This window comes from Luteococcus sediminum (assembly GCF_054783495.1).
Map to the genome: position 1 here is coordinate 1 of NZ_BAAGQL010000046.1, position 46,455 is coordinate 46,455.

The 46,455-nt window shown below is 67.1% G+C and carries 47 protein-coding genes and 2 pseudogenes; 24 read left to right on the top strand and 25 right to left on the bottom strand.

What is annotated here, in order from left to right; all coding sequences use genetic code 11:
* Positions 1 to 28 precede the first annotated feature (28 nt).
* Positions 29 to 493: a type I restriction-modification system subunit M N-terminal domain-containing protein gene (locus ACYVKA_RS14310; RefSeq protein WP_460706425.1), complete on the bottom strand. Its 465-nt coding sequence runs from the start codon at positions 491 to 493 to the stop codon at positions 29 to 31.
* Positions 494 to 587: 94 nt separating this feature from the next.
* Positions 588 to 1,346: a hypothetical protein gene (locus ACYVKA_RS14315; protein ID WP_460706427.1), complete on the bottom strand. Its 759-nt coding sequence runs from the start codon at positions 1,344 to 1,346 to the stop codon at positions 588 to 590.
* A 672-nt stretch (positions 1,347 to 2,018) separates the two neighbouring features.
* Between ACYVKA_RS14315 and ACYVKA_RS14320 the strand changes: the two genes are divergently transcribed.
* The 3 genes from ACYVKA_RS14320 to ACYVKA_RS14330 all read left to right on the top strand — a co-directional run bounded on the left by ACYVKA_RS14320 (position 2,019) and on the right by ACYVKA_RS14330 (position 6,070).
* Positions 2,019 to 2,960 (top strand): DUF262 domain-containing protein, encoded by a 942-nt coding sequence (locus ACYVKA_RS14320; RefSeq protein WP_460706429.1) that lies wholly within the window; start codon positions 2,019 to 2,021, stop codon positions 2,958 to 2,960.
* Between the two features lie 96 nt (positions 2,961 to 3,056).
* On the top strand, positions 3,057 to 4,784 hold the full coding sequence (locus tag ACYVKA_RS14325; RefSeq protein ID WP_460706431.1) for a GmrSD restriction endonuclease domain-containing protein: 1,728 nt from the start codon (positions 3,057 to 3,059) through the stop codon (positions 4,782 to 4,784).
* A 98-nt stretch (positions 4,785 to 4,882) separates the two neighbouring features.
* A complete protein-coding gene (locus ACYVKA_RS14330) occupies positions 4,883 to 6,070 on the top strand; it encodes a Fic family protein (protein ID WP_460706433.1) in 1,188 nt (395 codons plus the stop codon).
* A gap of 39 nt (positions 6,071 to 6,109) precedes the next feature.
* On the opposite strand, the gene ACYVKA_RS14335 is transcribed toward ACYVKA_RS14330, so the two are convergent.
* The 3 genes from ACYVKA_RS14335 to ACYVKA_RS14345 are packed head-to-tail and all read right to left on the bottom strand — an operon-like array spanning position 6,110 to position 10,808.
* A complete protein-coding gene (locus ACYVKA_RS14335; RefSeq protein WP_460706435.1) occupies positions 6,110 to 9,352 on the bottom strand; it encodes a DEAD/DEAH box helicase in 3,243 nt (1,080 codons plus the stop codon).
* A 23-nt stretch (positions 9,353 to 9,375) separates the two neighbouring features.
* A complete protein-coding gene (locus ACYVKA_RS14340) occupies positions 9,376 to 10,407 on the bottom strand; it encodes a GNAT family N-acetyltransferase (RefSeq protein WP_460706437.1) in 1,032 nt (343 codons plus the stop codon).
* Positions 10,404 to 10,808: a nuclear transport factor 2 family protein gene (locus ACYVKA_RS14345; RefSeq protein WP_460706439.1), complete on the bottom strand. Its 405-nt coding sequence runs from the start codon at positions 10,806 to 10,808 to the stop codon at positions 10,404 to 10,406. The genes ACYVKA_RS14340 and ACYVKA_RS14345 overlap by 4 nt, the downstream gene beginning before the upstream one ends.
* A 130-nt stretch (positions 10,809 to 10,938) precedes the next feature.
* Between ACYVKA_RS14345 and ACYVKA_RS14350 the strand changes: the two genes are divergently transcribed.
* The 5 genes from ACYVKA_RS14350 (at position 10,939) to ACYVKA_RS14370 (ending at position 15,535) form a co-directional block, all read left to right on the top strand.
* A complete protein-coding gene (locus tag ACYVKA_RS14350) occupies positions 10,939 to 12,843 on the top strand; it encodes a BCCT family transporter (protein WP_460706441.1) in 1,905 nt (634 codons plus the stop codon).
* Between the two features lie 76 nt (positions 12,844 to 12,919).
* Positions 12,920 to 13,081, top strand: a complete 162-nt coding sequence (locus ACYVKA_RS14355; protein ID WP_394274650.1) for a hypothetical protein — start codon at positions 12,920 to 12,922, stop codon at positions 13,079 to 13,081.
* A gap of 53 nt (positions 13,082 to 13,134) precedes the next feature.
* The gene (locus ACYVKA_RS14360) at positions 13,135 to 14,190 is read left to right on the top strand and encodes an AbrB family transcriptional regulator (RefSeq protein ID WP_460706443.1); all 1,056 of its coding nucleotides are present in this window, start codon (positions 13,135 to 13,137) and stop codon (positions 14,188 to 14,190) included.
* 53 nt (positions 14,191 to 14,243) lie between these two features.
* Positions 14,244 to 14,867 (top strand): CueP family metal-binding protein, encoded by a 624-nt coding sequence (locus tag ACYVKA_RS14365; RefSeq protein ID WP_460706445.1) that lies wholly within the window; start codon positions 14,244 to 14,246, stop codon positions 14,865 to 14,867.
* 23 nt (positions 14,868 to 14,890) lie between these two features.
* Positions 14,891 to 15,535: a DUF305 domain-containing protein gene (locus ACYVKA_RS14370; protein WP_460706447.1), complete on the top strand. Its 645-nt coding sequence runs from the start codon at positions 14,891 to 14,893 to the stop codon at positions 15,533 to 15,535.
* Between the two features lie 167 nt (positions 15,536 to 15,702).
* Here ACYVKA_RS14370 and ACYVKA_RS14375 read toward each other — a convergent pair whose 3' ends face one another.
* From ACYVKA_RS14375 to ACYVKA_RS14385, 3 genes are all read right to left on the bottom strand, one after another.
* Positions 15,703 to 16,965, bottom strand: a complete 1,263-nt coding sequence (locus ACYVKA_RS14375) for an aromatic amino acid transport family protein (protein ID WP_460706449.1) — start codon at positions 16,963 to 16,965, stop codon at positions 15,703 to 15,705.
* A gap of 47 nt (positions 16,966 to 17,012) precedes the next feature.
* Positions 17,013 to 18,392 carry an L-serine ammonia-lyase gene (locus ACYVKA_RS14380; protein ID WP_460706452.1) on the bottom strand — a complete coding sequence of 460 codons (1,380 nt, stop codon included), beginning with the start codon at positions 18,390 to 18,392 and terminating at the stop codon, positions 17,013 to 17,015.
* Between the two features lie 141 nt (positions 18,393 to 18,533).
* Positions 18,534 to 19,460, bottom strand: a complete 927-nt coding sequence (locus tag ACYVKA_RS14385; RefSeq protein WP_460706454.1) for a LysR family transcriptional regulator — start codon at positions 19,458 to 19,460, stop codon at positions 18,534 to 18,536.
* Between the two features lie 149 nt (positions 19,461 to 19,609).
* Here ACYVKA_RS14385 and ACYVKA_RS14390 point away from each other — a divergent pair, with 149 nt between their 5' ends.
* From ACYVKA_RS14390 to ACYVKA_RS14405, 4 genes are read left to right on the top strand one after another with little or no spacing between them, the layout of a single operon-like run.
* Positions 19,610 to 20,134 carry a DUF4334 domain-containing protein gene (locus ACYVKA_RS14390; RefSeq protein WP_460706456.1) on the top strand — a complete coding sequence of 175 codons (525 nt, stop codon included), beginning with the start codon at positions 19,610 to 19,612 and terminating at the stop codon, positions 20,132 to 20,134.
* Between the two features lie 35 nt (positions 20,135 to 20,169).
* Positions 20,170 to 21,228, top strand: a complete 1,059-nt coding sequence (locus tag ACYVKA_RS14395) for an acyl-CoA dehydrogenase (RefSeq protein WP_460706458.1) — start codon at positions 20,170 to 20,172, stop codon at positions 21,226 to 21,228.
* Positions 21,221 to 22,630: a PIG-L family deacetylase gene (locus ACYVKA_RS14400; protein WP_460706460.1), complete on the top strand. Its 1,410-nt coding sequence runs from the start codon at positions 21,221 to 21,223 to the stop codon at positions 22,628 to 22,630. The genes ACYVKA_RS14395 and ACYVKA_RS14400 overlap by 8 nt, the downstream gene beginning before the upstream one ends.
* The gene (locus tag ACYVKA_RS14405) at positions 22,627 to 23,346 is read left to right on the top strand and encodes a glycosyltransferase family 2 protein (RefSeq protein ID WP_460706462.1); all 720 of its coding nucleotides are present in this window, start codon (positions 22,627 to 22,629) and stop codon (positions 23,344 to 23,346) included. Before ACYVKA_RS14400 ends, ACYVKA_RS14405 begins: the two co-directional genes overlap by 4 nt.
* A gap of 48 nt (positions 23,347 to 23,394) precedes the next feature.
* Here ACYVKA_RS14405 and ACYVKA_RS14410 read toward each other — a convergent pair whose 3' ends face one another.
* Together ACYVKA_RS14410 and pepT are read right to left on the bottom strand one after the other, a co-directional pair.
* A complete protein-coding gene (locus ACYVKA_RS14410) occupies positions 23,395 to 23,712 on the bottom strand; it encodes a hypothetical protein (protein WP_460706464.1) in 318 nt (105 codons plus the stop codon).
* 67 nt (positions 23,713 to 23,779) lie between these two features.
* Positions 23,780 to 25,051: a peptidase T gene (gene pepT, locus ACYVKA_RS14415; RefSeq protein ID WP_460706466.1), complete on the bottom strand. Its 1,272-nt coding sequence runs from the start codon at positions 25,049 to 25,051 to the stop codon at positions 23,780 to 23,782.
* Between the two features lie 60 nt (positions 25,052 to 25,111).
* Here pepT and rbsK point away from each other — a divergent pair, with 60 nt between their 5' ends.
* Positions 25,112 to 26,011, top strand: a complete 900-nt coding sequence (gene rbsK, locus ACYVKA_RS14420; RefSeq protein ID WP_460706468.1) for a ribokinase — start codon at positions 25,112 to 25,114, stop codon at positions 26,009 to 26,011.
* Positions 26,012 to 26,029: 18 nt separating this feature from the next.
* Here rbsK and ACYVKA_RS14425 read toward each other — a convergent pair whose 3' ends face one another.
* A complete protein-coding gene (locus tag ACYVKA_RS14425) occupies positions 26,030 to 26,674 on the bottom strand; it encodes a GntR family transcriptional regulator (protein ID WP_460706470.1) in 645 nt (214 codons plus the stop codon).
* Positions 26,675 to 26,750: 76 nt separating this feature from the next.
* Positions 26,751 to 28,224: pseudogene (locus ACYVKA_RS14430) on the bottom strand (purine-cytosine permease family protein).
* Between the two features lie 237 nt (positions 28,225 to 28,461).
* On the opposite strand from ACYVKA_RS14430, the gene ACYVKA_RS14435 reads away from it, so the two are divergent.
* Complete coding sequence (locus ACYVKA_RS14435) at positions 28,462 to 29,118, top strand: flavin reductase family protein (protein ID WP_460706472.1); 657 nt, start codon at positions 28,462 to 28,464, stop codon at positions 29,116 to 29,118.
* Between the two features lie 20 nt (positions 29,119 to 29,138).
* Here ACYVKA_RS14435 and ACYVKA_RS14440 read toward each other — a convergent pair whose 3' ends face one another.
* Positions 29,139 to 29,981 carry an alpha/beta fold hydrolase gene (locus ACYVKA_RS14440; RefSeq protein WP_460706474.1) on the bottom strand — a complete coding sequence of 281 codons (843 nt, stop codon included), beginning with the start codon at positions 29,979 to 29,981 and terminating at the stop codon, positions 29,139 to 29,141.
* A gap of 101 nt (positions 29,982 to 30,082) precedes the next feature.
* On the opposite strand from ACYVKA_RS14440, the gene ACYVKA_RS14445 reads away from it, so the two are divergent.
* Positions 30,083 to 30,886 (top strand): SDR family oxidoreductase, encoded by an 804-nt coding sequence (locus tag ACYVKA_RS14445; protein ID WP_460706476.1) that lies wholly within the window; start codon positions 30,083 to 30,085, stop codon positions 30,884 to 30,886.
* A 519-nt stretch (positions 30,887 to 31,405) separates the two neighbouring features.
* On the opposite strand, the gene ACYVKA_RS14450 is transcribed toward ACYVKA_RS14445, so the two are convergent.
* Positions 31,406 to 31,852 (bottom strand): helix-turn-helix domain-containing protein, encoded by a 447-nt coding sequence (locus tag ACYVKA_RS14450; RefSeq protein ID WP_460706478.1) that lies wholly within the window; start codon positions 31,850 to 31,852, stop codon positions 31,406 to 31,408.
* A 95-nt stretch (positions 31,853 to 31,947) separates the two neighbouring features.
* Here ACYVKA_RS14450 and ACYVKA_RS14455 point away from each other — a divergent pair, with 95 nt between their 5' ends.
* Positions 31,948 to 32,826: an aldo/keto reductase gene (locus tag ACYVKA_RS14455; protein ID WP_460706480.1), complete on the top strand. Its 879-nt coding sequence runs from the start codon at positions 31,948 to 31,950 to the stop codon at positions 32,824 to 32,826.
* 23 nt (positions 32,827 to 32,849) lie between these two features.
* Here the strand turns inward: ACYVKA_RS14455 and ACYVKA_RS14460 are convergent, their stop codons facing one another.
* From ACYVKA_RS14460 to ACYVKA_RS14470, 3 genes and pseudogenes are all read right to left on the bottom strand, one after another.
* Positions 32,850 to 33,902, bottom strand: coding sequence for a neutral/alkaline non-lysosomal ceramidase C-terminal domain-containing protein (locus ACYVKA_RS14460; protein WP_460706503.1), 1,053 nt, complete (start codon positions 33,900 to 33,902; stop codon positions 32,850 to 32,852).
* Positions 33,872 to 34,621, bottom strand: a pseudogene (locus ACYVKA_RS14465) (neutral/alkaline non-lysosomal ceramidase N-terminal domain-containing protein); the annotation flags it as partial. The gene ACYVKA_RS14460 and the pseudogene ACYVKA_RS14465, both read right to left, overlap by 31 nt.
* Positions 34,618 to 34,743, bottom strand: a complete 126-nt coding sequence (locus ACYVKA_RS14470) for a hypothetical protein (protein WP_460706507.1) — start codon at positions 34,741 to 34,743, stop codon at positions 34,618 to 34,620. The pseudogene ACYVKA_RS14465 and the gene ACYVKA_RS14470, both read right to left, overlap by 4 nt.
* A gap of 227 nt (positions 34,744 to 34,970) precedes the next feature.
* Between ACYVKA_RS14470 and ACYVKA_RS14475 the strand changes: the two genes are divergently transcribed.
* From ACYVKA_RS14475 to ACYVKA_RS14485, 3 genes are all read left to right on the top strand, one after another.
* A complete protein-coding gene (locus ACYVKA_RS14475; RefSeq protein WP_460706482.1) occupies positions 34,971 to 35,546 on the top strand; it encodes a hypothetical protein in 576 nt (191 codons plus the stop codon).
* 497 nt (positions 35,547 to 36,043) lie between these two features.
* A complete protein-coding gene (locus ACYVKA_RS14480; protein WP_460706484.1) occupies positions 36,044 to 36,508 on the top strand; it encodes a hypothetical protein in 465 nt (154 codons plus the stop codon).
* Positions 36,509 to 36,583: 75 nt separating this feature from the next.
* Entirely contained in the window at positions 36,584 to 36,925 is a 342-nt protein-coding gene (locus ACYVKA_RS14485; RefSeq protein ID WP_460706485.1) for a hypothetical protein, read from the top strand.
* Here ACYVKA_RS14485 and ACYVKA_RS14490 read toward each other — a convergent pair.
* Positions 36,915 to 37,535: a CGNR zinc finger domain-containing protein gene (locus ACYVKA_RS14490; protein ID WP_460706505.1), complete on the bottom strand. Its 621-nt coding sequence runs from the start codon at positions 37,533 to 37,535 to the stop codon at positions 36,915 to 36,917. The genes ACYVKA_RS14485 and ACYVKA_RS14490 overlap by 11 nt on opposite strands.
* A gap of 296 nt (positions 37,536 to 37,831) precedes the next feature.
* Positions 37,832 to 38,362, bottom strand: a complete 531-nt coding sequence (locus ACYVKA_RS14495; RefSeq protein WP_460706487.1) for a DUF488 domain-containing protein — start codon at positions 38,360 to 38,362, stop codon at positions 37,832 to 37,834.
* A 59-nt stretch (positions 38,363 to 38,421) separates the two neighbouring features.
* On the opposite strand from ACYVKA_RS14495, the gene ACYVKA_RS14500 reads away from it, so the two are divergent.
* Complete coding sequence (locus ACYVKA_RS14500; RefSeq protein WP_460706489.1) at positions 38,422 to 39,003, top strand: DNA-3-methyladenine glycosylase; 582 nt, start codon at positions 38,422 to 38,424, stop codon at positions 39,001 to 39,003.
* 9 nt (positions 39,004 to 39,012) lie between these two features.
* Here ACYVKA_RS14500 and ACYVKA_RS14505 read toward each other — a convergent pair whose 3' ends face one another.
* Complete coding sequence (locus ACYVKA_RS14505; RefSeq protein ID WP_394275472.1) at positions 39,013 to 39,384, bottom strand: DoxX family protein; 372 nt, start codon at positions 39,382 to 39,384, stop codon at positions 39,013 to 39,015.
* A gap of 29 nt (positions 39,385 to 39,413) precedes the next feature.
* The gene (locus ACYVKA_RS14510; RefSeq protein ID WP_460706491.1) at positions 39,414 to 39,686 is read right to left on the bottom strand and encodes a DUF3253 domain-containing protein; all 273 of its coding nucleotides are present in this window, start codon (positions 39,684 to 39,686) and stop codon (positions 39,414 to 39,416) included.
* Between the two features lie 54 nt (positions 39,687 to 39,740).
* Between ACYVKA_RS14510 and ACYVKA_RS14515 the strand changes: the two genes are divergently transcribed.
* The 4 genes from ACYVKA_RS14515 to ACYVKA_RS14530 all read left to right on the top strand — a co-directional run bounded on the left by ACYVKA_RS14515 (position 39,741) and on the right by ACYVKA_RS14530 (position 42,577).
* Complete coding sequence (locus tag ACYVKA_RS14515; protein WP_394275474.1) at positions 39,741 to 40,160, top strand: pyrimidine dimer DNA glycosylase/endonuclease V; 420 nt, start codon at positions 39,741 to 39,743, stop codon at positions 40,158 to 40,160.
* A gap of 142 nt (positions 40,161 to 40,302) precedes the next feature.
* The gene (locus ACYVKA_RS14520) at positions 40,303 to 40,893 is read left to right on the top strand and encodes a DUF2231 domain-containing protein (RefSeq protein ID WP_460706493.1); all 591 of its coding nucleotides are present in this window, start codon (positions 40,303 to 40,305) and stop codon (positions 40,891 to 40,893) included.
* A gap of 389 nt (positions 40,894 to 41,282) precedes the next feature.
* Entirely contained in the window at positions 41,283 to 41,510 is a 228-nt protein-coding gene (locus ACYVKA_RS14525) for a hypothetical protein (protein ID WP_460706495.1), read from the top strand.
* Between the two features lie 44 nt (positions 41,511 to 41,554).
* Positions 41,555 to 42,577 (top strand): NADP-dependent oxidoreductase, encoded by a 1,023-nt coding sequence (locus ACYVKA_RS14530; protein WP_394275477.1) that lies wholly within the window; start codon positions 41,555 to 41,557, stop codon positions 42,575 to 42,577.
* Between the two features lie 6 nt (positions 42,578 to 42,583).
* Here the strand turns inward: ACYVKA_RS14530 and ACYVKA_RS14535 are convergent, their stop codons facing one another.
* The 4 genes from ACYVKA_RS14535 to ACYVKA_RS14550 all read right to left on the bottom strand — a co-directional run bounded on the left by ACYVKA_RS14535 (position 42,584) and on the right by ACYVKA_RS14550 (position 45,548).
* A complete protein-coding gene (locus tag ACYVKA_RS14535) occupies positions 42,584 to 43,171 on the bottom strand; it encodes a hypothetical protein (protein WP_460706497.1) in 588 nt (195 codons plus the stop codon).
* 315 nt (positions 43,172 to 43,486) lie between these two features.
* Positions 43,487 to 44,002 (bottom strand): nitrilase-related carbon-nitrogen hydrolase, encoded by a 516-nt coding sequence (locus ACYVKA_RS14540; protein WP_460706499.1) that lies wholly within the window; start codon positions 44,000 to 44,002, stop codon positions 43,487 to 43,489.
* A 986-nt stretch (positions 44,003 to 44,988) separates the two neighbouring features.
* Complete coding sequence (locus tag ACYVKA_RS14545) at positions 44,989 to 45,333, bottom strand: type II toxin-antitoxin system HicB family antitoxin (RefSeq protein ID WP_460706501.1); 345 nt, start codon at positions 45,331 to 45,333, stop codon at positions 44,989 to 44,991.
* Positions 45,330 to 45,548, bottom strand: coding sequence for a toxin HicA (locus tag ACYVKA_RS14550; RefSeq protein WP_394275484.1), 219 nt, complete (start codon positions 45,546 to 45,548; stop codon positions 45,330 to 45,332). The genes ACYVKA_RS14545 and ACYVKA_RS14550 overlap by 4 nt, the downstream gene beginning before the upstream one ends.
* Positions 45,549 to 46,455: the final 907 nt, after the last annotated feature.

Here is a 46,455-nt window from a genome sequence, read left to right on the forward strand (position 1 = left end):
ATCCCGCCAACCGAGACGACCAGCAGACCTACCAGCCCGCCGCCTGACTCCCAATGGCCTCATCCACCTTGACAAATTCCGCCACGCCGTAGAGGATGCCGGCGCGCTCCATGCGGACGATCTTGTCGTCCAGGTTGTAGGCCTCCATCACGGTGGCCGCGTCGGGGGACAGCTTGGCGATGTACTTCGTGAGGTTGTCGGCCAGGTTCTTGTCGTCATTCAGCAGGGTCGTGAAGGTGTGCTGAGAGGTGTTGTAGAACCGCTGCCCGGCGATCTTCTTGAGCATCTTGTCCTGGCCGGGGCCGATCTCCACCAGCCCGTTGGCGAACTTCAGTACCTCGTCCTTGGTGTCTGCCAGGACGGCGTCCATGCGGCGAAGCACCAGCAGGGGCAGCATGACCGAGCCGTACTCGTGCTGCTTGAACGTGCCGCGGAGCTTGTCGGCCACCCGCCAGACGAACGCGACCTTGTCCTGAAAACCCTGCGGAGCCATGACTTCCCTTCAATGGTGTAGATGGGCTGACACTATCGAGGAACGCACTCTGCTGGTGGGCCTGCCGCGGGTCAGTCAGAACTCAGACGTGTAGTCACCATGACATGTTGAGTTTGCCGTCTGAAGTTGACAGTGCGAGTGAGCGAGAGGTCACGGGAAGGCAGACAGACCATGTGCCACGGATGGTGGGGTCCGAGTCGGCCGTCTGGACCGGCCACCGATCCCCGTCTACTTCCGCTGACGGCAACTCGCCGTATGACGTTCCGCGGATAATTATCTCATTCCGGCGTCTCTTGGGATCCTCGGCCGTGATCATCGGCAGCCCGTCGTTGGCAAACTCCGAAGATCTGTGGTCCCAACTGCCGAGGATCGCCTCATACGTCTCAGCGACTCTCTGAATGAATTCCGGATCGTGATTATGCTGCTCGATCTTGAATTCCAATTCAGGCTTGTTGATGGACCAATTTTGCCAAGAGGGATGGAATCCGGCATACCTCTTGGCTAAGATGTCAATCGACTCCTCGTCGCTCATGTTTGGAGGGCCGGGAACCTGAGCAATGCCATGGGTTCCGTTCCTTCGTCCGCAAGGAGTGATCCGCTCCAGCTTCCTCATCCACGGTGGCCTCTGAAGATTCTCTTCAAGGATGATCGCCATCAGAAGCACGGCGTCGCAGTCGTACCTGTGGCTTGCGATTGAGGCGGCTTCCTTCACTTGGGGTGGCAGAGCCTCCAAGGGTGCTGCGGGGCTGTCCTGTGGCTTGAGGGCCGTGAGGATGAACTTGGTGCCGCCAATCGCGAAGGCCACGAAGAGTGCTTGCCAAGCAGAGACTATGAGCTCTCTCGGTGTGGGCATGACGGGAGTCGCGACCGAAGCCAGAAAATGAGCCCCGAATACTGCTATTCCTGTGATCGCTACCCCGGTGCCATGGAGAATGATCAAACGGGGGCGTCTAAGTACAAATAGTGGTTCTTTGAGGACCGCCCCTACATCTGTAACCAGCAGGAAAGTAACTGCAAGTGCCCCCGCTGTGCAGGCTGTGTTATAGGACGACTGAAGTGCGAAGCTCGTTGCCAGTAGGCACGTGACGAAGGCGGGAAGGCCCCGGAAGATCAAGTGGCGTGGGAGCGAACCGCGTGACCAACTCTCCAGCATCGAGCGAGCGGACGCATACTGGGCCGGCCACTCGCTTGCGATCGACATGTACAAGACCTTCAAGGCCAGTCCGCCTAGTACGCCAACCACCACTCCGTGCCACATACAATGGGTCCCGTCTCTACTTCAAGTGACTTAGCCATGTTCGATGTCCATCGGACGCTGCTCTGGAGGCGCTTGTCGCCCTCTCTCCTGCTTGCGTGCAGCGATCTCTCATCGGGCCGATGAATGAGATTATCTTCCATCGGGCCTGTCGAGTCGCCTCTCATCAGGGTGGGGGAGTCCGGTGCCGAGCCGGATGTGCGCGCCTGCCCAGTGCTGACTATGTAGCGCGGCATAATTGATTCACCGTTGCTCGACGGCAGGATCCCCATGCACGCCCAGGATGTGAAGCTCATCGACCTCTTCCACGGGTCCGTGCGCTACCTCATGCCCATGTTCCAGCGCCCCTATGTGTGGGGTGAGGAGAGGGAATGGGCGCCGCTGTGGGCGGACATCCGACACCAGGCGGAGATGGTCCTCGCTGCCGGCCACCACGGTGACGCACCGTCGCACTTCCTGGGCGCCATCGTCACCGAACCGCGCGCCACTTTCGGCCTCACCGAGCACGTCGTCATCGACGGGCAGCAGCGCCTCACCACGTTGCAGCTCCTGATCGACGCCGCGGAGCGTATCGTCGACGAACTGGGCAATCCCTCGGATGCCGCAGACCTTCGGGTCATGATCCTCAACCAGGACTCCCACGGCAAGACGCCTGACGACGAGACCCGCTTCAAGGTGTGGCCCACCAACCGAGACCGGGAGGCCTTCGCCGCGGCCATGGACGACGCACGGCCAGTACCGTCCCAGTACGCCGAATCCCGTCTGGTGAAGGCCCATGACTACTTCACCGAGAGCATCAGGGGATGGGCGCTGGCCAGCGGAGAGCCCAGCGCGGCCGCCCGGCTTGGAGCCCTCGCTCGAGCCCTGCGCACCCAGCTGGTCCTCGTCGGCATCAGCCTCTCGCAGGGTGACAATGTCCAGGCCATCTTCGAGACCCTCAACTACCTCGGAGCCCCGCTGCTCGCCGCGGACCTGATCAAGAACCACCTCTTCCAGCGAGCCGAGAAGGAGCACCGCAACCTGGAGCAGCTGCACAAGAAGTACTGGGCGGGCTTTGACGGCGACGGGAATGGCGACGAGTACTGGCGGGAGAAGGTCCGCCAAGGTCGCCTCACCCGGCCCCGGATTGACCTCTTCCTGACCCATTGGCTCGTGATGAAGCTCGGACGCGAGGTGCCCAGCGATCGGATCTTCGCCGAGTTCCGTGATTGAGTCTCCAAGGATGTTGTCAACGTCGAGGACCTGATGAAGGAGCTCCACACCGACGCGATGGCCTACCGGAAGTTCATGGATGCGCCACGCGGCAGCGTGGAGGAGACCTTCCGCTACCGGGTACTGGAGGTCCTCGACGCCAATGCTGTGATGCCTGCTGTCCTGTGGGTGATCGCCCATGACGTCCCCGCCGACGAGCGACAGCTGGCCCTGGAATCGCTGGAGAGCTGGCTGGTTCGTCGGGCGATTCTTCGCCTCGGTTCCAAGGACCTGAACCACATCACGATCGACCTGATCAAGCGTCTCCGTGGCGCCGAGGCTGTCCAAGCCGGCAGCGTGATCCGCGAGTTCCTCGCCGAACAGACCGCGCCCACGCGCCTGTGGCCCGATGACGCGTCCATCGTCGAACACCTGCAGACGGCCCCCTTCTACAAGCAGGCCAAGCGCAGCGTGAACCGCATGCTCCTGGAAGCGGCGGAGGAAATGCTTCGCAAGGGATCCCGGGCGGAGGAACTCTGGTGCCCGCGCGACCTCTCGGTGGAACACGTCATGCCCCAGAAATGGACCACACACTGGCCGCTGGACGGTGACGACCCGGTGGCAGCCGAACGACGGGACCTCCTGGTCCAGACGCTCGGCAACCTCACGCTGGTGACCCCGGGGCACAATTCCGCCCTGTCCAACAATGCCTGGGTCGCGGATAACGAGAAGGGAAAGCGCGACTACCTCCGTGCCAATGCTGTGCTCAAGCTCAACGCGGCGTTGTTCACGCTGGACGACTGGACTGAATCACGGATCGCAGAGCGCGGACCCAAGCTGGCGGAGTTGGTTGTCCGGGCATGGCCCCGGCCCGCAGGTGGCCCGGCCACCAAGGACTTGCTGGCGAGCCCGACGCGCCAAAAGCGCACCACCGGGGCCGGTCGTGCCGTCTACGAGATCCACGGCCCCGACTTCTCGGAAAGCGACCTCACTCGTCGCGCAGCCCTGCGTCAGATGATCCAGCGGGTGCATGCGGCTGGTGTGAGCATGGAGCTCATCGGCGCGACGATGAGCACGGCCCGGTTCCGTCAGGTCCCGGGGATCCTCGAAGGCCAAGAACTCTTCCACCAGCTCGTGGCCAGGTTCGGTGTCAATCCCGACTACGAGAGTCGCTGGTTGCTGGACCAGCCCATCCACGAGGCGGGCTCCACGTGGGTGCTGCAGGAAGGGATGGGCCAGAACCATGCCCACACCGCGCTGGACAAGCTCTCCGCCGTGGCGGACGGTTTCGGCTGGTCCACCGCGGCCCGCAGCGCCGGCGGTGTGCGGCACCCGGACGACGATGATGCCGGTCGCTGGTGGTGCATCCACAACGACCAGATCCCCGGAGAAGAACTGCAGGCGGGTGGCTTCGTAAGCATCGGCTGGGACCTGCTGGGGGATCTCCGTGTGCTCGGTGCTGACCGCGAGGGCATCAAGGAATCGCTTCGTGCCCATTACCCCGGCGCAAAGGAAGGTGCCTACACCAACTGGGCCTCGATGGTTGCCAAGTTCTCGCACGAGCTGGAGCCCGGCGATTGGGTGATCTCACCGGTCAAGGCATCCAGGACGGTGGACATCGGCGTCATCACTGGCCCCTATTGGTACGAGGAGACGGCAGTCTCGCACCGTCACCGCCTGCCCGTGCAATGGATGGCCACTGGGCTGGACCGCGACGAATTCTCGCTCGACGCGCGCTACGAGATCGGAGGCGCCCTGACACTCTTTCGCGTGAGGCGCACCGTCGCCGAGTTCGCCGATCAGGTCGAGCTGCCTTTGTCGAATCAGACTGCGGATCTCCACTAAGGCTTGGCTGGCCGGTTGATCCGGACAACGCATCTAGTATTAGATGCATCTGTCCTCTGGATAGCAGGTAGATGCATTCAATATTAAGGGGATTGGTCATGGTTGAGATCTTCCGCACTCCCGAACTCGACGCGCACGACCGCGCCGTCATCGGCGAGATCAACGGCATGAAGCGCGAGCTGGCCACCCATCTGCGCGCCACGCGACGCTGGCATGGCGGGCTGCGTCGCAGCGCCCAGGCACGCGCCGTCCAGGGGTCCAACACCATCGAGGGCTACACGGTGGACTCCGCGGACGCCCTGGCAGCCATCGACAATGAGGAACCGCTGGCCGCCAGCCAGCAGACCTGGGCCGAGGTCACCGCCTACCGCCGGGTGCTCACCTACGTGATCAATGTCGCGACCCAACCGGACTTCGTCATTGACGCCCAGATCCTGCGGACACTGCACTTCATGCTGCTCGAGCACGACCTGGCGAAGTCGCCGGGCCTCTACCGCACCGGCGAGATCTACGTCCGTGACGCGCGAGGCGACCGCATCGTCTACCAGGGGCCCGCGCCGGAGCAGGTGGCAGATCTGATGGCCTCCCTCATCGCGTCACTCCATGATCCGGCAGCGCAGGATCCGATGGTGCGAGGCGCCATGGCCCATCTGAACCTGGTCATGATCCATCCCTTCCGTGACGGCAACGGCCGCATGGCAAGGGTCCTCCAGACCATGGTGATGGCCCGCGACCGGATCATCACGCCGGAGTTCGCCAGCATCGAGGAGTGGCTGGGCAACAACACCGACGACTACTACCGGGTGCTGGCCCTCACTGGGCAGGGCGGATGGCATCCCGAGCGCGACACCCGACTGTGGGTGCAGTTCAACCTCCGCGCCCACCACATGCAGGCCCAGACGGTCCGGCGGCGCTTCCGCGAGGCGGCGGAACTGTGGGGCGAGCTCGACGTGCTGGTCAGCACCCGAAAGCTGCCCGAGCGCGTCACCGACGCGCTGTTCGACGCCTACCAGGGCAGGCGTGTGAGCCGGGCCACCTACCTGCAGCGGATGGGGGTCTCCGACCCGCGCACCGCCACCAAGGACCTGCAGCGGCTGGTCGCCGAAGGCCTGCTGGACGTCCGCGGTGAGACGCGCGCAAGGCACTACCTGATGGGCCCCGAACTCCGGCGGCTCAGCGACGCGCTGAAGGCACGACGCCAACCCCTGGCGGACCCGTACCCGACGATGGAAGCCCGGCTGCGGCTACCAGCGACGGAGGAGCCGGCCGACGTACCACTGTTCTGAGCATCCTCGCCGTCGGCGCCAGCCGCCGGCAGCAGACCCTCACTCCAGCAGCGCGCGGAAGTCGTCGGCACTGAGTGCACCGGTGATGGCGGACTCGCCACCGTCCACCACCTGGCTGAACAGTTCGCGTTTGTGTTGCTGCAACTGCATCACCTTCGCCTCGATGGTGTCGGTGCTTGCCAGGCGGTAGACCATCACTGTGTTCGCCTGTCCGATGCGGTGGGCGCGGTCGATGGCCTGCGCCTCGGCGGCGGGGTTCCACCACGGGTCGGTGACGAAGACGTAGTCGGCCTCGGTGAGGTTGAGGCCGAAGCCGCCGGCCTTGAGGCTGATCAGGAAGACGCTGGCCTTGCCGCTGCGGAACTCGTCGATGCGTTCCTGGCGTTTGCGGGTCCGCCCGTCAAGGTAGGTGGTGCGGATCCCTTCCGTCTTGAATCGCTGCTCGACGAGCCGCAGGAAGCTGGGGAAGGAGCTGAAGACCAGCGCCTGGTGGTCGGCGGCCACCACGTCGGCCATCATCTCGGCCAGCACGTCGATCTTGGCCGAGGCCACCGACTCGTCCGCAGGGTCGACGAGCCCGGCCGCCAGGCTGAGTTGTCGCAGCCGGGTGAGCGCCGCCAGCACCTCCACCCGGTGACGTTGCAGGTCGCCGAGCAGGCCGAGCACCTTCTTGCGCTCCATCGTCAGGCGGCGGTCGTAGATGCGCCGGTGGGCTGGTGCCAGCTCCACCTCGATCACCTGCTCCTGCTTGGGCGGCAGCTCGGGTGCGACGGATTCCTTGGTGCGGCGCAGCATGACGGGCTTGATGCGGCGCAGCAGCCGCGCCAGCGTCTCCGCGGCGCCTTCACCGCCCGCCTCGACCGGCTTGGCGTAGTCGCTGCGGAAGGCGACGGGATCGGGGAAGAGCCCCGGGACGCTGAGGGAGAGCAGCGACCACAGGTCCATCAGGTTGTTCTCCAGCGGCGTCCCGCTGAGGCAGAAGCGCGAGCCGCAGCCGATCTGTCGCATCGCCTTGTAGGTCTGTCCCTTCGGGTTCTTCACGAACTGCGCCTCGTCCAAGAAGACCATGTGCCAGTCGATGCCGGCGAACTCCTCGACGTCGAGCCGCGCCACCGCATAGCTGGTGATCACGATCCGCGCCTCCCCGATCGCCTCGGCCAGACTGGTGCCGCGCTTTCGTGCGGTCTGGGGAAGGGCCACGCACCGAAGGTGCGGCACGAAGCGTTCCGCCTGCTCCAGCCAGCCACCCACCACGCTGGACGGGCACACCACCAGCACCGGTCCGGGCTGGCCGCGTTCGTCGGCAAGCGCGATGGCGGCCAGGGCCTGCAGCGTCTTGCCCAGGCCCATGTCATCGGCGAGGATGCCGCCCATTCCCATGTCCTGCAGGAAGTCCAGCCAGTGCATTCCGTCGAGCTGGTAGGGCCTGAGCTCTGCCCGCAGCAGTGCGGGCGGCGCGGCAGGCGCTTCCGCTCGTCCGGTGCGCAGGCGTCGTGCCGCCTCCTGCCAGGCCTGCGCCTCGCGCCGCACCACGCCAAGTTCTGCGAGGTCTTCGAACCAGCTGGCGTGTTCGCGGTGCAGCCGGGCCCGCACCAGGGTCTCGTCATCGGGGTCGACGACGAGTTCCGCCTCCTGCAGCAGTTCCCGGAGTCGTTCCAGCTCGGGCTGGTCGAGGCTGATCCAGGCGCCCGAGTCCAGCAGCAGGTGGTCGTGGCCGGCCGCCAGTGCCCGCAGCAACAGCGGCAGTGGCACCGGGACCCCGTCGACGCTCATGTCGATCGCCAGGTCGAACCAGTCGCGCCCCTCCACCGGATCGACGCTCAGTCCAAGCTTGGTGCCGGTCACTTCACGCGCCCGGGTCAGGTCGCCGCGGTGGACGATGACGACATCGTCGTGGTCCTCGAAGCCCTCCAGTTGTGCGAGCAGCCGCAAGGCCGGTGCGCCCTCCAGGACCACCTCGGTGGGTGGCGGCGAGGGCACGTCCACTCCTGCCATCACCTGGTGCACCAGCGGCCACAAGCCCTGCTCCGCTTCACGATCCCGGATCGCCAGACCAATCCCGGAACGTGCCGTCACGTCGGGGCCCGCGTCTCGGCCGCCATAGCGATAGCCCAGCGTCACGCGAGCCGTCACCGGGTGCAGCGAATCGCTGGCGACGGCGGTCACCTCCACCAGCAACTTCGGGGGCTCGACCGTCGGGAGTTCCACGTCGGGGGCCAGCCGGATCTCGACGCGACGGGCCAGCTGCGGCAGGTACTGCAGGGCGAATTCGGCAAGGTCGTCGCCCGGGATCTCCACCGGCGGCGCGGTGGCGATGTCGTGCTGCTGGTGGGTGAGGGCATGCCGGAAACCCGCGACCAGCGCGCCGCCGTCGGGGGCCTCCAGCACAACCCCGTGCGCGGGATGCCCGAGCAGGGCCGTGGGGTTCAGGGCCTGTTCCCCGGAGAGCACCACCGGGGCCACCTGCAGCCGGGAGGTGTCGCCATCGGGATGGTCGATTCCGACGACGAGGTCCAGCACGGGCCCGCCGAACAGCATCGGGTGTGTCCCGGATGCCGGCACGAGTTCGACGCCCACGTCCTGCGCCTCGTCGAGTAGCGACCACACCTCGTGGTCGAGCTGCGACAGGGTGAGGGCGGTGGGTCTGCGGTAGCCGTAGTAGGAGTAGGAGGTGCTGCGCGCCCGGTCACCACAGTCGGCCAGCGCCTGCATGACGTCCAGGTGCGAGCGCAGGAAGGTCGATTCATAGCGCAGCGTGTCCCATCGCAGGTTGCCCTTCACCCAGTTGCCGCGTTTTCCCAGTCGCATGGGCTTGAACTCCACGTCGGGCCCGACGCGGCGGTACTCGATGGCCATCGGCTCCCGCCCGGTCTGGGTGGGGGAGTCCACGGCGCCGGCCATCTCCTGCAACTGGGCTCGCCATGCGCCAGTGGGGTGTTGACGCGCGCGATTGCGCAGCTCCACGAGGACGGCGACGCAGTGCTTGCAGTCCTCGCCCACCGGGCAGGAACACAGGCAGGACAGCATGTGGGGCGCGAGGGAGATTCCGGCCCGCACCGCGTTGCGGGCCGATGCCCCGACGGGGCGGATGACGACCCGGTAGAGCTGGCTCGCGCTCCCGGCCACCTGCCCGCGGATCACGTCGCCATCCAGTACCTCGACGGCCAGCACGCGCCCTCGACGCGCATAGTCCGCGCCGCGCTCGACGGTCGGGACGTCGAACCATCGCCGCAGCGTTGGGTCGTCGAACTGGCTGAGCCACTCGGGCACGTCGTGAGGCATGGAACCAGCCTTGCACGACGAGGTCAGGGCAGCGGAGACGCGTCACGCCAGAAGGCCTCGGGAAGGCCAACAGGATAGGGCTCCACCGGATCCCCCGCGCGCCAGTCCGTCGCCACCACGTCCGCCGGGAAGTGCAGCGTGGTCTCCTCGAAGCGCACCCCGAACCGGGTGAGCAGGCGTCGTCGCAGCCCGAAGAACTCTCCGGCGACGAACTGGTGCTCGAAGCGGCCAGAGACCCGATTGCTGTGCAGCCGGTCCCCCCGCCACACCTGGTGGACCGTGGTGGGCCCCAGCAGCAGCGCGCACAGTCGGTCCACGCACTCGGTGAAGACCTCCTCCACCTCCTCGTCGCCCATCTCGGCGAAGTCCGCTCCGGCCTCCGCCCCGGCGACGCGACCAAAGAACACCTCCGCGGTGGGCCAAACCGTCAACAGCGCCACCCGGCGCGGGTCTCCGGGCACCCGAAGGTGCAGCCGCAGCGGGCGGTCGTCATCGCCCGGTTCCACCATCCACTGCACCGACGGATGCCGCTCCATGGCCCACGGCGCCATGACGGCCAGCTGTTCGATGTCGGGCCGGATCGTCTTCTCCATGGCCAGCGCACCGCGCCCGTGAGACTCGGATTCCGCGACCACGCGAAAACCCAGCGACTCGTACAACCGCCGCGCGGGAAGGTTGTCGGCGAACACATTGAGCGTCGCGCGGGTGGCGCGGGCGTATTCGGGGCTGTGCAGCCGGGCGTGCTCCAGCAGCTCGGTGACGAGCAGACGCCCCAGTCCCTCCCCGCGCCGTGCCGGATCGACGAGCAGCCGTCCAATGTGCACCGCACCCTCGCGCAGTGTGAACGAGCCGGTGGCCACCAGCTGTCCGTCGGCCACCAGGGAGCGCACCTGCCAGCCGTCCTCGCTGGTCGCCAGCAAGTCCTTCCCCTGCAGGGGAAAGCGCAGCTTCGGGCCGGCGAAGACCAGCAGCTCCTCCGCACTGGCGATCCAGGTGCCGATCACCTCCGCATCGGCAGCGGTGGTGGCACGCATCTCGACCTCAGGTGTGGTCATGCCCTCATCATGCCTAGCCCTGAGCCCAACCGGACGCGCGACTCGGCCACCAACCACTCGCCATCGGCCGCCACCAGGTCCTGCCGCACGTCGAGGGGCCAGGCCTGTCCAGAGCCGTCAGGCCGGTAGCCGGTGGTGATTCGTCCCTGCAGCGAGGCCTTGTCTCCGTCCACCTCCACCTGGACGTCGTGCTCGACCACCTGGTGGTAGACGAATTCCCCGGCGCGCATGCCGGCGAGCCACTCCTTCAGCGGCTGGAGATAGCCGGTCATGTGCACCAGCACCGCGTCCTGGGTGAAGCACTGGCGCAGCTGGTCGGTGTCGGCCCCGTCCATCGCCTGCAGCTGGACCTTCCAGTTGTGCAGGATCTCTTCGCGGGCCGCGTCGTCGGGGGTGTTCAATGCTCCATCCTGCCCCGGCCGCGCAACAAAAAATACCGTCCGCTCCTCGGAGGTTGCCGCCTATTCACCACCGATACCCCTACGGTGGACGAGGAAGATGCCACCGACGTCGATGACACCAGGAGCATTCGTGAGCCATCCGGGTCCAAGACAACCCCGCCCGTCCACGCCCGCCAAGGCTGCCAAGACCTTCCTGCGGGAGGTGAACTACCCCCACCAGATCCATCCGGCGCTGGTGCCGGGCGTCTCGGTGGAGGACCAGAGGATCCGCTACGGCATCGACAAGGGCATTCTCCTGGCTGTCGGCGCGCTGATCGTCGCTTTCGTCGGGTGGGGCCTCGCCTCACCGCAACAGGTCTTCGACGTCTCCAGCTCGGCGCTCACCTGGGTGATGCGCAACCTCGGCTGGACCTTCAACATCCTGGCGATCGGCATGGTGCTCTTCCTGCTGGTGATCGCCTTCTCCCGCTTCGGCAGGATCACGCTCGGCCTCGACGGCGAGGAGCCCGAGTACTCCACCGGGTCCTGGGCGGCGATGCTCTTCGGCGCCGGAATCGGGATCGGCATCATCTTCTTCGGCCCCTACGAACCCCTCACCTACTACCTGAGCCCCCGCCCGGGCGCGCACTACGACGCGAACTCAGCGATGGCCGTGAAGGGCGCGATCGCGCAGGCCGCCCTGCACTGGGGACTGAATGCCTGGGCGATCTACGCCATCGTCGGGCTTGCCGTCGCCTACGTCTCCTACCGTCGCGGCCGGGTGCCGCTGATGAGCTCGGTGGTCACTTCGCTGTGGGGTGGCCGCAGTGACAGCCCCGTCGCCCGCATCATCGATGGCCTGGCGATCATCGCGACCCTCTTCGGCACCGCCGCCAGCCTGGGCATCGGCGCGCTGCAGATCGCCCGCGGTGTGGAGGTCGTCGCCGGCTGGGGCCCCACCGGCAACCGTCTCGCGCTGGGCATCATCGCCGTGCTGACCATCGCGACGATCATCTCGGCGGTCTCGGGCGTGGCCAGGGGCATCCGGTGGCTGAGCAACATCAACATGGTGATGGCGCTGGGCCTGGCGGTCTTCTTCTTCGTCGTGGGCCCGACGGCCTTCCTGATGAACACCGTGCCGGCGGCGATCGTCGACTACTTCGGGCACCTGCCCGACATGCTGAGCGCCAACATGGCCGAGGGCCCCGAGATGGAGCAGTTCCTGTCCTCCTGGACCACCTTCTACTGGGCCTGGTGGGTGAGCTGGGCACCCTTCGTCGGCGTCTTCACCGCCAAGATCTCGCGCGGACGCACCATCCGCCAGTTCGTGCTGGGCGTGCTGCTGATCCCCTCGTCGATCATCGTGCTGGCCTTCGCGATCCTGGGCGGCACGGCGATCTGGCTGCAGCGACGGGCCGTCGCGGCCGGCGACACCGCCATGGCCATCGCCCCCGACGGCACGGCCGCCTCGCTGCCGCTGCCGGCCGAGATCTTCTACAAGGTGGTGGAGCAGCTGCCCGGCGGCGGGGTGGTCTCGGCGCTGGTGATCGTGATGCTGGGCGTCTTCTTCGTCACCACCTCCGACTCGGCCTCGCTGGTGAACTCGCAGCTCGCCCAGCGCGGCAACCCGTCGCCCAACAAGCTGGTGACGGCCTTCTTCGCGCTGTGCATGGCCGGCATCGCAATCGTGATCCTGCTCTTCGGCGGCCGCAATGCCCTGCAGGGCCTGCAGAACCTGATCGTGGTGACGGCCCTGCCCTTCGCACTGGTGCTGGTGCTGATGGCGGTGGCCCTGGTGAAGCTCCTGCGCAATGACCCGCAGGCGATCCGCGAGAACTATGAGCAGTGGGCGCTGGAGAAGGCCGTCAAGCACGGCGTGGCGACCTATGGCGACAACTTCGCACTGACCGTCGAGCCCACCGACGACGAGCGCGCCACCGGCGGCGACTTCGACTCCACCTCGCCCGAGCTCACCGAGTGGTATGCCCGCACCGACGAGGACGGCAACCCGGTCGACTACGACTACGAGAAGGGCGAGTACGTCGAGCCGAAGTGACCCCAGACGGCAGAAGGGCTTCCGCCAGCGGCGGACAGCCCTTCAGCCGGGCAGCCGCCCTCCCTACTGTGAAGACATGAGCGAGAACCCGTACAAGAATGACGCAGACCAGGATCCCGACCAGCAGCGTCCCGAGGTGGACCAGGCCGACCAGTCGATGCAGGCCGACCCGCGCGAGGACACCCCGACCGCCGACGCGGGCGAGGTCGACGGCAAGTCCGACCCTCGCGAGAACTGACCGCTTCGACGGAGCGGACGACCGCCCAGCCTCCCGAGCGCCGCGCCCTGTGCATGACGTGGTTCGGGGTGCTGGGCGCGACCGTGCTCGCAAGCTGGTTCTTCTCTCTGCTCCACTTCCCCTCTCCACCGCTCTTCGGCGCCCTGTTCGCGGGCATGCTCCATGCCGTCAGTGGCCGCGGCCCCACCATGGACCTGCCGACGGCCGGTTCGGTGGCCGGTCAGGCACTGATCGGCATCTCGATGGGTTCCCTTCTCGACCTGGCCACCCTGCGCGCGCTGGGCGGTAACTGGTTGCCGATCGGCGCCGTGACGCTGGCCACGTTGGTCCTGAGCCTGGTGCTGGGGCAGCTCTTCGCCCGTCTGGGCGGACTCTCCCGGGCGACGGGCACCTTCGCCATGATCGCCGGCGGCGCCTCCGGGATCACCGCGATCGCCCGGGAACTCGGTGCCGACGACCGGATCAGTTCCGTGGTGCAGTACCTGCGCGTGGTGATGATCCTGATGGGCATGCCGGTGGTGACCACGCTGGTCTTCCGGCCCCCACTCCACGAGCCGGCCCCGACGGTCCCCGTCGCCCACGCGGCCTGGTGGGCCGACCTGCTCTTCGTCGCCGTCAGCACCGCGGTGGGGGTGGGACTGGCGCGGCTGGTCCACTTTCCGTCGGGCCATCTGCTGGGCCCGCTGCTCGTGGCCAGCATCATCACGATCTCCGGCGTGCTGGGACCCGTGGCCGAGCCGACGTGGCTGGCGGCCGTCGGCTTTGCGCTGGTGGGGCTACAGGTGGGGCTGCGCTTCACCCGGGCGAGCCTGCGGCAGGTCGGGCGGCTGCTGCCGCTGTCGGTGGCCATGATCCTGCTGGTGGTGCTCGGCTCGGCAGCACTGGGGGTGGCGCTCGCGCAATTCACCGGCGTGCCGCAGCTCGACGCCTACCTCGCCACCACGCCCGGCGGGCTCTATGCGGTGCTGGCGACGGCCGCCTCCAGCGGGGCGAACGTCACCTTCGTGCTGGCCGTGCAAGTGGTGCGGCTGGTCCTGGTGCTGGCCAGCGCACCGCTGCTGGCCCGCTGGTTCCGCGGCCATCCCGGACGCTGGGAGCAACCCGCTTGAACGATCTGCGACACTGGGTCGTAGACAATTCCCCATCGAGCAGGAGTTCCACGATGCGCCGCAGCACCGCCCTCGCCCTCATCACCCCCGCCCTGGCCGCCGCCCTCGGCCTGACCGGCTGTTCCTCGTCCGAGCAGGCCACCCCGGCGGCCACCACGGCGGCCTCGTCGGCACCTGCCGCCTCCGAGGATGCCGTCCAGAGCAAGCTGGCCCAGCTGGACCTCGACGGCAAGGACGTCGTCACGGTCATCAACAGCCTCGACCAGACCCAGGAGGACAAGAAGATCGACCTCAACGGCTCGGTCCGCCAGGACGAGCTGCTGCTCACCTCGGGCGAGGACAAGTCCACCGAGACCTCGATCCCGATGCCCAAGGACAAGACCTATGTCTCGGTCGCGCCCTATGTCGACAAGACCCACGAGTGCTTCGCCCACCACCTCACCGGCTGCCAGGGCGAGCAGGTGGGCAAGGACTTCCAGGTGACCTTCACCGACGCCCAGGGCAAGAAGATCATCGACGAGAAGGCCACCACCTACGACAACGGCTTCCTCGGCTTCTGGGTGCCCCGCGACGTGAAGGGCACGCTGATCATCAGCGGCGAGCAGGGCAAGGGCAGCATCCCGCTGTCGACCGCCGCCGATGCCCCCACCTGCATCACCACCCTCCAACTGGCCTGACTCCAAATGATCCAGGAGCACCCATGAAGACCATGTCCCTTGCCGTTGTCGCCGTCGCGGCCCTCGCGCTGGCCGGCTGCGGTTCGAACACGGCCGAGCCGTCGGCGACCACGACGACCACCACCACGACCACGTCCACCCCGGCGGCGTCGAGCAGTGCCTCCTCGCCCGAGATGATGTCGGCCCAGCCCGTGGCGGGCCCCCACAACGGCGATGACGCGATGTTCGCCCAGATGATGATCGTCCACCACCAGGGGGCGCTCGACATGTCGAAGCTGGCTCCCACTCGGGCCGGCAGCGACGAGGTGAAGGCGCTGGCCACCCGCATCGAGAAGGCGCAACAGCCTGAGATCGACCAGATGACCAGCTGGCTGCGCAGCTGGAACGAGCCGCTCGAGGCGGGCCACGGCGCCCACGACATGCCGGGCATGGACATCAACGGCCAGACCCAGGAAGAGGTCAACAAGAAGCTCGCCGCGCTCAAGGGCACCGACTTCGACCGCTACTACCTGGAGTCGATGATCGCCCACCACGAGGGTGCGGTGGTGATGGCCAAGGACGAGATCGCCAAGGGCGAGAGCCCCGACGCCAAGAAGCTGTCGGAGGAGATCATCTCCTCCCAGGCTGCCGAGATCGCCGAGATGAAGAAGATGCTCGCTGCGCTCTGAGCCCACTCGCTGCCCGCTGCCCCGCTCCGATCAGGGGGTGGCGGGCAGCGTGTTGTTCCGGCGCACCAGCACCAACAAGAAGATCTCGGAAGATCTGGGTCTGTGGGGAACCCAGATCTTCCGAGATCTTGTGCGTGGCGCCCGGTTGGGCGCCGATCAGGCCTGCCTCAGCTGACGAGGCTGGCCAGAATGCCGGCGACGGCGACGATGCCGGCGATCGTCACGAAGACGTTCGAGGCGCGGCCGCGGTACTCCTTGAGTGCGTCGATCTTGTGGATGGCATACATCGGCAGCAGGTAGAGCACGATGGCGATGACCGGACCGGACAGGCTCTCGATCAGGCTCAGCACGCTCGGGTTGATGATCGCCACGATCCAGGTGGTGATGAACATGAAGACCGCGACACCGATCTGCAGGCTGCGCTGGGGCACCTTCGTGCCGTGGGAGTCCACGAAGCGCACGATGCCCGCCAGGCCCTCGGCGGCACCCAGGTAGTGACCGAAGAAGGACGAGGCGATGGCCAGGATCGCCACCACCGGGCCCAGGTAGCTGATGAAGGGCGCATTGTGCACATTGGCCAGGTAGGACAGCACGGGCAGGTTGGCGGCGCGGGCCTCGGCCAGACCGTCCTTGCCCAGGGCCAGCACACAGGACCAGACGAAGCTCATGGCGAACAGCACCAGCAGCATGGTGGTGCGCTTGAGGATCCAGGAGGCCTCCTCGGCCGAACGCCGCCCGTACTTCTTCTTCTTCGACAGGGAGAACGGCGAGATCGCGGGAGAGTGGTTGAAGGCGAAGATCATCACCGGGATCATCAGCCAGGTGGTCTTGAGGAATTCGCCGATCGAGCCGTTGCCGGCCTGTGTGAACAGGTCAAACTTCCACGACGGGATCAGGTAGAGCGTCACGCCGAAGAGCACGGCGATCAGCGGGTAGACCAGCCAGCCGGTGACCACCAGCATGATGCGCTCACCGGCCAGCAGCACGGCCATCATGAGTGCGATCAGCACCCCCGACAGGATCCAGCGCGGCGGGGAGGGCATGCCCAGCTGGTTGACCATCAGGCTGTCAATCGTGTTGGTGATGCTGACTCCGTAGATCAGCACGATCGGGTAGATGGCCAGGAAGTACAGCACCGTCACCAGTCGTCCGGCACCCTCACCGAAGTAGCCGCGCACCACATGGGTGATGTCGTCGGTGGCGCTGGGGGCAGAGCAGATCATCCGTGACAGCGCCCGGTGCGACAGGTAGGTCATCGGGGCGATGAGGATCGTCACGAGGGCGAGCGGCCAGATGCCGCCCGCGCCCGCGTTGATCGGTAGGAAGAGGATGCCGGCGCCGATGGCGGTGCCGAACAGGCTGATGACCCATTCCCGGTTGAACTTCTTGTCGGTCGGGGCCTCGACCACTGGGGTCTGGGTCCCTTCCATGGTGGATGACGACAATGTCTCCATACCTTTCATACCTGTGTTGGCAGTCAGCACAGGGTGTAGTTGACCGCAAGACCTCCGGTGGAGGTCTCCTTGTACTCGCTTCGCATGTCCGCACCGGTGGTGCGCATGGTGAGGATGGCCGCGTCGAGGCTGACCAGGTGGCCGCCGTCTCCCCGCAGGGCGATGCGGGCCGCGTTGATCGCCTTGTTGGCGGCGATGGCATTGCGCTCGATGCAGGGGACCTGTACCAGGCCGCTGATCGGGTCACAGGTGAGACCAAGGTTGTGCTCGATGCCGATCTCGGCGGCATTCTCCACCTGGCGGGGGGTGCCTCCGAGCACCTCGCAGAGGGCGCCGGCGGCCATCGAGCAGGCCGAGCCGACCTCGCCCTGGCAGCCGACCTCGGCGCCGGAGATCGAGGCATTGGTCTTGAACAGGATGCCGATGGCGCCGGCGGTGAGCAGGAAGTCGACGATGGTGTCGTCGTTGGCCTTGGGCGAGAACTTCACGAAGTAGTGCAGGACGGCGGGAATGATGCCGGCCGCGCCATTGGTGGGCGCGGTGACCATGCGGCCGCCTGCGGCATTCTCCTCGTTGACGGCCAGGGCGTACAGGTTCACCCAGTCGGTGGCCTCCAGCGGATCGCCGGTGCGGCCCTGTTCGTTGAGCTCACGGAAGAGCTTGGGGGCGCGGCGGGGCACCTCCAGCCCACCGGGCAGGGTGAACTGTTCGCTGGTGCAGCCGGCGGTGACGCAGTCCTGCATCACCTGCCAGATCTTGAGCAGGGCCGCACGGGTTTCGGACTCGGGACGGAACTGGTTCTCACGGCGCATCACCAGATCACCGACGCGCAGGCCGGTCTCGTCGCAGAGCTTGATCAGCTCGACGGCATTGCTGAAGTCGTAGGGGATCTGGTTGCCGACGGCGTCGCCCACCTGGCGGTCCTCGCGCACCGCGATGTGGTCGACGACGAAGCCGCCGCCGATGGAGAAGTAGTCCTTGCTGGCCATGTCATTGCCCTCGGCATTCCAGGCGGTGAAGCGCATGCCGTTGGGGTGGCCGGGCAGGGTCTTGTCCAGGTGCATCAGCAGGTCGTCGGGGCCGAAGGCGATCTCGTGGCGCCCGTCGAGCAGCATCTTCTGCTGCGCGTAGACCTCGGTGACCATGTCGTCGGCGCGTTCGGTGTCGACATTCTCGGGGCGGTGGCCGAGCAGGCCCAGGATCGAGGCCTTGTCGGAACCGTGGCCCTTGCCGGTGAGGGCGAGCGAACCGAAGAGCTCGACGCGCACCCGGGCGGTTCGCTCGAACAGGCCGGCCTCGTCGAGGTCGGCGATGAAGCGGGTGGCGGCCCGCATGGGTCCCACGGTGTGGGAGGAGGACGGTCCGATGCCGATGGAGAACAGGTCGAGAACGCTGAGAGCCATCACAAAACCCCTTCGTTGGAGCCCCGGATGCGACGGGTCTTCCGTCGTTGGGCCCAGCCAGGCTATCCCGGAAGATTTGGCGCCAGAAGGTGGAAACGATGAATTCTTTGTCGAAGATTGGAAGATCCGGTGAAGGGGCCCTTAACGATTCTTCGTTGCTGTCAGCTTCGGCTGACCCCCAGGACGGGCGCCCGCCGCCACCTGCAGCTGGCGCCTGGTCGCCGCGATCGCTGGTGAGTTACGGTTCGAGCTACGCGTCAGGATGCGGTGGTTGCGGCTGATCGGCGGGTCGAGGCGCCGCACCGTGACATCGGTGGTCTCCCGGCCCAGGTTCAGTTCGCTGATCAGGGTGGCCCCGAAACCGGCACGCACCAGCCCCAGCGCCGCAGTCAGGTTGCTGCAGTGGGCCACCACGTCGGGCTCGAAGCCGGCATCGCGGCAGGTCTGGCGCAGGAAGTCGGTGAAGCTGGCATCGACGCTGTCGAGGATCCAGTGCTCGTCGGCGAAGTCAGCCAGGCCGACCTGGGTGGACAGGTCCTCCCGGTCGGGCGGCAGGCACAGCACGATCTCGTCGCGCCACAGTTCGGTGATGTCGACGCCCTCGAGCGAACCGGGGCTGATGTCGTCGACGACGGCGACGTCGACGGCCCCGCTGCGCAACCCTTCGATGCTCTCCAGTGGCTCCATGTCCAGCACCTGGGTGCGCAGCTGGGGGTGGGCGCGGCGCAGCTGCATCAGCGCCTCGGGAAGGATCGTGGAGCAGAAGCTGGGGAAGGTGCTGATGGTCAGTTCACCGCTCACCTCGGTGCGCAGCTGCTCCAAACAGGCCTCGGTTTCCTCCATCACCGCGTGGATGCGGTGGTACTGGTCGATCAGTAGCCGTCCGGCGGCGTTGAGCCGGACCCGCCGGCCGCTGCGGTCCAGCAGCGCCATGTCCACCTCGCGCTCCAGGGCGGCGATCTGCTGGCTGACCGCCGAGGGGGTCATGTGCAGGTGGGCCGCGGCCGAGGTCATGGTGTTGGAGTTCTCGAGGGCCGCCAGCACCTGCAGTCGTCGGATGTCGAGCACGAAGGGTCCTTTCGGGCACTGGGTAGGGCTCTTGTGGTGTGGCCAGTCTCTCAGGAGCACGGATGGCGTCGGTGCACCCACCCTGCATACTGCCTGTCCGGCCGGTGTCGGTACTGGCCCAAGTCCCGTGTCCGCAAGAAGATGGACCCATGAGCACCGTGCTGACCCGACTGGCCGAGGCCGACACCACCGATGCGCTGGCCGTCTTCGACGAGCTCGCCCCGGTGGCTGCGGAAGACGTTCTGGGCGCCTGGCGCGGTGAGGAGCTGGCCACCGGCAGTGCCTTCGACGGCCTGCTGGCCGCCTATGGCTGGCACGGCAAGCGGTTTCGCGGCGGTGAGGACGTCGACCCGCTGGTCTTCGACACCCGCGTGGGCAGGATCTGCCTCAATCCGTGGCTGATGCCGGTGACGGTGGCCATGGCCTTCCCTCGCCTGGTGCGCAGGGCGGGGCACGTCCACCTGGGCCGGTGGCTGCTGCCGCTGGCGCGTACCCGGCGCCCCCGGGCCCGCCTGCGCATGGTGGAGCACCGGGGCCGCACCAGCACCGCGATGGTCTACGACGACCTGCCGATCATCGACCACCTGCGTCGGATCGACGACGACACCCTGCTCGGCCTGATGGACATGCGCGGCCTGGACAAACCCTGCTTCTTCCTGCTGCACCGGGAATGAAGGACGATCGGGCGCGGGAGACTACCGTTGTGCGCATGGACACACTTCGACCAGTTTGGTGCGGCGACGAGTGGATGCTGCCGGGGCTGCGGCGGGACCTGGGGCGGCTGGGCGAGGCAGGCACCCCGGTGAGCCGGGGCCTCGTGCTGGCCCACCAGCACCGTCACCTCGCCCAGGGCCTCGAGGACGGGCTGTGGCCCTACCTTCAGTTGCTTGCCACCCTGGGTTCCTCCGACCTGACCTTGGCCCGGGCTGCCGAACCCCACCTCGATGCCGTCGCGATCCTCCACCAGGCAGGGATCCGGCCCGCCGATATCAACGCCGGTGACGGTGCCACCTGGGGCGTCTACGCCGCCAACGCCCCCGGCATGGGGCTGACGGCCAGCCAGCGCGGTGATGGCAGCTGGCGCCTCGACGGCCGCAAGCCGTGGTGCTCTCTCGCGCGCCAGGTGACCCATGCCCTGGTCACGGCCCAGGGCCCCGACGGCGGCCAGCTCTTCGCCCTCCCCCTGCACCAGCAAGGAGTGCAGGCAGACCTCGCCGACTGGCACCCCCGCGGGCTGGTGGAGATCGAGACGGCCACGATCACCCTCGACGACGCCACCGCCCATCCGGTGGGCGCTCCCGGCTTCTACCTGGACCGTCCTGGCTTCGCCTGGGGCGGCGTCGGGGTGGCCGCGGTCTGGTTCGGCGGCGCCGCGGCCGTCGCCGGCCAGCTGCTTGCCGCGGCGCGCCGGCGCGAACCCGACCAGATCGCGCTGATGCACCTGGGCGCCTGCGACCGGGCGCTCAGCTCGGCCTTGGCGGTGCTGCGCCAGGTGGCCGACGAGCTCGCCACGGATCGCGCGGCCGCCGAGGGACGCGCCGCCCTGTTGGCCGCCCGGGCCCGGGCGGTGGTCGCCGAGGCCGCCGAGGAGGTCCTTCGCCAGGTGGGCCACGGCAGCGGCCCGGCGCCGCTGGCCATGGATCCCGAGCACACCGCGCGAGTGGCCGACCTCACCCTCTACATCCGCCAGCACCACGCCGAGCGGGATCTGGCCGCCATCGGATGCCAGCTCCTCGACGTCAGGAGTCACGGGGACGCAGATGGCTGATCCCGTCGAGGTGGAACCTGTCTTCACCCATGAAGAGCAGGGAACCCGTGAGGACGAGTGGTTCTCCCACCCGGTGTGGGGAAAGGTTCCCGCCGTCCTCGCTGACGAGTTGCCGCTGGAGGGCATCGAGCGGCTCCTGGTGCTCGCCGCACATCCCGACGACGAGACGATCGGCGCCGGCGCCACCATCGCCGCGCTGGCGGCCACTGGTCTCGCGGTCCATTTCCTGCTCGCCACCGTCGGCGAGAGGTCCCACCCCGACTCCCCCGTCTGGTCCAGCGAAGACCTCGCAGCCCAGCGGCGTGCCGAATGGGAGGCTGCCACCGACGCACTGGCAGGGGCCGGGGTGCGGCGCACCCTGCTCGGGCTGCCCGACGGGCAGGTCGCCGACCACGAGGAGGCCCTCCTCGACGCGGTGCTCGAGCACCTTCGTCCCGGCACCCTGCTGCTGGCGCCCTGGACCGAGGACGGGCACCCCGACCACGATGCCGTCGGGCGCGTCGCCCGCGAGGCCGCCCGTCGCAACGGCGCCAGTGGCATCAGCACCGCCTGCCTGCACTACCCCGTCTGGTGGTGGCACTGGAACCGACCCGAGCAGGTGCGCGAGCACCTCACCACCGCGGCCGTGCTCGTCGAGCCGGGGCCCGATGCGGTGCGCGCGAAGCACCGCGCCCTGGAGCTCTACCCCTCGCAGCAGACCGGGCTCGGCCCGGGAGCCCACCACGGGCCGGTCGTCACGCCAGAGGTGGTCGCGCGGGCCCGTCGGGCCTTCGAGGTCTTCTTCAGCAGCTGGCGTCCCACGCCGGGCGATGAGGCGTCACGAGCCGGCACCTTCGACGAGATGTACGAGGCCGGCGACGACCCGTGGGGCTGGGAGGAGTCCTGGTACGAGCGCCGCCGCCGTGCGCTGGTGCTGGGGATTCTGCGCCGTCCCGAGTACCGACACGTGCTCGAACTGGGCTGCGGGACAGGCCTGCTCACCGCCGAGCTGGTTCGCCGCTCCGAGGCCGTGACCGCGCTCGACGTCAGTGGAAGGGCGCTGGAGGTGGCCCATCGCCGGGGGATCGAGGGCGTCGACTGGGTGCATGCCGCCGTCCCCGACGGGCTCCCCGAGGGTCGCTTCGACTGTGTCGTCATCTCGGAGCTGGGCTACTTCCTGCGCCCCAGCGAGCTGTTGGCCCTGGTCCGCACGGTCCGCGACCGGATGACGGATGATGCCGAGCTGGTGCTGGCCGACTGGCGACACCCCACACAGGGGATCCCGCTCGATGGCCCGCTGGTGCACGAGCTGGTCGACGCCGTCGTCGGACTTCCCCGCTGGGCCCGCTATGAGGATCCGGACGTGCTGGTGGAGGCGTGGTCCAGCGCCGAGTCTCCCGCGACGGCCGAGGGCCTCGTGTGAGCCCAGCGCACGGGGCCGGCGGACCGCTGGTGGTGGTCGCGATTCCTGCCCACGACGAGCAGGAGCTGCTGGGGCGCTGCCTGGAGTCGGTGGCCCGCGCCCGGGAGCTGCTCCTGATCGAACGGCCCGATGCCCGCTGCCGGGTGGTGGTCTGTGCGGATGCCTGCACCGACCAGACCGCGGAGGTGGCGCGCAGCCGGGGGGTGGCCGTGGTGGAGTCGACGGCCAGGGCCGTGGGGGCCGCCCGGGACGCGGCCGTCGCGGAGGGGCTGCGGCTGCTCGACGGCGTGGGGTGGCCCGCCGACGAGGTGTGGTTGGCCACCACCGATGCCGATTCGCAGGTGCCGGGGCACTGGATCACCAGCCAGCTCGCGATGGCGGCTGCGGGTGCGCAGGTGGTGGTGGGCACCGTGGAGCCCGACGGTGGCGAGCTGCCGATGCTGGCGGCCTGGTGGCAGCGCCATGAGCTGGGGGAGGGGCACGGTCACGTCCACGGCGCCAACCTGGGCCTGTGGGTCAGCGTCTGGCGGATGGTCGGTGGCTTCGGGCAGCTGCGCACCCACGAGGACGTGCTGCTGGTGGAGCGTTGTCGCGCCGCCGGGGTGGAGGTGCGCGCCACCGATGCCCACCGGGTGCTCACCTCGAGCCGCCGCGACAACCGTGTCCCGGGCGGTTTCGGGGGATTCCTGCGCGAGCTCACCGACGGCCTGGACTGAATTGGACTCGGCTGAGTCAGCCCCGGCTGGGCCGTCCTCGACGGGAACTCAGGCGACGCGTGCGGCGCGATCGATCTCCAGCTCGCGGCGACGGGTGCGGGCCAGCAGCAGCACTCGGATCTGTTCGGGGGCCAGGCCCTCGTTCTCGCTGTAGATGCGTGCCTGGAACTGCCAGTAGTTCTTGCCCTCGCGGCGGCACAGCAGCACCGGCTCGTGGCGCTGGCGCTCCTCGTGGGCAGCCCGCTGCGCCTGGGTCCAGCGGGTCAGCTCGAAGGTCTTGCGGCCCAGGTGCATCGTCAGGGTGCCGCGCCCGAAGATCGCCCTGCGATAGGTCAGGCGGGCATTCTCGACGGCGCGCATACTCATGCCCTGTTCATATCCCGACAATTCACCGATCGGCCCCGTGCAGGCCGGAGGTTCACCAGTCCTTCAGCTACCGTCCCACTGGCTGGGATTCCTGCGTCGCCACGAGCCGGATGAGCGCCAGGACCAGCCGGTGGCTGGCCTCGAAACTGGCCATTGGCAGGAACTCGTGGATCGAGTGGAAGTTGTGGGCGCCGGTGAAGAAGTTGGGGGTCAGGATGCCCTGCCGGCTCAGCCAGGAGCCGTCGGTGCCGCCCCTCATCGCCAGTGGCTTCGGCGTGAGTCCGAGCGAGTCCATGGCCTGCAGCATCAGGTCGATGCCCGCGCGATTGGCGTCGGTGACGGCGTCATTGATGTTGCCGTAGACGTCGCTGGTCTCCAGGGTGATCGTCGCCCGGGGGTGCTCGGTGCGGGCCTTCTCGACCGCCTCGGCGATGGCCCGCTTGCGCTGCTCGAAGCGCTCCAGGCCGTGGTCGCGGATGTTGAGCTGCAGCGTGCAGCTGGACTGGTTGCCGTCCACGTCGGTGACCCACACGTAGCCGTCGGTGCCGTCGGTGTGCTCGGGCGTTTCCAGCCGGTCGAACTGGGCGACGATGTCATGTGCCACCAGGATGGGATTCACCAGCACACCCTTGGCGCTCATCGGGTGGGCGCTGACGCCCTGGACGCGGATCGTGGCCTCGGCGGCATTGAAGGTCTGCCACACCGCCTCGCCGATCTCGCAGGAGTCCAGCGTCCAGGCGTAGTCGACGGGGAAGCGTTGCAGGTCGAGGGTCCGGACCCCGCGAAGCCCGATCTCCTCATCGGGGACGATCGCCAGGTGGACGTCTCCGTGGACGGCCGTCGGGTCGTCGAGCAGGCGGACGACGGCCTCCATCACCGAGGCAATCCCGGCCTTGTCGTCGGCGCCCAGCACGCTCGTGCCGTCGGTGACCAGCAGCCGGTCACCGAGGTACGGCAACAGTTCGGGGTGCTCGTCGGGGCGCAGCCAGAGGTCCAGCTCCTCATTGAGGCAGATGTTGGAGCCGTCGAAGTCCACCAGTCGGGCGTGCACCTCTGGGGACAGGTCCACGTCGACCGTGTCCAGGTGGACACAGAAGCCCACGGCGGGGACGGGTGCGTGGCCGTCGGGCAGCCGGGCGGGGATGCGGGCGGTGAGCACCGCGGTCGGTGACAGGTGCACGTCCTGGGCGCCGGCCGTCCGCAGCTCGTCGGCCAGCAGCTCGGCCAGCTCCCGCTGCCCGGGCGAAGTGGGCACGGTGGTCTGCGAGGCGTCCGACTGCGAGCTGATCGCGCTGTAGCGCAGGAATCGGGTGGCCAGGGCGGTCTGGGTGGGGTTCATCGGTGGCACGGCTCCTCCTGTGGACGCGTCCAGCCTAGTGAGGCGTGGCAGGCTGGCGTCATGGACATCGCCGTCATCGGATCGAACATGGTCGACCTGGTCACCTACACCGCCCGGATGCCCCAGATCGGGGAGACGCTGGCGGGCAGTGACTTCGTGATGGGCTGTGGCGGCAAGGGCGCCAATCAGGCCGTCGCCGCGAGCCGGTTGGGCGCGTCGGTGTTGATGCTCACGCGGATGGGCGATGACGTCTTCGCCGAGAACACCGTGCGCAACTTCCGTGACAACGGCATCGACACCTCGCACGTGCTGTCGACACCGGGGCCGTCCGGGGTGGCCCCGATCTTCGTCGACGAGCAGGGCCGCAATTCCATCGTCATCGTCAAGGGCGCCAATGACCTGCTCACCCCCGCCGACGTGGACGCGGCCCGCGACGACATCGCCCGGTGCAAGTTGATCGTGCTGCAGCTGGAGGTGCCGTTGGAGACGGTCCACCACGCAGTTGACCTTGGTCGGGAACTAGACATCCCCGTGCTGCTCAACCCGGCGCCGGCCGCGCCGGAGCTGGACCACTCGCGGATCATTGGTGTGGACTGGTTCGTCCCCAACGAGTCGGAGCTGGCGCTGCTCACCGGCGCTCCTATCGAGACCGTCGAGGAGATCACCGCGGCCGCCGAAGGCCTGGTGGTGGAGGGAATGCGCAATGTGGTGGTGACCCTGGGGGAGCGCGGCGTGCTCTGGGCCTCGGCCTCGGGCGTGCAGCATGTCGAGCCCGTGCAGGTGGAGGCGGTCGACTCAACCGGTGCCGGGGATGCCTTCATCGGCTGCTTCGCCCACGGCCTGGTCGCCGGGCTGGAGCCGCTGGAGGCCTTGCGGCGCGCCAATGCCTATGCCGCCGACTCCGTCACCCGGCGCGGCACCCAGACCTCGTATGCGGCCGCGGGGGAGTTCGAGGGCTGAGGGCCCGGTATCCCGATCTCAGCTGCCGGGGCGCTTCAACGTGGAGTACGTGAAGTTGACCAAGTAGTCGTTGAGTTCGTTGGCGGTGCTCTCGGCTCTGGTCGCGTCGCCATCCAGGATGGCCGTGAACAGCCGTGCATAGAGCTGGGAGCCGATGGCAATCTCGTGGCTGGCGTCAGTCAGGTGGGAGTACCAGAAGCGGCGGGTGAGGCCGTGGAGTGGCGCTATGGCGTTGGTGAGGTAGGCGTTGGTGGCTGCACGCAGCAGCGTGGTCTGCACTCTGTGCAGGATGGTCAAGTAGTCGGCGGCGTTGGTGATGCCGCCCTGCAGGATGTCGCGAATGGCAGCCATGTCCGCTGTGGCGTTGTCGTCGGCCCGGGCACAGGCCAGTCGCGCCGCCAAGGCTTCGAGAGGTCGACGAACTTCGAGCATCTGCAGCTGGCTCTCGACCGATGCCGGTGGAATGAGGACGCCCTTGTTGGGGTGGATCTCGACCATCCGGTCGCGGGCCAGGTGCTGAAGCGCCTCCCTGATGGGCGTTCGCCCGAATCCGGTCCGGTCCATGAGTGCGCTCTCGGAGATGAGGACGCCCGGCTCGATCTCTTGCGTCACGATCATTCTCTCCAGCTGTTCGTGGGCAAGCTTGGACATGGTCTGGTTCACGGGGCTCCCTTCGAGTGCCCTGATTCTAGGGGGGAGATGTCAGCCGCGTTCCTGTGCCGAAGCGAGCGCGCGAAGATCAGCCGTGGGAGCGTGCTGTTCGCGGATCGTGGTCTGGGTAGATCATAGTCGCCGGGTAGTCGAAGGCGTTCTTTCCGACGGGGAAGTAGAGCGCGGCCGTGACCACGATGCCGACGACCCATGAGATGTCGACCCCACCCAACTCCTTGGTCAGCGGTCCGGTGTAGAGCGCTTGGGCCATGAAGGGGATCTGCGCCGCGACCCCAATGAGGTAGACCGCGATCGTGGGCCAGTGCACTGCGCCGTAGCGTCCGCGGTCGGTGTAGAGGGCAGGGATGTCCACCTTGCTTCGCGCGTGGAAGTAGAAGTTGATCAGGTTGATCATGGACCACGGGATGAAGAAGAGCAGCAGCGAGAGCACGAAGTTCTTGAAAGCCTGGAGGAAGTCCGCGGAGGCCCACAGGGCGATGCCGGCGACGGCAATGTTGAAGGCGACGACGACCACGTTCCGGACGACGGGTGGGAAGTCATCGGTGCCGGTGAAGCCCGAGGCGGCGGTCGCGATGGCCATGACGCCGCCGTAGGCGCTCAGGGTGTTGGCCGTCAGTTTCCCAATGACGATCGTCACCAGCAGCAGGATGGTGAGTGCGCGGTTCGAGGCAAGCCCACCGATGTAGCCGACCTGGTTGTGGAGAAAGTCGTCCTGTCCGGCGGTGGCAATGAGGACACCCAGGATCATCGAGATCGATCCGCCCATGAGGGCGCCCATGAAACACGCCAAACCAGGCGTGCTTCAGATTTGTGTCCCGGGGTAGGTAGCGGGAATAGTCACCGGAATAGGGTGCGAATGTGAGGTGCCATCCTGCGCCCAGGGAGATGGCGAGGATGAAGGGGACAAGTTCGAAGGCGGAGCTGGCCAGCTCGTCGGTGAATGAGTGGGTCTGGAACAGACGAATCGCGGCGTAGGCCAGTCCGACGATTCCGACGACCGACGAGAAGCGCCTCAAGCCGTGGATGACCCGGTACCCGAACAGCGATATCACACCGGTGATGGTGGCGAAGATCGCAATCCCAATCCATCGCTCGGGCCGACCCAGGATGGTGTTGATCGCCTGTCCTGACAGCACGGTGCCGGTCGCTCCAAATCCGAGGCAGAGGATCAGGACCAGCACCAAGGGCAGAGCGGCCCCATGGACACCGAACTGGGCGCGCGAGCCGATCATCTGCGGCAGGCCCAGGACTGGCCCCTGCACCGAGTGCAGGGCCATGATGCCGGCACCGATCACCTGGCCGATGAGCACGCCGATGATGGCCCACAGCGCATCTGCTCCGAACACGACGGCCAGGGCGCCATTGACGATGGCGGTGATCTGCAGGTTGGCGCCGAACCACAGCGTGAACTGGCTGAAAGGCTTCCCGTGACGCTCTGAGTCCGGGACCATCTCGATCGAACGCTTCTCGACGCCGTGCGGCGCGGATCCAGCGGCGTCGAAGCTCGGTGCGGGGACAGTTCCAGGTGGGGCGGAGGTCATCGGAGTCTCCTTCTGCGTGCAACGTCGCGCGCTGAGGTGTCGAATGAGAGGCCACCGTCGTGTGGACGTGGGCACGGCCCCGGGATGGGGCGGGGTCCGGGCGGTGCCACTGTGCATCCGCCAGAGCGAGCTGTTGTGCAACCGGTATATCAGACGCATACTGAGTAATGGAAGAGTTGACCGGCGCAACGAGGCGCCCCGCGCTCGTGGCGATGCACCCGCACTGGAGGACCTGTCGTGAAGTACAACCCGCCCACAGAGAAGAATCCCCTGCCGTATTCGCCGTTCAAGGCGTGCACGGTGCCCCGGCCAATCGGATGGCTCTCCAGCATCAGTCCCGACGGAGTCGAGAACCTGGCCCCCTACAGCCAGTGGCAGAACCTCACCTTCGATCCACCAATGGTCATGTTCGCAGCCAATGGGTACCCCGACGGCCGTCGCAAGGACACGGTCATCAACGCGGAGAAGACTGGCTGGTTCGTCTGGAACATGGCCACCTGGGATCTTCGTGAGGCAGTGAACATTTCCGCCATGGCGCTGCCGCCGGAAGAGAGCGAGTTCGAGAAGGCCGGCCTGCGCAGAGCTTACGCCGATCTCTCCGGAACCCCGATGGTCGCTGACAGTCCCGCACACTTCGAGTGCAAGTTCATGTCCACGCACCGGCTCGTGGGAAATTCCAATGTCGGCACCATCGACGTCGTCTACGCCTCCGTTGAGCGCATCCACGTCAATGACGATTATCTGACCCCCGACGGCAAGCTTGACTACGCCAGGATCCAGCCCATTGCGCGCATGGGTTACTACGACTACACGGTGGTCAAGGACACTTTCGAGATGCGCATCCCCGGGGCTTCAGGCATCGCTGCAGACGGTTTGGAGGGGGCGCCCAGCTGAGGTGAGGCCCATCCACAGGGTCAGAGGTCAACGCCTTTCACGATCTCCTCGGCAACCTCAGCAGGGCACTCCTCCGGCAGCCAGTGGCTGGCATCGAGCTCGACGAAGCGGTAGTCGGCGGTGACGTGGTTGGCGGTGCCCTCGGCGGCGTCGCGGCCGAGGGCGACGTCGCGGGATCCCCAGATGTAGGTGGTGGGGACGGTCGAGTCGCCAACGGTGCCGAGGCTGTTGCGCGCGCCGTGAAGCGGGTTCAGGGCGCGGTACCAGTTGATCGGCCCCCGCAGGCTGTCCGGCGTGCGGAATCGTTCGGCATAACGGCGCGCCTCGGGTCCGGACAGGCCCGCCTTCGCCATGAACCGGGTGAAGTTGCGGCTGAGCAGGACCTCAGGCAGGCGCGGCACCTGGAAAGCGGCCATGTACCAGCTGCGCCGGGCCTGGTCGCCGGCGCGGAAGGCGCGGCTCATCGCGGCAGGGTGCGGGGTACTGAGAACGGTCAACGAAGCGAGGCGCTCGGGTGCGGTCGCCGCGAGGTGCCAGGCGACGCCACCGCCCCAGTCGTGCCCGACGAGGTGGAAACGGTCCAGGCCAGCCGCATCGGCGAGGGCGAGGACGTCGGCGGTCAGCTCGTCCAGGGCGTATTCGTTGATGCGCAGGGGCGTCGCCGAACGGTCGTAGCCGCGCTGGTCGAAGGTGAGGGTCCGCAACCCTGCATCGTTGAGCGCCGGGAGCACCTTCCTCCACGACGACCGGTCCTGCGGGAAGCCGTGCAGCAGGACCACCGGCGGGCCTTCGAGCGGACCTTGGTCGGTGACGTGGAAGGTGAGCCCGTCGCGGGTGAACTGGGCCAGGCGGGTGGAGGTCATGCAGCCATTGTGAACCGGCGGTCTGCCCCATGGCTAGGTGGCCCTCCCGCACCCCATGCGCGACCATGGCCTGAGTCCGCCCCAAGCCCACAGGAGATCCCGTGTTCCACCGAGCCAGTTTCGAGCCCCGGCATGCCATCGTCACCGGATCCAGCTCTGGCATCGGCCGGGCCAGTGCGCTGGCCCTGGCCCGGGCGGGGCTCGACGTCGCCATCACCTGGCATGACAACGAGCAGGGAGCCCTGGACGTGGCGCGTGAAGTGGAGGCGCTGGGCCGCCGGGCCGTGGTCAGGCAGCTCGACACCAGTGAGTTCGACCGCGCCGGGGGCATCGTCACCGAGCTGATCGACGAGCTGGGCGGGTGTGACGTCTTCGTCGCCAATGCCGGCATGGGCGCCGGAGACCGTTTCGTCGACACCACGGCCGAGGACTGGCGCGCCACCATGTCGACCAACCTCGACGGCACCTTCGTCACCCTGCAGGCCGCAGCCCGCCACATGGTCGCGGCCGGCCGCGGTGGCCGGCTCATCGCGGTCACCAGCGTCCACGAGCACCTGCCCAGCATCGGCGGTGCCTGCTACTCCACCTCCAAGCACGCCATCGGCGGCCTGGTGAAGACCATCGCGATGGAGCTGGCCCATCTGGGGATCACCGCCAACTGCGTCGCTCCCGGCCAGATCGCGACGCCGATGAACGACATGGAGGGCGTCGACGTCGAGACCGTCGAACGCCCCGGCATCCCCGTCGGACGCCCCGGCGACCCAGAAGAGGTGGCCGCCCTGGTCGCCTTCCTCGCCTCACCCCAGGCCTCCTACATCACCGGCACCTCGCAGGTGGTCGATGGCGGGATCCTGCTGATGGGTCCGCAGGGCAGTGCGCACCTGGACCACCACGGCTGGCGCTGAGGACAGTCTGCAGCCGCGGGACGGCACGCACACGCTTGGAATGACGCAGGACGATGGTGCAGCGTGAACTGGTCTGATGACAAAGGGGTCGAGAAGGATCTGGTCGAGACGGTGGCCGCCTGGGTGGTCGGGTTGGTGCTGGTGGTCGGGTGCAGCGGTGGTTCTGGACAGCCGGCGCCTTCGAGGACGCAGAGCACGGTCCCGCCGGCTCCCGGTTGCGAGCAGTTCGCCCGACCCAAGCGAGGACCCACTCCACCTGGAGGCCGGGGCGGTCCACGAGGCATATTTCTGGGAGATGGAGAAGTTCGAGGCTGCAAGAATTCCGACGGATGAGCTCCCCAGAGAGGTCGAAAAGTACATTGGGGTCGCTCCAGTGCGCGACGGAGCGAACGAACGTGGTTGCACGGCTGCCGGTTGAGCAGATGCCGGACGGTCCGGTGTGCCCTGCCTGTGAGGAGCGCAAGCCTCGGGTGGCCGAGGTTCTCTCGATCTTCCGGCGGGGTGCCGATCATCCCGACTTCAGTTGAAGCCGAGAGCCTCCACTTCCGCGATCGCAGAGTCGGAGAGCGGCGCGTGGTGATCCACGAGGTCCTGCTGGGCCGCGCGTGGTGCCCGGGTTGCACGGGTGAAGTCGGCCTTCGTCCGTTCATGGCGGTCGATGTAGTCCAGAACGTCGCTCATGGTGCAACGGCGATGACTGCCAACCAAGTGGGACGCGAGCAGGCCTTCGGTCATGAGCTTGGTGACGAAGGGGCGGCTGACTTTGAGCAGGTTCGCGACCTGTGTCGTGGTCAGGTCCTTGTCAGTCGCAAAGACGGTGATGTCCTCTCCTCGTTCGGCGGCATCCAGGATGCCCTCGAAAGCGATCAACAGAGGGGATCCGTCTGGAAGGCCTGCGAGTGCGTTGCGAACGGTCGAGACTTCGGTCCTGTCGACCTCAACGCTGCGAAGTGTCGTCGCCATCATGCTCCCCCTCGCTGGTAACTGAAACATCTGTAACAGTTGAAACAAGTGAAACACGCTTTGGGTGGATCTGTCACATCTGCTCCTAGGCTGGCCCCATGCAGACCACCACTTTCGGCAACACCGGACTGACCGTCACCAAGCTCGGCCTGGGCGCCGGGCAGGTCGGCGCCAGCGACCTCGACGACACCGAGGCGGGCCGCGTCCTCAACCGCGTGCTCGACCTGGGAATCACGCTCATTGACACCGCCGACTGCTACGGGCTCTCTGAGGAGCGCATCGGCCGTCACCTGAAGCACCGCCGCGACGAGTACGTGCTGTCCAGCAAGTGCGGCCACGACGTTCCCGGCACCGAGGACTGGACCCCGGCCAACATCCGAGCCAGCGTCGAGCGGTCCCTCGAACGCCTGCAGACCGACCGCATCGACGTGCTGCACCTGCACTCGCCCGACAAGCAGTACCTGTCCGACGGCAGCCTCGCCGACACGCTCGACGAACTCGTCGCTGCCGGCAAGGTGCGCTTCGCCGCCTACTCCGGCGAGAACGACTCCTTGGTGGCTGCCATCGAGTCCGAACGCTTCGCCTCGATCGAGACCTCGGTGAACATCGCCGACCAGTGGAGCCTCCACCACGCCCTGCCGCTGGCCACCGAGCGTGGCCTGGGCGTCATCGCCAAGCGGCCGATCGCCAATGCCGCATGGAAGTACCAGGCTCGCCCCGACGGCGTCTACGGCGAGGTCTACTGGGACCGCCTGCAGGAGCTGCGCTACGACCTCGGCGACGATCCCCTGGAGACCGCGCTGCGCTTCAGCGTCTTCGCTCCCGGTGTCGACGTGGCGATCATGGGCACCTCCAAGATCAAGAACCTGGAGAAGGCCGCCGCCACCGTCGGGAAGGGTGCCCTGCCCGACGAACAGTTGGCGGCCATCGAGGATCGCTGGTGGCAGGTCGGGCAGGGCTACGACGGTCAGGTCTGAGTGCCGGGAAGGTCCCGTGCGACTCAGGCGACGGTGAACTCCTTGGTCACCCCGCGGTGCTGGCTGATCGTGCCATCCCAGCCGTTCTTCCAGTCGCTGGTCTGCACCAGGCGGTAGGTGCCGGGCCTCGTGCCACGACGGATCCGCCACGTGACGGTGCAGCGCGAGTAGGACGCCCCCTCGCGCTTCCACGTGTAGGAGGTGTCCCAGTCGTGGTCGTCCAGCACGTCCACCCAGCGTTCCCCATCACGACGCTGCACCGTCAGGAAGGTGCCCATGGTGCGCAGGTCGTTCTTGGGGTGCCCGCCGCGGAAGACCGCCGAGACGCTCTGCCCGGCCGTGTAGCTGGTCTCGGGCTGCACCGGGACGTGGCCGAATTGCTGGGCCGGCGGCTTGTCGTCGAGCACGACGCCGGGCCGTGACGGCGGCGTCGAACCGGACCTGCGGGGTGCGACGCCCGGGGTCGGCTGGCCGGTGCGAAGACCGGTGGCCAGGGCCTCGTACTCCTGCAGGAGGGCTCCGAGCTGGTGCGGGCCGAACTCGGTGGAGGCGCCCTCGTAGTGCTGCATCGCGTACTCCTCACGGGTGGCGGTGTAGCCCAGGTACTGGTTCGACAGGCCGGCGATGACGGCGGTGGTGACGCCTGTCCCGGTCAGCGCGTCGAGCACCACGCGACGGATCCGTCGCCCCGCCATCGTGGTGGCTTCGCCGGGGACCGTGACGATCGCCAGGCTGCCGATGCCCATCACCTGCACCTGCAGGGGCGCCCAACCCAGCTTGACCGTCGGCAGCAGGATGGCCTTCTCCGTCTGCGCAGGATCATGGGAGCCGAGGAAGTTGTTGGCGGTGGCGAAGGCCATCCGCACCAGCGATCCCGCGAAGGTGACGGGGCCGTCGGGTGCCGCGCTGCTCGGCGAGAAGGACCCCTGCGTCGTGCCCTCGTAGAGGCCAGGGATGTCCGACGGACCATTCTCGGCGCCGACGGCGAAGGACCAGCCACGGGCCGGCGGGGAAGCTTCTGCGCGGTGCCCCCGGCGAACTTCGCCCCGACGGTGTAGTCGGCGAAGTTGATCCAGCGGCCACGCACGTCGACCGGTCCGGCCAGCTGGGTGCCCGGGGTGTCGAAGAGATCCTGGGCCTTGGCGAGCTGGCGGCTGCCGTCCACCTCGGCATTGGCGAACTTGTCGGAGCTGCCCTGGTATCCGGGGGAGGAGAAGGCATTGCCGTGGCTGCTGACCACGTCGCCCTCGTCGCACTGGGCGAAGGCGGCGATGAAGGGGCGACGGTCGGTGGGCCTCGAGCCCATCTGCTGCTCGAAGAAGTACTGGGCGTGGCCCTTGTTGTCACCGCTGATCTGGGTGAACTCCATGCTGGTGGGGTGGATGGCGAACCAGTTCAGCAGTCCGCGCGGCGTGCCGTTGGCGGCGGTGAAGTTGCACTGGTCGTAGCCGTATCCGGCGCCGTCATTCGAGGCGATCTGGTACAGCTTGTCGTGCGAGTGTCCGGCGCTGCCCACATGGGTGTGGGTGGCCGGGAGCAGGACGTTGTCGTCGGTGTAGAGCGAGCCGAAACGGCTTGCCAGCTTGGCGACGACGGCCATCTTCACCGACTGGAAGACGGCTCCGAGGTCGACGCTGACGAAGACGATGCGGGAACTGCCGTCGAGGCTGCCGAAGATGAAGGCGTGGGCGTAGAGCCGCTGGTGCAGCCCGTCCATCTCCTGGCCGGCGGCATAGCCGAAGGCTCCGGTCTGGGCGATGGCGCCGGTGATGTCATGGATGCCGGTGCCGATCAGGTGGCCCGGGCCTCTGCCACGCGGGCTGTGGGGGAATTGGTGACGAGGGTGGGGCCCGCCGCGACGGTGGCAGCCCCCGCTGCGACCGACTGCGTGAAGGCACGGCGAGACAGCATGGGCATGAGGATCCTCCGAGTCAGTTTTCGCCCGAGTGATGCCCGGCGACCCTAGCCGCCCCGGGGGGCGCGGTGACAGTCACGTATTCAGGGTGACTGAATCTTTGAACGTGGGGATCTCTGCCCTGGTTGGGGGTTCGGGATTTCTCGTCGCCGAGGCGCGATTCACACGCTTGGCATAACGCCCTGTGTCGGTGCATCGTGAACTGGTCCGATGTCCAAAGGGGGACGAGATGGGTGTTCGCGCAGTGGTGACCGGCGTGGCGGTCGGGTTGGTGTTGGTGACGGGATGCAGCGGTGGTCCTGAGCAGCCAGCCGCCACGGTGACGCCGAGCACGGTGCCGTCGACGCCGATGGCGAGCAGTTCGCCAGACCCGAGCCAGGACCCGCTCTACCTTGAGGCTGTGGGGGTCTACACGGCCTACTTCAAGGAGATGCAGAAGTTCGAGGCAGCGCAGTATCCGAGTGACACACTGCCCAAGGAGATGGACAAGTACATCACGGGATCGCACAAGAATGCAGTTCAGCAGGGCGTCGCTAAGAGTCGACTGGAGGGGATGGTCCCAGGTAAGGGGCAGTCTTCAACACTCCTAAAGGTTGCACCAAATCTTGGCGTGTCGAGGTATGGATCTGTTGCGAGTATCAGAATCTGTGTAGATTCGCGAGGCGTAGATGTCGTCGATCCTAGTACGCAGGAATTTAGGGGGCGGGGTGTTCTCGCCTACAAGGAGATATTCTTCCATCGAAAGGGTAGCCAGCTCCTAGCTTTCAATGTCCAAGCCAAGAAGGTCGAGGTGTGTCCCATATGAGACCGGGGACAGGGGTTGGTTTACTTCTAATTGCCCTCTTCGGGTCGATTGGTATCGGCGCATATTGCGAAGCCAGTGCGGATGAGGGGGACTTCTCTATTGATATGGGGTTCTCAGGTGTAGAGATCAACGCAACTAAGACTTCCACGGTGAGAACTGGATCCGATTCCTCGCGAAGCCGACGTCCGTCGGCGAGCCAAGGGCTGGGAACTGTCGCAAGCTCGCCCCGCGCATCGCAGCGACCAAGGGTCTTGGGCCCCACTTTCCTAATCCCTGTCCAAGGCGCTGGCGCCTCCGTGGCCGAGCTCAGCAACCGGATTGGCGCGCAATATGGCACCTCTTATGTCAATGAGGCGTGCGTCAGCGGCATTGGGGTGTGTGGTCTGGAGGAGCTTCCGGGCTACACCCCTCCGGTGGGACTTCCGTGGGCGCTGCCCGGTCAGGGGAAGCCGGCCGGTCCCGGGGCTGCGCAGCCACAGGCGCCGAGACAGCCTCAGGTGGACATCTACACGGTGGTCAGCCAAGCCGTCACCGACGTGCAGCTTCCCGAGCCGACGATTCACCTGGGGCCCGAGCCCAGCCAGAACGAGTGGAACATGCTCGCAGTGGGTCTTCCCGTGTGGTTTTGGACCGATGGGCCTGGGCAGATCGACAATTCGGTCACCCAGCAGGGGATCACCGTCCAACTGGTCGCCACGCCGGGCCCCACGGTGATCAGCACCGGCGATGGAACCACGGTCACCTGCACCACCAGTGAAGCCCGCCCCGACAGCGCCGATCCCATGGATGAATCTCCCTCCTGTGGTCACACGTGGACCACGGCGGGAACCCATGAGGTGACCGCGACCACCACGTGGAATGTTGCCTGGAGCGTCCTGGGTCAGTCGGGAGTGGTGCAGATGCCCCGCGAGGCCACCAGGTCCGTCGAGGTCGGTGAACTGGTCTCCGTCGTCACCCGGTGAGTCCCGCGACCCACCCAAAAGCCGTCCGACAAGGAAGAACTAGGCGCGCAGGGCTCTCGCCCCTAGTGTTTACCCATGACCAGCACGGGACCACATGGCGCCGAGCGCGGCGACACGTCCCGTCAGTGGCCGATCGGCGTCGCCGAACTACGAGTCCACCTGCGCCCCAAGTCGCGCATGCACCGTCTCTGGGGCGCCCTCAGCGCCGAAGCCCTCGTCGACGGGGAAACACTCCTGGTCGGGAGCTCGCACATGCGACGACTCGACGACGGAATCCACATCCTCTCCCACGGACGAGACGACATCGACGAATGTGCCGAGCGCGTCGTGGAAGCAGCCCGCGACTCCCGCATGAAGATCCTGGGATGGCAGGAATGCCTTCCCAGCAAGGCCCCCACGAACCGAATCAGCCGCTGACCCGCCCACTGCGCTTCTGGCGCTGGTAGTAGGCGCGCGAACGGTTGCGATCACCACACTCGCTGGAAACGCACCAGCGACGATTCCGTCGCGGTGAATGGTCCAGATAGACCCGGCCGCACCGCGCATCCTCGCACTGGTCCAGATGGTCGAGGTCATCACGCTGCAGGAAGCCCACCATCTGTCGCACCACCCGATGCCTCGGGGTCGCCAGGGTCAGGTCGCTGTCCACCCACTCCCAGGCATCCCCGGACGGACGCAACTCGCACCCCGCCACCGCCTCCCGATACAGATCCGCGATCCGTTGCGTGGCCGCGGGTTTGCGCTCGAAGAGCATGGCGTAGAAGTCATCCCGTGCGGCGGCGGTGCGCACCAGCTCGACCTGGGCTTCGACGGGGTCGAGATCACAGCTATGGCGAAGCGCAGAAACTTTATTGGCCGTGATGGTGTGGAAGGTCTGGGACCAGTCCAGCAGCGCCATGAAGTCGACCAGTCCGTCCTTGCGGCGACCTGGGTCGAAGCGCATTTCAACCGTGTTGATCAGATCCAGGGCGAGGTGCCCTCCGATGTCTGTCCAGTCCATTGTTACCCCCAAGGGTGAGTCCATCATCACCAGCGATGATCTGACAAATCATCACAGGCAAAACGCCCAAATACTCCGAGAAGCAGCATGAGGGGCTTGTTGGCTACACGACCGGTGTTCAGCGAGCATGCGTGGAAGGGATGAATTTTTCATGACAAAAAGCAGGATCACCCATGGTGTCAGGAATAGGTTCAGGTGTCCGCTGAGCTCCACGGGACTGGCGGGCGCCACGTCCTGCTGCTCACTGACGATCCCTGCCCGGATCTCAAACTGGCAGCTTCAGTCAGTGACTGAGGAAGAAGGGCCCGGCCGGGGATTGGGTTTCAGGGGGAGTCCTGCTCAGGCGGGTAGGTGATCTGCGTCCTCTCCACGACCGCGAAGCGGGTCAGCTTGTGGGGCGTCGCCTTGCCGAGCCCCATGATGTCGAGCACCTCGAAGCCGCGCACGAGCATCGCATCGCCCACCATGGAGCGGTGGCAGCGCCACGGCACGGCCTCAGCGCACATGATGGCCACGCAGTGCGCTCGTGCCAGCTCGGCGAGCTCCTCGACGGCCGTGGCGAACTCCGCCGTCTGCATGTAGTCGGCGTAGCCGCGGAATGACGCATTGCGCCAACCCATGTTGGGGGAGTTCCTCTGGGTCTTGCGCAGGCCGCCGAGCCCTTTCATGCGGCAGTAGTCGATGCCCAGGCCCGGTAGCTCGTCGGCCAGTACCCGCTCGGAGTACTGCGGGTTGTGGCGAGACCCGGGCACGGTGCGGATGTCGACCAGGTGCGTCACCTGGAAGGACTCCAGGAGGTCGACGAGCTCCTCGAGCGGTCGGGTGGAATGGCCGATGGTATGGATCATGGACATGGCCCGACCCTAGGCTGGGGCGTCCGAACAAGCCATGGTCACGAGAACGGGGGTCACGGATGAGCGACTGGAGCTGGCTCGAGGTCTCGGCCGAGGAGGCGGCGCTGCGCCTGCTGGGCTGTGAGCTGGTCCGTGAGTTGGACGGGCATCAGCTGCGGGCCCGGATCGTCGAGACCGAGGCCTATGACCAGGATGATCCCGCCAGCCACACGCACCATGGCCGCTCGGCGCGCAACGACGCCATGTTCATGGCGGCCGGGCATGCCTACGTCTATCTCATCCACGGTATTCACCACTGCATGAATGTCGTGTGCGGATTCGAGGGGCATGGCAGTGGCGTTCTGATCCGCGCCGTCGAGCCCATCACCGGCCTCGACGTGATGCAGCAGCGGCGTGGTCGTGGCGGCTTCGAGCTCACCAATGGCCCGGGGAAGTTGTGCAAGGCGATGGACATCACCTTGCCCATGCGCGGACATGACCTCGACGAACCGCCATTGACCCTTGTCAGACGCGATCCCGTGAAAAGGGAAGATGTCGTCATGTCGACACGTATCGGCATCAGCAAGAATGTCGACGCGGTGCGTCGGTTCTACCTGCGCGGCAATCCGTGGGTCTCCAAGCCCTGGGTGCGCGAGATTTGAGGGCCCATGTCACTCCTGGCCGGAAACCATCCTGGCGCGTCGGATGAGGTCGGCCTGCAGGGGAAGTCGGGCCAGGGAGATCACGCGCACGGGAAGGGATGCCTCGCGCGAGTCCTTGGCCATCTTGAGGTTGCCGGGGAAGACGCCGACGAACAGTGCCTGCGCCGCAAGTCCGCCAAGGCGACGGGTCGACGGCACTGCCAGCAGGGTGCCGGTTGCGATCTCGGCGACGCCCGAGGCCAAGGTCCAGAAGCGGGGGCTGCCCGGCAGCTTGGACGGGATCAATCCGTCGAAGGGTTCCGGCTTGACGAAGTGCAGTAGCCCCATGCACAGGCACAGGCCGCTGAGGAGGTGGGCATTGCGGGTAGCGTCATCACTCATGCCGCGAGCTTAGCCAGCGGGGGACGGGCCTAGCCAGCAGGAAATCGGGGCCCCCGCCCCAAGCGGATCGGTCCGCCCGGATCCTGGGCCTCCACGACGATCCCCTTGCGCGTGGAGACGACGCGCCCGTCCCGTCCCAGGAGCGAGGCCGCCTCGCGTACCCGCGGCATCAGCTCGCGCCATTGCTCGCCGTGCTGCCGCGCCACCTCGGACGGGCAGATGGTGGCATCGGGGCGGCGCCGCTGCAGGAGCTCGAGGATCTCCTGCGCCAGCTGGGCATTCGAGGGTCGGGACAGTGACATGCGGCCTCCTGTGGTCGTGGCCTCCAGTCTGCCTGCACGCTAGCTTTGTGTGCCATGCGACTATGGAGCCTGGACCCCGCCCTGCTCGACCGGGCCGCACTGGTGGCGGGATGGCGTGAGGGCCTGCTTGCCCAGAAGGTGCTGGCCGGTCAGACCAAGGGCTATCGCAACCATCCCCAGCTGGACCGTTTCAAGATCACCAGTGATCCCTGCCTGGCCATTGGTGCGTGGCTGCAGGGGCTCGCACAGGAGGCGGATGCCCGCGGCTACCACTTCGACCATTCCAAGATCAATTGCGCTGGTCCTGCCATCAGGATTGACGTCACCCGTGGTCAGCTCAACTTCGAGATGGAGCACCTGCGCGCCAAGGTGGCTGCGCGCCAACCCGACTGGCTCCCGCGGCTCGGTGCGGTCGAAGCCCATCCGATCTTCACCGTCGTCGACGGCGGGATCGAGGACTGGGAGCGTCCTTGAGGACCTGACGGGCGCTTCCAAGATCAACCGTGGTCGTCGGATCAAGCCACCCGTCAGGGCGATGACGGGCCGCGGACGGATGGCTATCGTGGAAGGCAGAGGCAAACCCGACGGGGAGCAGCCCCACAGCGGAGGAGAGACCATGTTCGAGCGAGCAGACAGCCCCCTGAGCCCCCTGATGGTCCGACTGGAGCAGTCACCGGTCTTGGACCGTGCCGTCGACGCCGCCCAGCCCCTGATGGAGGCCATCTCCGGCAACCCGACCGTCAAGCACACCCTGCAGGGCCGTTGGGCCGGTCACGCCCTGCACCCGATCGCCGTGCAGGTGCCGCTGGGCACCTGGATGAGCGCCCTGCTGGTCGACCTCAGCGGCACTGACCCCGAGGGAGCTTCCGCGCAGGTACTGACGGCCGTCGGCATCGCGAGCGCGGTGCCGGCCGCGATCACCGGCTGGGCCGAACTGGCCGATGCCGACCGTCCCCGCCAGCGTGTGGGCGTGGTGCACGCCGGCGCCAATGTCATCGGGCTGGGCCTGCAGGGCTTGGCGATGGTGCAGCGCAGCCGAGGCAGCAAGGTGCTTGCCCTGGCCACCTCGGGCGCCTCGATGGGCATCCTCGCCGCCGCCGGCTACCTGGGAGGGCACCTCGCAGTGTCCCGAGGAGTGGGCAGCAAGGACCAGCTCTTCGAGGACGAGGCAGCCGAGGCCACGGTCCAGGCGCGACCCCAGGCCTGACGTCCCCAGGCCATCCATGGTCAGTCTCGACACCAGCCGCGAGCCGGTGCACTTCCGGTTCGCATCCACACCCCGGGCCTGGCGACTGGGCGGCGCGGCGCTGCTAGTCGTGCCGCTCGGTGTGGTGGCCGCCTCGACGCACCACACCGTCCACTGGTGGGGATGGCTGTCGGCGCTGGTCGGCCTCGACGGTGGAGCGCTTGGTGGCCATGGTGCCGACGGGCAACACCGTGCTCGACCTGGGCACCGAGTACATGCCTCTGCCGGTGGCGGACCTGTGGTTGGGCACCGGCTACCCGACCGCGCAGGTCATCGCTCCGTGAATCATCCGACACGGTGGCGGCCGGGGCAGGGCCCGCGACCAGGACGTCGTCAAAGGCTCCTGGATCGTGAACATCGGCCGGGGCCTTCGTCGTCCCGCCGTGTGGAAGAGGCTGGCACTGGTGCTGCCCGTCCTGGCCCTGGCCGCGATGTGGCTCGGCGCCCTCTTCGGTCACGACAGCCCGCGCTTCGGGTCTGGCTGGGGCTTTGCGCTGGGCGGGCTCCTGGTCGGCGTGGAGAATGCCGGGAAGGAGCCCACCGTGACGACCGACTGGATCGCCCTCGACGTGGGCTGAGCCTGGTCGGGAACAAAATCCCTTCCCAGAGCGTTCTTGTAGGTATGACCACCACGCACGAGATTCCCAGCACCACCCGCGAGATCCACTTGGCCCGTCGCCCGCACGGCGCCCCCGTGCCCGAGGACTTCCGCCTGGTCGAGGTGCCTGTCCCGGAACTCGCCGAGGGACAGGTCCTCGTCGCCAACACCGTGATGTCGGTCGACCCCTACATGCGCGGCCGGATGAACGACGTGAAGTCCTACATTCCGCCCTTCCAGATCGACCAGCCCCTGGACGGCGGCGCCGTCGGCACCGTGATCAACTCGCGCCACGCCGACGTGCCCGTTGGCGCCAGCGTCGTCCATGCCCTCGGCTGGCGCGACCACGCCGTCGTCGACGGCTCCCAGGCGCGCGTCGTGGACACCGAGAACATCGACGAGGGCGCCTACCTTGGCGTGCTCGGCATGCCCGGCCTCACCGCCTACGCGGGCCTGCTCGTCGCAGGCGAGATGAAGCAGGGCGATGCCGTCTTCGTCTCCGGCGCCGCCGGTGCCGTCGGCTCCCTGGTGGGGCAGATTGCGAAGCTCTCCGGCGCCTCCCGCGTCATCGGCTCGGCCGGCACCCCCGAGAAGGTGGCCCGGCTGCGTGAGCTCGGCTTCGACGCCGCCTTCAACTACCGCGACGGATCGGTCACCGAGCAGCTCGCCGAAGCAGCCCCCGAGGGCATCGACGTCTACTTCGACAATGTCGGTGGTGACCACCTGGAGGCGGCCATCGCCAGCCTGAACACCGACGGCCGCGTCGCCATGTGCGGGGCGATCGCCCAGTACAACGCGACCGAACCGCCCGCCGCCCCCCGCAACCTGGCCCTGGCGATCGGCAAGCGGCTGACGCTGCGCGGCTTCGTGATCGCCAAGTACGCCGACCAGGTGCGTCCCGAGTTCCAGAAGACGATGGGTCAGTGGGTGGCCGAGGGCCGGATCAGCTGGGACGAGACCGTCCGCGAGGGTCTCGACAACGCCCCGCAGGCCTTCATCGACATGCTGGACGGCGCCAACACCGGCAAGATGCTCGTCCGCCTCTGATCCGACTCATTCTGCGTGGTACTGGAAGACCTCCGAGTTCGCGACGATGTGCCCCTCATTGGTGGTGCAGGTGACCGATCCGGTCGCCACCACCGTGCAGGTGGCGTCGTCGACGGTCAGTGACTGTCCGGCCAGCAACTCCTTGGCAGGCTTCTCCGCGATGAAGACCCCCTGGGTGGTGCAGCCGTCCTCGCTCGGCTCGCTGCCGTCGATCGCGACGTAGGGGGCACGGCTGTCGGGGTTGGTGCACTTGGGGCGATTCTTCACCAGGGCCGTGGACTGGCAGCCGGTCGCCGACTGGGTGATGCCGCAGCGCAGGGTGCCGCTGGTGAAGTAGTGGCCCTTTCCGGCGCCGCCCGTCGCGGCATAGGCGGACAGGTCCATCTGCGAGGCCGAGGGCTTGGGCGTGGTTGAGGCGGTGGACTTGCTGGAGGAGGCGATGGTCGTCGTCTGACTGGTGGTGGAGGAACTCGACTGCTCGGTGGTCGAGGAGAGGGGCGGGGTCGGGTCGGCGACATCGGACTTCTCCTGGCCACAACCGGTGAGCACGGCTGCCACGGCGAGCAGGGTGACGACAGTGCGGTTCGTCATCATGGGGTCCTCCTGGGTTCGGGGCGCCGGGTGAAGCGCCTTCATCTCTGGCTACGCGCCGGAGGGCGGAAAGGTTGCACCAGGAGGCGACTGTTTTCAGACGTGGACGACGAGCTGGCCCGGCTGTCCCATGGGAAGCGCGGCGGCGAGCATGCCGTCGGTGAACCAGGCGGCTCCACCGTGGGCCGCGCCCGCCCACTCGGGGGGACGTGGGCGTCTGGTCGGCGAGGCTGTTGACCCAGGCCATCCGGCGGCAGACGGACCCGGCCTGCGCCGCGTAGTCGGAGATCTCCCCTGACCATCGCTCGGGCGTGAAGTTCACGAAGACAGGCCACAGCAACAGGTCAGCGTCGAGCTGGGCGAAGCGCTCGGGCATGACCCACAGGTCGCCGCACAGGGCGATCGCGACTCGTTGCCCGCACAGCTCGAAACAGACGGGCTCGGTGCCGTCGACGTAGATGGACGTGTCCACCTCGCTTCCGCGCCAGCCGGGCGACATCCTCCGGTAGAGGCGAGGGTGGCGCCCTCGCGGTCCACGACGATGGCGCTGGAGTGCAGCACGTCGCCTGCCCGCTCGATGAACCCGAAGCCGATCGCGGTCCGGTGGCGTCGGGCCATTTCCCTGACCTGTGCGATCTCGGGGCCCGACTCCTCCCAACCCACCGCAAGGTCATGGCGTGGATCATCGGTGATGGCCTCGAAACCCTGGCCGAAGGCCTCCGCCGCGACCGCCAGGTCGACGGGCGGGGCCTCGCCCAGCGCCCGGTCGAGGCCGGCGAGGTTCTCGTCCTCGCGGCCCGCATTGCTCGGCAGCGGCAGGAGCAGCAATCGCATGGCATCAGGCTATGCGGAGGCCTGGCTCGGGGCGCCTGGGGTCGTCAGTCGGTCGTCCTCCGCATGGAGGAAGATGGGGCGCTGCTCACAGTGCACGTCGAGAAGTCACTGGGCACGTGCTGCATCGCGGGCCCAGTCAGCTTCCAGCGTGCGCAGTGCGGGCCGAACTTCGCCAGCCAGGTGTCGAGAAGCACCGAGGGGCGATGGTCGATCCGCTCCGTATTCGAGACAGCCCCGTCCGCTGCTACCTGTTCACAGTGGAGGCCTTCGGCTGGAGGCTCACCCCACGTCCCGGGCAACCTTGCCGGCTACTCGACCAGCGACATGAGATCGAGTGTGTCTCAGCCTGTCGAAGGCTCCGCCCCTGGCAGGTAGCCTCCGTGATGCGTCACGAAATGCTGGAAGTCTCGCTGCAGCACCGCGCCCAACCGTTCAGCGAATGGACGTAGCGGGGCCGCCAGTGCCTCGACCGTCGAAGGGGCGGGCAGCTGGGCACGTCAGAACCTTCCGTCCAGACCAAGAGGACTCGACCACCGCCGGCCTGCTCGTCCTTCCGGACAGTGATGTCGTGGCAAGCCCCACCAGAGTTCCTCCACACGGGAGAACCGGCGAACGGACGTTCCGGTGTTGCCGCGCTGCAGTGCCACATCGCATGGCGCGGGGCGGCATTGGGCTCGCCCATTCCGACCTCATGCATGGGCCCTTCAAGGACGGCCAACACCGCATCCGCCCATTGGTCGTCGGTCAACCCGTCGCTCACCATTCCACACCTCCCTGTTGGACTCCGGGATGCCAGCCAGCCCAGACACCCCGATGATCCGAAGATCACCCACATCTCAAGCAGAAGAGGATGCTCACGCACTCCACGGGCCTGGCCACAGGCGGGTTGGAAAGCTGAGGGAACCTACGGATTGTTGCCCGCGGGAATCGCATCAGGGCAAGATTGCCGCCCGCTCGAGCGCGGCAGAAGTGCGCCTTCGGGTGGATCAGGACGCCGCGGCGAGCTTGCGGGTGACGTACTGGTTCAGACTGAGGTGCTGTTCGGCCGCCTCGATCGCCAGGCGACGGTGCAGGTCCTCGCCCAACCGGAGCTGGAACTTGCCCGAGTAGTGCCGCGTCGACAACGGCTCAGGCACGTCCTCGCCCCTTTCGCGAAGGTCGGCGACCACCTCGTCCACCAGTTCCCGCAAGCCGGTCAGGGCCGATTCCGGAGTCTCGGCCAGCCACGACAGGGAGGGGAACTCGACACAGGTGGCGACGAACTCGTCGTCCTCGACCGACCAGGTGACGCGGAAGCTGTAGCGCGCGGTGTCGATCATCGTGGTGCTCATCGGTTCGCCTCCAACTTCTCGATGGCCTGCAGTACCTGCTTGACCTGGTAGGCCTTGGCCTTGCCGTGATCATTCTGGATGTTGACCCGAGGATCCCCGGGCCAGGGTGTCTTGTAGACGGCGTGGGAGCCGCCGCTGGTGCGGGGTGGTCCGAAGTGGTGTTCACAGACCTTGGCCAGTTCGGCGTAGCCGATGTTGCGGGGATTGGCTCGCATCTCGACGAGGATCTTCGCAACACTGGGCATGGCGTCATGGTACCGCCAATGGTACCAATCTGTATGGCTCGCCAACGTCTGCCTGTCGGCGGAAGAGGATGCTCACGCACCCCTGAGGCCACGGGATGAGCTCCCAAGCTGCTCCCTCTGCAAGGATCCGACTGCCTCGTGAAGAATTCGCTGCCGCTGGTCTGACGGCGTTGTGACAGTGACTTGGCAGCACTGTCACCACCCGGGCAGTAGCGGAGTGCGAGTCGATCAGCACGTCCTTGTTCCTGGCTCTGCCCAACCTGGTCCGTGGTCATGCTCTGCGGCGCATGGCTCTCAGGCACTCCACATTCAGAGTATTGAGGCCCATGTTCAGTCTTCGCTGCATCTCGACAGATGTCGAGATGCAGTGCACTTTGAACGCGGCCACGCTCAGCACTTTGAACAGATCGGGTCTTCATCGGGTGCCGTTCAAAGTAGAAAGCTGAGAGATTCTTATCTTCAGGACGGGTGGCGACGGGCGCAGGTGGCGCTCCAGCTGAGGCGCATGACATCACTCTCACGCCGATTACAGGACGGTCGGCCTTGCTCGCTGTCAAACTTGGCCATGCGCAACACGTACCGGCAACGGGGTGCTCTCCAAAACCACCCCAACCGATGACTCATGGAGGTCGACATGACTGGCACAGTGCTGCTCGAGGAGTTCCACGACGACGGGGCGAAGGCGGGCGTCCTCATCCGCAAGTTCGTGGGCCAGGACCTCGACTCCATCATGACCGTCCGCTGTGGCGACCACTTGCTCCGACTGGTGCAGCACACAGAGTTCGCTGGCCCGACCCCTGCGTGTCAGGGTGAGTTGAGACCAGTGGTTCATAGCAAGTCCGCCTCCGCAGGGCGAGATCAGGAACGACCCCGATGA

Bases quoted from the DNA above. Each gene is read 5' to 3' on its own strand.
- ACYVKA_RS14485 (WP_460706485.1), top strand. From the start codon at position 36,584: ATGACCAGCACGGGACCACATGGCGCCGAGCGCGGCGACACGTCCCGT.
- ACYVKA_RS14355 (WP_394274650.1), top strand. From the start codon at position 12,920: ATGAGCGAGAACCCGTACAAGAATGACGCAGACCAGGATCCCGACCAG.
- ACYVKA_RS14455 (WP_460706480.1), top strand. From the start codon at position 31,948: ATGCAGACCACCACTTTCGGCAACACCGGACTGACCGTCACCAAGCTC.
- pepT (WP_460706466.1), bottom strand. From the start codon at position 25,051: ATGAACCCCACCCAGACCGCCCTGGCCACCCGATTCCTGCGCTACAGC.
- ACYVKA_RS14370 (WP_460706447.1), top strand. From the start codon at position 14,891: ATGAAGACCATGTCCCTTGCCGTTGTCGCCGTCGCGGCCCTCGCGCTG.
- ACYVKA_RS14515 (WP_394275474.1), top strand. From the start codon at position 39,741: ATGCGACTATGGAGCCTGGACCCCGCCCTGCTCGACCGGGCCGCACTG.
- ACYVKA_RS14490 (WP_460706505.1), bottom strand. From the start codon at position 37,535: ATGATGGACTCACCCTTGGGGGTAACAATGGACTGGACAGACATCGGA.
- ACYVKA_RS14475 (WP_460706482.1), top strand. From the start codon at position 34,971: ATGGGTGTTCGCGCAGTGGTGACCGGCGTGGCGGTCGGGTTGGTGTTG.
- ACYVKA_RS14545 (WP_460706501.1), bottom strand. From the start codon at position 45,333: ATGAGCACCACGATGATCGACACCGCGCGCTACAGCTTCCGCGTCACC.
- ACYVKA_RS14520 (WP_460706493.1), top strand. From the start codon at position 40,303: ATGTTCGAGCGAGCAGACAGCCCCCTGAGCCCCCTGATGGTCCGACTG.
- ACYVKA_RS14505 (WP_394275472.1), bottom strand. From the start codon at position 39,384: ATGAGTGATGACGCTACCCGCAATGCCCACCTCCTCAGCGGCCTGTGC.
- ACYVKA_RS14540 (WP_460706499.1), bottom strand. From the start codon at position 44,002: ATGCGATTGCTGCTCCTGCCGCTGCCGAGCAATGCGGGCCGCGAGGAC.
- ACYVKA_RS14335 (WP_460706435.1), bottom strand. From the start codon at position 9,352: ATGCCTCACGACGTGCCCGAGTGGCTCAGCCAGTTCGACGACCCAACG.
- ACYVKA_RS14510 (WP_460706491.1), bottom strand. From the start codon at position 39,686: ATGTCACTGTCCCGACCCTCGAATGCCCAGCTGGCGCAGGAGATCCTC.
- ACYVKA_RS14320 (WP_460706429.1), top strand. From the start codon at position 2,019: ATGCACGCCCAGGATGTGAAGCTCATCGACCTCTTCCACGGGTCCGTG.
- ACYVKA_RS14375 (WP_460706449.1), bottom strand. From the start codon at position 16,965: ATGGAAGGGACCCAGACCCCAGTGGTCGAGGCCCCGACCGACAAGAAG.
- ACYVKA_RS14535 (WP_460706497.1), bottom strand. From the start codon at position 43,171: ATGATGACGAACCGCACTGTCGTCACCCTGCTCGCCGTGGCAGCCGTG.
- ACYVKA_RS14400 (WP_460706460.1), top strand. From the start codon at position 21,221: ATGGCTGATCCCGTCGAGGTGGAACCTGTCTTCACCCATGAAGAGCAG.
- ACYVKA_RS14550 (WP_394275484.1), bottom strand. From the start codon at position 45,548: ATGCGAGCCAATCCCCGCAACATCGGCTACGCCGAACTGGCCAAGGTC.
- rbsK (WP_460706468.1), top strand. From the start codon at position 25,112: ATGGACATCGCCGTCATCGGATCGAACATGGTCGACCTGGTCACCTAC.
- ACYVKA_RS14380 (WP_460706452.1), bottom strand. From the start codon at position 18,392: ATGGCTCTCAGCGTTCTCGACCTGTTCTCCATCGGCATCGGACCGTCC.
- ACYVKA_RS14360 (WP_460706443.1), top strand. From the start codon at position 13,135: ATGACGTGGTTCGGGGTGCTGGGCGCGACCGTGCTCGCAAGCTGGTTC.
- ACYVKA_RS14530 (WP_394275477.1), top strand. From the start codon at position 41,555: ATGACCACCACGCACGAGATTCCCAGCACCACCCGCGAGATCCACTTG.
- ACYVKA_RS14330 (WP_460706433.1), top strand. From the start codon at position 4,883: ATGGTTGAGATCTTCCGCACTCCCGAACTCGACGCGCACGACCGCGCC.
- ACYVKA_RS14340 (WP_460706437.1), bottom strand. From the start codon at position 10,407: ATGACCACACCTGAGGTCGAGATGCGTGCCACCACCGCTGCCGATGCG.
- ACYVKA_RS14495 (WP_460706487.1), bottom strand. From the start codon at position 38,362: ATGTCCATGATCCATACCATCGGCCATTCCACCCGACCGCTCGAGGAG.
- ACYVKA_RS14410 (WP_460706464.1), bottom strand. From the start codon at position 23,712: ATGAGTATGCGCGCCGTCGAGAATGCCCGCCTGACCTATCGCAGGGCG.
- ACYVKA_RS14395 (WP_460706458.1), top strand. From the start codon at position 20,170: ATGGACACACTTCGACCAGTTTGGTGCGGCGACGAGTGGATGCTGCCG.
- ACYVKA_RS14450 (WP_460706478.1), bottom strand. From the start codon at position 31,852: ATGATGGCGACGACACTTCGCAGCGTTGAGGTCGACAGGACCGAAGTC.
- ACYVKA_RS14310 (WP_460706425.1), bottom strand. From the start codon at position 493: ATGGCTCCGCAGGGTTTTCAGGACAAGGTCGCGTTCGTCTGGCGGGTG.
- ACYVKA_RS14440 (WP_460706474.1), bottom strand. From the start codon at position 29,981: ATGACCTCCACCCGCCTGGCCCAGTTCACCCGCGACGGGCTCACCTTC.
- ACYVKA_RS14390 (WP_460706456.1), top strand. From the start codon at position 19,610: ATGAGCACCGTGCTGACCCGACTGGCCGAGGCCGACACCACCGATGCG.
- ACYVKA_RS14470 (WP_460706507.1), bottom strand. From the start codon at position 34,743: ATGCCCATGCTGTCTCGCCGTGCCTTCACGCAGTCGGTCGCAGCGGGG.
- ACYVKA_RS14500 (WP_460706489.1), top strand. From the start codon at position 38,422: ATGAGCGACTGGAGCTGGCTCGAGGTCTCGGCCGAGGAGGCGGCGCTG.
- ACYVKA_RS14365 (WP_460706445.1), top strand. From the start codon at position 14,244: ATGCGCCGCAGCACCGCCCTCGCCCTCATCACCCCCGCCCTGGCCGCC.
- ACYVKA_RS14315 (WP_460706427.1), bottom strand. From the start codon at position 1,346: ATGCCCACACCGAGAGAGCTCATAGTCTCTGCTTGGCAAGCACTCTTC.